Annotated in this window: 54 protein-coding genes (2 of these 54 cut by a window edge); 27 read left to right on the forward strand and 27 right to left on the reverse strand. The window is 62.9% G+C overall.

The genetic code is table 11. From position 1 onward, the window contains the following. The 8 genes from FVW59_RS11290 to FVW59_RS11325 all read right to left on the reverse strand — a co-directional run. On the reverse strand, positions 1-2336 hold the 5' portion of the coding sequence (locus tag FVW59_RS11290) for a TonB-dependent receptor (RefSeq protein WP_148064426.1). It extends 352 nt beyond the left edge of the window; only the first 2336 of its 2688 coding nucleotides appear in the window; its start codon is at positions 2334-2336; its stop codon lies beyond the left edge, outside the window. A gap of 336 nt (positions 2337-2672) precedes the next feature. After that, entirely contained in the window at positions 2673-3713 is a 1041-nt protein-coding gene (locus FVW59_RS11295) for a LacI family DNA-binding transcriptional regulator (RefSeq protein ID WP_222711478.1), read from the reverse strand. 22 nt (positions 3714-3735) lie between these two features. After that, positions 3736-5172: a glycoside hydrolase family 28 protein gene (locus FVW59_RS11300; protein ID WP_246139711.1), complete on the reverse strand. Its 1437-nt coding sequence runs from the start codon at positions 5170-5172 to the stop codon at positions 3736-3738. 26 nt (positions 5173-5198) lie between these two features. After that, positions 5199-6164 carry a sugar kinase gene (locus FVW59_RS11305; protein ID WP_148064428.1) on the reverse strand — a complete coding sequence of 322 codons (966 nt, stop codon included), beginning with the start codon at positions 6162-6164 and terminating at the stop codon, positions 5199-5201. Continuing rightward, positions 6161-7456 (reverse strand): TRAP transporter large permease, encoded by a 1296-nt coding sequence (locus FVW59_RS11310; RefSeq protein WP_425468402.1) that lies wholly within the window; start codon positions 7454-7456, stop codon positions 6161-6163. The genes FVW59_RS11305 and FVW59_RS11310 overlap by 4 nt, the downstream gene beginning before the upstream one ends. 2 nt (positions 7457-7458) lie before the next feature. After that, positions 7459-7959 (reverse strand): TRAP transporter small permease, encoded by a 501-nt coding sequence (locus FVW59_RS11315; RefSeq protein ID WP_342779700.1) that lies wholly within the window; start codon positions 7957-7959, stop codon positions 7459-7461. Between the two features lie 2 nt (positions 7960-7961). Next, positions 7962-8942 carry a TRAP transporter substrate-binding protein gene (locus FVW59_RS11320; RefSeq protein ID WP_148064430.1) on the reverse strand — a complete coding sequence of 327 codons (981 nt, stop codon included), beginning with the start codon at positions 8940-8942 and terminating at the stop codon, positions 7962-7964. Positions 8943-9104: 162 nt separating this feature from the next. Beyond that, positions 9105-10874, reverse strand: coding sequence for a tetratricopeptide repeat-containing diguanylate cyclase (locus FVW59_RS11325; protein ID WP_148064431.1), 1770 nt, complete (start codon positions 10872-10874; stop codon positions 9105-9107). Positions 10875-11170: 296 nt separating this feature from the next. Here FVW59_RS11325 and FVW59_RS11330 point away from each other — a divergent pair, with 296 nt between their 5' ends. The 4 genes from FVW59_RS11330 (at position 11171) to FVW59_RS11345 (ending at position 14489) form a co-directional block, all read left to right on the forward strand. Continuing rightward, positions 11171-12757 (forward strand): EAL domain-containing protein, encoded by a 1587-nt coding sequence (locus FVW59_RS11330; RefSeq protein ID WP_148064432.1) that lies wholly within the window; start codon positions 11171-11173, stop codon positions 12755-12757. A gap of 90 nt (positions 12758-12847) precedes the next feature. Further along, positions 12848-13531, forward strand: a complete 684-nt coding sequence (locus FVW59_RS11335; RefSeq protein ID WP_187275853.1) for an OmpA family protein — start codon at positions 12848-12850, stop codon at positions 13529-13531. Positions 13532-13623: 92 nt separating this feature from the next. Next, positions 13624-14076 carry a nuclear transport factor 2 family protein gene (locus FVW59_RS11340; RefSeq protein WP_148064434.1) on the forward strand — a complete coding sequence of 151 codons (453 nt, stop codon included), beginning with the start codon at positions 13624-13626 and terminating at the stop codon, positions 14074-14076. A 41-nt stretch (positions 14077-14117) separates the two neighbouring features. Next, positions 14118-14489: a nuclear transport factor 2 family protein gene (locus FVW59_RS11345; RefSeq protein ID WP_148064435.1), complete on the forward strand. Its 372-nt coding sequence runs from the start codon at positions 14118-14120 to the stop codon at positions 14487-14489. Between the two features lie 56 nt (positions 14490-14545). Here FVW59_RS11345 and FVW59_RS11350 read toward each other — a convergent pair whose 3' ends face one another. The 5 genes from FVW59_RS11350 to FVW59_RS11370 all read right to left on the reverse strand — a co-directional run bounded on the left by FVW59_RS11350 (position 14546) and on the right by FVW59_RS11370 (position 23664). Next, complete coding sequence (locus tag FVW59_RS11350; RefSeq protein ID WP_187275854.1) at positions 14546-16795, reverse strand: TonB-dependent receptor; 2250 nt, start codon at positions 16793-16795, stop codon at positions 14546-14548. 151 nt (positions 16796-16946) lie between these two features. After that, on the reverse strand, positions 16947-18287 hold the full coding sequence (locus FVW59_RS11355) for a spinster family MFS transporter (protein ID WP_187275855.1): 1341 nt from the start codon (positions 18285-18287) through the stop codon (positions 16947-16949). Next, a complete protein-coding gene (locus tag FVW59_RS11360; protein WP_148064438.1) occupies positions 18277-20322 on the reverse strand; it encodes an oxidoreductase in 2046 nt (681 codons plus the stop codon). The genes FVW59_RS11355 and FVW59_RS11360 overlap by 11 nt, the downstream gene beginning before the upstream one ends. Before the next feature lie 3 nt (positions 20323-20325). Further along, a complete protein-coding gene (locus tag FVW59_RS11365) occupies positions 20326-22611 on the reverse strand; it encodes a TonB-dependent receptor (protein ID WP_148064439.1) in 2286 nt (761 codons plus the stop codon). Between the two features lie 117 nt (positions 22612-22728). Continuing rightward, complete coding sequence (locus FVW59_RS11370; RefSeq protein ID WP_148064440.1) at positions 22729-23664, reverse strand: aromatic ring-hydroxylating oxygenase subunit alpha; 936 nt, start codon at positions 23662-23664, stop codon at positions 22729-22731. 222 nt (positions 23665-23886) lie between these two features. On the opposite strand from FVW59_RS11370, the gene FVW59_RS11375 reads away from it, so the two are divergent. Genes FVW59_RS11375 through FVW59_RS11390 form a run of 4 tightly spaced genes read left to right on the forward strand, consistent with a single transcriptional unit; the run spans position 23887 to position 27218 of the window. Next, a complete protein-coding gene (locus tag FVW59_RS11375) occupies positions 23887-24675 on the forward strand; it encodes a class II aldolase/adducin family protein (RefSeq protein WP_148064441.1) in 789 nt (262 codons plus the stop codon). Continuing rightward, entirely contained in the window at positions 24672-25598 is a 927-nt protein-coding gene (locus FVW59_RS11380) for a TauD/TfdA dioxygenase family protein (protein ID WP_148064442.1), read from the forward strand. The genes FVW59_RS11375 and FVW59_RS11380 overlap by 4 nt, the downstream gene beginning before the upstream one ends. Next, complete coding sequence (locus FVW59_RS11385; protein WP_148064443.1) at positions 25588-26799, forward strand: thiolase C-terminal domain-containing protein; 1212 nt, start codon at positions 25588-25590, stop codon at positions 26797-26799. Before FVW59_RS11380 ends, FVW59_RS11385 begins: the two co-directional genes overlap by 11 nt. Before the next feature lie 2 nt (positions 26800-26801). Beyond that, positions 26802-27218 carry a Zn-ribbon domain-containing OB-fold protein gene (locus tag FVW59_RS11390; RefSeq protein WP_148064444.1) on the forward strand — a complete coding sequence of 139 codons (417 nt, stop codon included), beginning with the start codon at positions 26802-26804 and terminating at the stop codon, positions 27216-27218. A 7-nt stretch (positions 27219-27225) separates the two neighbouring features. On the opposite strand, the gene FVW59_RS11395 is transcribed toward FVW59_RS11390, so the two are convergent. After that, complete coding sequence (locus FVW59_RS11395; protein ID WP_246139713.1) at positions 27226-28293, reverse strand: medium chain dehydrogenase/reductase family protein; 1068 nt, start codon at positions 28291-28293, stop codon at positions 27226-27228. Between the two features lie 196 nt (positions 28294-28489). Between FVW59_RS11395 and FVW59_RS11400 the strand changes: the two genes are divergently transcribed. Further along, positions 28490-29257, forward strand: a complete 768-nt coding sequence (locus tag FVW59_RS11400; protein WP_148064445.1) for a sterol desaturase family protein — start codon at positions 28490-28492, stop codon at positions 29255-29257. Positions 29258-29384: 127 nt separating this feature from the next. On the opposite strand, the gene FVW59_RS11405 is transcribed toward FVW59_RS11400, so the two are convergent. Genes FVW59_RS11405 through FVW59_RS11420 form a run of 4 tightly spaced genes read right to left on the reverse strand, consistent with a single transcriptional unit; the run spans position 29385 to position 33250 of the window. Then, on the reverse strand, positions 29385-30131 hold the full coding sequence (locus FVW59_RS11405) for an SDR family oxidoreductase (protein WP_222711479.1): 747 nt from the start codon (positions 30129-30131) through the stop codon (positions 29385-29387). A gap of 28 nt (positions 30132-30159) precedes the next feature. Beyond that, positions 30160-30924, reverse strand: a complete 765-nt coding sequence (locus tag FVW59_RS11410) for an SDR family oxidoreductase (RefSeq protein WP_148064447.1) — start codon at positions 30922-30924, stop codon at positions 30160-30162. Next, a complete protein-coding gene (locus FVW59_RS11415; RefSeq protein ID WP_148064448.1) occupies positions 30921-32384 on the reverse strand; it encodes an aldehyde dehydrogenase family protein in 1464 nt (487 codons plus the stop codon). The genes FVW59_RS11410 and FVW59_RS11415 overlap by 4 nt, the downstream gene beginning before the upstream one ends. Before the next feature lie 8 nt (positions 32385-32392). After that, on the reverse strand, positions 32393-33250 hold the full coding sequence (locus FVW59_RS11420; protein ID WP_148064449.1) for an NAD(P)-dependent oxidoreductase: 858 nt from the start codon (positions 33248-33250) through the stop codon (positions 32393-32395). A 158-nt stretch (positions 33251-33408) separates the two neighbouring features. On the opposite strand from FVW59_RS11420, the gene FVW59_RS11425 reads away from it, so the two are divergent. After that, a complete protein-coding gene (locus FVW59_RS11425; protein WP_148064450.1) occupies positions 33409-34374 on the forward strand; it encodes an aromatic ring-hydroxylating oxygenase subunit alpha in 966 nt (321 codons plus the stop codon). 9 nt (positions 34375-34383) lie between these two features. Here the strand turns inward: FVW59_RS11425 and FVW59_RS11430 are convergent, their stop codons facing one another. Further along, the gene (locus FVW59_RS11430; protein ID WP_148064451.1) at positions 34384-35460 is read right to left on the reverse strand and encodes a phosphotransferase; all 1077 of its coding nucleotides are present in this window, start codon (positions 35458-35460) and stop codon (positions 34384-34386) included. Between the two features lie 125 nt (positions 35461-35585). Here FVW59_RS11430 and FVW59_RS11435 point away from each other — a divergent pair, with 125 nt between their 5' ends. The 5 genes from FVW59_RS11435 to FVW59_RS11455 are packed head-to-tail and all read left to right on the forward strand — an operon-like array spanning position 35586 to position 40721. Beyond that, positions 35586-36641, forward strand: coding sequence for a TIGR03857 family LLM class F420-dependent oxidoreductase (locus tag FVW59_RS11435; RefSeq protein WP_148064452.1), 1056 nt, complete (start codon positions 35586-35588; stop codon positions 36639-36641). 50 nt (positions 36642-36691) lie between these two features. Then, positions 36692-37990, forward strand: a complete 1299-nt coding sequence (locus tag FVW59_RS11440) for a hypothetical protein (protein ID WP_148064453.1) — start codon at positions 36692-36694, stop codon at positions 37988-37990. 4 nt (positions 37991-37994) lie between these two features. Next, complete coding sequence (locus FVW59_RS11445) at positions 37995-38858, forward strand: TIGR03619 family F420-dependent LLM class oxidoreductase (protein WP_148064454.1); 864 nt, start codon at positions 37995-37997, stop codon at positions 38856-38858. 34 nt (positions 38859-38892) lie between these two features. After that, positions 38893-39717, forward strand: a complete 825-nt coding sequence (locus FVW59_RS11450; RefSeq protein WP_148064455.1) for a hypothetical protein — start codon at positions 38893-38895, stop codon at positions 39715-39717. Beyond that, on the forward strand, positions 39714-40721 hold the full coding sequence (locus FVW59_RS11455; protein ID WP_148064456.1) for an SDR family NAD(P)-dependent oxidoreductase: 1008 nt from the start codon (positions 39714-39716) through the stop codon (positions 40719-40721). The genes FVW59_RS11450 and FVW59_RS11455 overlap by 4 nt, the downstream gene beginning before the upstream one ends. A gap of 17 nt (positions 40722-40738) precedes the next feature. Here the strand turns inward: FVW59_RS11455 and FVW59_RS11460 are convergent, their stop codons facing one another. Both FVW59_RS11460 and FVW59_RS11465 read right to left on the reverse strand, forming a co-directional pair. Continuing rightward, positions 40739-41158 (reverse strand): nuclear transport factor 2 family protein, encoded by a 420-nt coding sequence (locus tag FVW59_RS11460; RefSeq protein ID WP_148064457.1) that lies wholly within the window; start codon positions 41156-41158, stop codon positions 40739-40741. Between the two features lie 130 nt (positions 41159-41288). Then, positions 41289-41909 carry a TetR/AcrR family transcriptional regulator gene (locus FVW59_RS11465; RefSeq protein ID WP_187275856.1) on the reverse strand — a complete coding sequence of 207 codons (621 nt, stop codon included), beginning with the start codon at positions 41907-41909 and terminating at the stop codon, positions 41289-41291. A 186-nt stretch (positions 41910-42095) separates the two neighbouring features. On the opposite strand from FVW59_RS11465, the gene FVW59_RS11470 reads away from it, so the two are divergent. Both FVW59_RS11470 and FVW59_RS11475 read left to right on the forward strand, forming a co-directional pair. Continuing rightward, positions 42096-43448, forward strand: coding sequence for a cytochrome P450 (locus tag FVW59_RS11470; protein WP_148064459.1), 1353 nt, complete (start codon positions 42096-42098; stop codon positions 43446-43448). A gap of 15 nt (positions 43449-43463) precedes the next feature. Then, complete coding sequence (locus FVW59_RS11475; RefSeq protein ID WP_148064460.1) at positions 43464-43682, forward strand: ferredoxin; 219 nt, start codon at positions 43464-43466, stop codon at positions 43680-43682. Between the two features lie 106 nt (positions 43683-43788). On the opposite strand, the gene FVW59_RS11480 is transcribed toward FVW59_RS11475, so the two are convergent. The 3 genes from FVW59_RS11480 to FVW59_RS11490 all read right to left on the reverse strand — a co-directional run bounded on the left by FVW59_RS11480 (position 43789) and on the right by FVW59_RS11490 (position 47054). After that, a complete protein-coding gene (locus FVW59_RS11480; protein ID WP_187275857.1) occupies positions 43789-44082 on the reverse strand; it encodes a Dabb family protein in 294 nt (97 codons plus the stop codon). Between the two features lies 1 nt (position 44083). Further along, entirely contained in the window at positions 44084-45277 is a 1194-nt protein-coding gene (locus FVW59_RS11485) for an LLM class flavin-dependent oxidoreductase (protein ID WP_222711480.1), read from the reverse strand. A gap of 94 nt (positions 45278-45371) precedes the next feature. Further along, positions 45372-47054, reverse strand: a complete 1683-nt coding sequence (locus tag FVW59_RS11490; protein WP_148064463.1) for an FAD-dependent oxidoreductase — start codon at positions 47052-47054, stop codon at positions 45372-45374. 87 nt (positions 47055-47141) lie between these two features. On the opposite strand from FVW59_RS11490, the gene FVW59_RS11495 reads away from it, so the two are divergent. Beyond that, entirely contained in the window at positions 47142-49124 is a 1983-nt protein-coding gene (locus FVW59_RS11495; protein ID WP_187275858.1) for a pyrroloquinoline quinone-dependent dehydrogenase, read from the forward strand. 48 nt (positions 49125-49172) lie between these two features. Here FVW59_RS11495 and FVW59_RS11500 read toward each other — a convergent pair whose 3' ends face one another. Then, positions 49173-49634, reverse strand: coding sequence for a pyridoxamine 5'-phosphate oxidase family protein (locus FVW59_RS11500; RefSeq protein ID WP_187275859.1), 462 nt, complete (start codon positions 49632-49634; stop codon positions 49173-49175). Between the two features lie 158 nt (positions 49635-49792). Here FVW59_RS11500 and FVW59_RS11505 point away from each other — a divergent pair, with 158 nt between their 5' ends. The 3 genes from FVW59_RS11505 to FVW59_RS11515 are packed head-to-tail and all read left to right on the forward strand — an operon-like array spanning position 49793 to position 51971. Continuing rightward, complete coding sequence (locus FVW59_RS11505) at positions 49793-50821, forward strand: MarR family winged helix-turn-helix transcriptional regulator (protein ID WP_187275860.1); 1029 nt, start codon at positions 49793-49795, stop codon at positions 50819-50821. Positions 50822-50839: 18 nt separating this feature from the next. Continuing rightward, positions 50840-51565 carry a sterol desaturase family protein gene (locus tag FVW59_RS11510; protein ID WP_148064467.1) on the forward strand — a complete coding sequence of 242 codons (726 nt, stop codon included), beginning with the start codon at positions 50840-50842 and terminating at the stop codon, positions 51563-51565. Between the two features lie 31 nt (positions 51566-51596). Next, the gene (locus FVW59_RS11515; RefSeq protein ID WP_148064468.1) at positions 51597-51971 is read left to right on the forward strand and encodes a carboxymuconolactone decarboxylase family protein; all 375 of its coding nucleotides are present in this window, start codon (positions 51597-51599) and stop codon (positions 51969-51971) included. Between the two features lie 65 nt (positions 51972-52036). Here the strand turns inward: FVW59_RS11515 and FVW59_RS11520 are convergent, their stop codons facing one another. Together FVW59_RS11520 and FVW59_RS11525 are read right to left on the reverse strand one after the other, a co-directional pair. Continuing rightward, positions 52037-52414, reverse strand: a complete 378-nt coding sequence (locus FVW59_RS11520) for a VanZ family protein (protein ID WP_148064469.1) — start codon at positions 52412-52414, stop codon at positions 52037-52039. Then, positions 52414-53169, reverse strand: coding sequence for a Coq4 family protein (locus FVW59_RS11525; RefSeq protein ID WP_148064470.1), 756 nt, complete (start codon positions 53167-53169; stop codon positions 52414-52416). The genes FVW59_RS11520 and FVW59_RS11525 overlap by 1 nt, the downstream gene beginning before the upstream one ends. A 188-nt stretch (positions 53170-53357) precedes the next feature. Here FVW59_RS11525 and FVW59_RS11530 point away from each other — a divergent pair, with 188 nt between their 5' ends. From FVW59_RS11530 to FVW59_RS11555, 6 genes are all read left to right on the forward strand, one after another. Further along, a complete protein-coding gene (locus FVW59_RS11530) occupies positions 53358-53711 on the forward strand; it encodes a hypothetical protein (RefSeq protein WP_148064471.1) in 354 nt (117 codons plus the stop codon). Then, positions 53704-54294 (forward strand): hypothetical protein, encoded by a 591-nt coding sequence (locus FVW59_RS11535; RefSeq protein ID WP_148064472.1) that lies wholly within the window; start codon positions 53704-53706, stop codon positions 54292-54294. Before FVW59_RS11530 ends, FVW59_RS11535 begins: the two co-directional genes overlap by 8 nt. Positions 54295-54348: 54 nt before the next feature. Then, positions 54349-54960, forward strand: coding sequence for a hypothetical protein (locus tag FVW59_RS11540; RefSeq protein WP_148064473.1), 612 nt, complete (start codon positions 54349-54351; stop codon positions 54958-54960). A gap of 130 nt (positions 54961-55090) precedes the next feature. Next, positions 55091-55504 (forward strand): MerR family transcriptional regulator, encoded by a 414-nt coding sequence (locus tag FVW59_RS11545; RefSeq protein ID WP_148064474.1) that lies wholly within the window; start codon positions 55091-55093, stop codon positions 55502-55504. Positions 55505-55541: 37 nt separating this feature from the next. Further along, positions 55542-56711 carry an isovaleryl-CoA dehydrogenase gene (locus tag FVW59_RS11550; protein WP_148064475.1) on the forward strand — a complete coding sequence of 390 codons (1170 nt, stop codon included), beginning with the start codon at positions 55542-55544 and terminating at the stop codon, positions 56709-56711. A 42-nt stretch (positions 56712-56753) separates the two neighbouring features. Next, a protein-coding gene (locus FVW59_RS11555) for a carboxyl transferase domain-containing protein (RefSeq protein ID WP_148064476.1) crosses the window boundary here: on the forward strand, positions 56754-57671 show its 5' portion. It continues 690 nt past the right edge of the window; 918 of the gene's 1608 nt are visible here — the first part of the coding sequence; the start codon lies at positions 56754-56756; its stop codon lies off the right edge, out of view.

Consider the following 57671-nt stretch of genomic DNA (forward strand, 5'->3'; position numbering starts at 1 on the left):
ACTTCCGAGTCCACGTAGGTGTAGTTACCCGCAAAGCCGGTGTTGGCCAGGATGCCCGGCAGGAAGGTAAAGGGCATCTGGAAAATCAGCTCGACACCGGAAAGCTCGCCGCCGTTACCATTTTCATTGCGGGTGACCCTGAAGGGCGTATCGCACTCCCCCTGAATGGGAGAGGCATCCAGCAGGCTGCAGGGCAGGCCCAGGCTGCTGAAGGGAATGCCGTCTTCCGATACCCGCGCCACGAAGGAATCGATGTCCTTGTAGAAATACCCGACCGAGAACAGGCCCTCGTCCATGAAATACCACTCCGCGGACAGGTCGTAGGCATCGGCCTGGAAGGGTTCCAGCTCCGGGTTGCCGAAGCTCAGGGTCGGCTCGCCGAACACGCCAATGGACCCGCCGGGGGTCAGGTTGCTCAACCCGGGCCGCGCCATGACCTGGGCCCAGGAGGCGCGCACCACAAAGGTATCGCTGATCTCCAGCGCAGTGTTGATGGCCGGCAGGATGTCGTCGTATTCGGTATCCACGGTCACGGTTGAGCCGGAGAGAATACCGGTAGAGGCCAACTCGGTGTCGTAATAGCGCAGTCCGGCATTGGCACGCAGGTTCATGTTGCCAACCGGCACTTCGAAGTCCGCCTGCACGTAGTAGGCCGTGGTTTCCTCTTCGACGCTGCGAATGTCGCCGTCACGGGGAGTGGCCTCGATGTTGTACAGGTCCACCAGGGCTGCACCGGCATCGATGTTCGGTACAACCCAGGCCTTGTCGTTGCCGCCGGGCATATCCAGGCCGGAGCCAAAGCCCTTGAGCATGTCGGCCAGCTCCGGGGTGACCGGCACGTTGGCGCCCAGCACATCGGCGACCCTGCCGTCGCGGCGGCCTTCGGCCACATCAAAGGTGTATTTCTTGAAGGAGCCACCGGCCTTCATGGTCAGCCAGTTGTTCACCGTCCAGTCGAAATCCAGCTTGAAGTTGTCGAAGCTGTTGTCAACGAAGTTGGGGCGATCGCGGAACTCGGTGTATTCGAACTGCGAGGCGTCGGTCACGTCAAAGCCGTAATCCAGGCGCGGCAGATCCGGATCGGAATAGTCATAGCTGTAACCATCGGTGAAATTGTCGAAAATGATGGTGGTTTGCTGCGGGTTCTCGAACTCGGAGTCCGCGGTGCCGAACATGGCGTCCATACGCAGGTCGTCACTGAAGTAATGTGAGCCACTCAATACATACTGCGTGAACTTGGTTTCCAGTTCGTCGAGGCGGTTCTCAATGCGCACAAAGGTATTGTTGAAGGTGCCGGCCGTCATCACATTCCCGTTCAGGGTGTAATCGGCCACATCCATCACATCTTCTTCGTTGCGTATCAGCGCCTCCAGGAACTGCTCCTGGCGCGTACCCTCCAGGGTGCCGTACATGCCCTCGAAAACAATTTCGGTGCGGTCGGAGGGGCGCCACTGAATCGCGCCATTGATGCCGATCCGCTCCTGGTCGTGGGTCAGGCGGCCGTAACGTGGAATCCGCGGGTGAAAGGAGTCATTGACCGCGGCCACTTCGCCTGGCGAGCTACAGCCGGAGCAACTGCCCCAGTCGGCGTTTTGCCAGCGCACGGTAGATGCGCCCTCCTCATAGATTTCGCGCTCGGTATAGGCGCCGGCTATCAATACACCCAGCTTGCCGTCGGCGAAGATATTGCTGTACAAGCCGGCCACGCGGGGATCGACCTCTTCCACCAGGTCGTTGTACAACCCCTGCATGTTCAGTGCCGCCGCCTGACCGTCGTAGTCGAAGGGACGCGCGGTGCGCAGGTCGACCGTTGCGCCGAGGGAGCCTTCATCCACCCAGGCTTCCTGGGTTTTACGCACCACAATGCTGTTGAACAGCTCGGAGGCAAAAATATTAAAGTCAAACTGGCGGTCGCGGTTTACGCCGCCGGAACTGTCGGTGCCACCACCGGTGGACAGCCCTTCCATGCCGTTGACCCGCACCCTGGTGAACTGGGGGCCGAGACCGCGCACGGTGATATTGCGACCCTCACCCGCCTCGCGACGGATGGACACGCCGGGAATCCGCTGCAGGGATTCGGCCAGGTTGAGGTCGGGGAATTTGGCGATGTCTTCGGCGACGATGGCGTCGACGGCGCCGACCGCGTCGCGCTTCATGTCCAGGGACTGCTTCAGGCTCTGGCGATAGCCGGTAACGACGATCTCTTCCAGTACCTGGCCCGACTCGGACTCACTGCTCTGGGCGAAAGCCGGCAGGGCAACTGCGGCCCCCAGCACATTCGCGGCAGCGACGCTCAACGCCAGGACATTACGCTTGAATACTCTTTGCTTGCTCATTGTAGGCACCTTTTACTTCTTTAAATTAGCGTTATATATGCCAAAGGCATTGTGCCGATGCGGTTGCGTGACCACACCTACACCGGCTCCGAATTCCGTAAGAAGAACGGACCTGATGCTCCACGACACCAGATGTGCTACCGGTGGCAGCTATATAAGCATTTTGTGCCACCGATGGCAACCCTTGCGCAAGAAAAAGTTACGGGCAAATGGTTTCAGAAGAAACTCGTTATTTTTCAGTGGCATAGCGTAGCCGCGGGGCAGGCAGAATGCCCCGTCAGCAGGCCGGAAAAGTTGCCGTCGCGAGCGTCGTTGCGCGCGACGGAATACGGAGAATCAGCCCCTGTCGGGGGCCGGGCCGCTGCTCTGGCGCAGTACCAGTTGCGGCGACAGTGCGGAGGGCAGTTCAGCGGCTTCGGCGCTACGCCCGGCAATACACGACAGCAGTTTTTGCACAGCCAACGCCGCCATGGTCTCGTTCTGGCGATGAAAGGTGGTCAGCGGCGGCACGATCTTCGAAGCCAGCGGACTGTCATCGTAACCTGCTACCGACAGTTGCTGCGGCACCTTGATGTCCAGGGTCCAGGCGGCGTGTATCACCCCCGCAGCCATCTCGTCATTGCTGGCGAAAATGGCGGTTGGCCGCTGCCTGCGGGTCAACAGGCGATGGCCGAGCTCGATGCCGGACTCGTAACTGAAATCCCCTTCCACGATATTGGCCGCGGGCAGGCTGCCGCCGAGCGCTTCCAGACCATTGCGGAAGCCTTCCAGCCGCACCTCGGTGGCAAGGCGGTACTTGGGGCCGGTGATAATGGCGATCTCCCGGTGGCCCAGCTCCACAAAGTGGCGGGCCAGGTCGGCCATCACGGCGCCATCATCAGACACCACCATACGTTCGGGCCGGTCCACGGGCACCGCCGCCAGGCGCACATAGTGAAAGCCCTCGGCGTCCAGCGCCGCCGCCAGCTTGTCGTTGGCGGACAGGGGCGGCAGAATCACCACCCCGTCGAGCTTGGAGCGGGTAATGAATTTCTTCACTCCAGCCACCAGGGTGCGGGCGCGGTGATCGCAGGGGTGGACCACCAGTTCATAGCCCTGGTCGACACACACACTGAGAATGCCGCGCTGCACCGCGTGGATGAACAGGGCATTGGGATCGTCGTAAAGCAGGCCAAGCATGTAGGAACGGCTGGACGCCAGCCCCCGGGCCTGGGGGCTGGGCACGTACTTGAGCTGCTTGATGACTTTCTGAATCAGCTCCCGGGTCTGCTGGTTTACCTTGGGCGACTCATTCAACACCCGCGACACCGTGCGCTTGGAAACGCCGGCGATACGGGCCACGTCATTGATGGTGGGACTGGTTGATTCTTTACTCAAATTCCGTACTCCCGAACCTTTCTCAGGCCGGCTGGCCTGTGGTGTTATGCCAGCTCTTTCCGTTGATTGATACATTGCGGGCCTGCAGCCCCTGCACGTGCTCCACAATGCCAGCACTCGCCGCGCGCCGCACCACTACATTCTCCAGACGCAGATTGCGTACCGGGTTGCGGGCGAAGCCGCGCACCTGGAATACCCGATCGGCCTCATCCACCCGCAGGTTACTCACCTGTACGTCGCGCACAAGGGGATCGAAATTGCCGGCATCGCCCTCCTCGTAGTGAAAGTTGATCACCAGTACATCTTTGACCCGACCGACCTGTATGTTGCGGTAGTGCAGGTGCTCCAGCACGCCGCCGCGCACGGAGTTGGTTTTGATGCGCAATGCACGCTCCAGTTCCGGGCTGTTCATTTCGCAGTCCTCCGCGTAGACATGGCGCACACCTCCGGAGATCTCGCTGCCGATGACGACCCCCCCGTGCCCCGCCGCCATATGGCAGCCGCGAATCAGGATGTCCTCCGAGGGGACGGCAATGCGCCGGCCGTCGGCATTGCGCCCCGATTTTATGGCAATACAGTCATCACCGGTATCGAAGCGGCAATTTTCTATCAATACCCTGCGGCAGGACTCTGGATTGCAACCGTCGGAGTTGGGCCCGTGGCTGGAGCAGGTCACTCCGCGCACTACCACATCCTCACTCAGCACCGGGTGAATCAGCCAGAAGGGTGCATTGCGAATCGTCACCCCTTCGACCAGTACTCGCTTGCAGCGGTAGAACTGCACCATCGGCGGACGCAGCCAGCTGCCCTCGCCATGGATGCGCTCTGCTACGGGCACCCCGGCCTCCGTCTGCCGTTCCAGCAGCGCCCGGGCCGGGGCCTGATCCTGTCCTGCCACCAGTTCCCAGTGCTGCTCACTGTGCGGCCCCTTCCAGGGCCACCAGGTGCGATCATCGGCGTTGCCCTGCAGGGTACCCAGGCCGGTGACCGCCACGTTTTCCTGGTCGCAGGCGTATATCAGGGGGGAGTAGTTCATCAACTCCATCCCTTCCCAGCGGGTAAATACCAGCGGCAGGTAACGCTCGGGGGCGGTGCTGAAGGACAGTTCGGCGCCCTCCAGCAGATGCAGATTGACATTGGACTTGAGGTGAACAGGGCCACAGGCAAAGGTCCCCGCCGGCACCACCACACGACCGCCGCCGGCGCTGTGACAGGCAGCGATGGCCCTGTCGATGGCGGCGCTGGCATCTGCACTGCCGCCGGCCTCGGCGCCGAAATCACGGATATCAAAATCGCGCTCCGGGAAGCTGGCAACGGCTATCTGTTCTGCGATGCGCCGGGCGCGCGCCCAGCCGTCGTCTTCACCCGCTGCGCGGCCGGCCGGGAGAAGCCCCGCCGCAGTGCCCACCACCAGCCCGGTGGCGCCCAGCGAGAGAAACTGTCGTCGCGATGTGGTCAATTCAATCTCCTCGGTACTGTACCCGCTCAGGGCGCATCGATATCCAGCATGAGCGGCATGCGTGACACCGGAATAATGGCGCCGCGCACCTGAATCACCCCGGCTGCCAGCCGGTGGCCCCAGACCGCCGCCTCCTGTAACGACATACCTCGCAGCCGTGCCGCCAGATAGCCAGCATTGAATGAATCACCAGCAGCCGTGGTATCCAGCGGCCGCGCCACTGGCTGCGCCGGCACCTGAAGGGTGTCACCCTCGCACCATACGCGGCAGCCCGCGCGCCCCTGCTTGAGCACGATTTCTCTGGCTCCCGCGCTGGCAATACGTTCAATCGTCGCTTCGGGAGAGGTATCGCCAAACAGGTCGCACTCATCCTCGAAGGTGGGAAGCACAATGTCGGCGTGTTCGCAGGCGCGGGTAAAGGCCGCCCGGGCGGCCGGGCGATCAGGCCAGCCCGCCGGTCGGAAATTGCCGTCGAAGCCCACTTTCACTCCCGCTGCGCGCACCTGCGCCAGCAGGGCATAAAGGCGCTCCCGCGCTGCGGCGTTGTAGAGAGACAGGCTGATACCGGAAAAATACACCAGGTCATAGTGCTTCAGGGCCTGCGCCAGGCTGTCTACGCGGCCGACATCATCAAACAGCTCGCGTGCCGGCGCGGCACTGCGCCAGTAACTGAAGTGGCGCTCGCCGTCCGGGTCGGTATCTATCATGTACAGGCCCGGCACCCGGCCGGGCAGGCGGTAGACCAGCTCGGTGCCCACGCCTTCAGCCTGCCAGCGCTTTATCATCCACTGGCTGTGACTGTCGTCGCCAAGGGCGGTGACGTAGTCCGCCGCGATGTCCAGGCGCGCCAGGTACACTGCCGTGTTCAGGGTGTCGCCGCCATACCCCAGGTTCATACTGCGAGCGGGGCCCGGCGCCGGCGCGCCGGACAGCTCCAGCATGCATTCGCCGATGGACGCAACGCGCGGTTTCTGCAGGTTTTCGTCAGTCATTCATAGAGTCCGAAAAAGCGCGGCAGCGCCTCGCTGAAGAAGGGCACGTAGGTTACCAGTAACAGGGCAACGAACATCGCTGCATACATCGGCATCAGCGGGCGGATGATTTTCGCGATGGAGGTGCGCGCGATGGCGCAGCTGACAAAGAGCACACTGCCCACCGGCGGCGTGCACAGGCCGATGGACAGATTGAGCACCATCATAATGCCGAAGTGCAGTGGCGACATGTCGAGCTGCACCGCCACCGGCAGGAAGATCGGGGTAAAAATCAGCACCGCCGGCGTCATGTCCATAAAGGAGCCGACCAATAGCAGCACCAGGTTGATCATCAGCAGAATCATCAGCGGGTTGTCGCTGAAGGCGAGCAGGGTCTCTGCCACCAGCACCGGCACATTCTGGAAGGCCAGCAACCACGACATGGCCATGGACGTGCCCACCAGCAACATGACGATGGCAGTGGTTTCGGTGGCCTTGAGCAGGATGCCCGGCAATTCCCGCACCGCCACTTCCCTATAAATAAGCACCGACAGGCCCAGGGCGTAGAGCACGGCAATGGCCCCCGCCTCAGTGGCGGTAAAGATGCCGCCGATGATGCCGCCAATCACCAGCACGATCAGGAACAGGCTGGGGGCCGCCGCCAGTGTATGGCCCAGGAACTCCCGGCCGCTGACCACGCCACCCGCCGGCATATTGCGGCGTTTTGCGTAGATGGCACACACCCCCATCAGGCACAGGGCAACCAGTACACCTGGCAGGTAACCGCCGACGAACAGGGCGGCAATGGACACCCCACCGCTGGCCACGGCGTACACGATCAGTATGTTGCTGGGCGGAATCAGCAGGCCGGTGGTCGCCGAGGTTGCGGTCAACGCCGCACTGAACTCGCGTTCGTACTTTTCCTCGTTCATCGCCGGCACCATAAAGCCGCCCACCGCCGAGGTGGCCGCCACGGCGGAGCCGGAAATAGCGCCGAACAGGGTGCAGGAGATCACGTTCACAAAGGCCAGCCCGCCGGGCACCATGCCTACCAGGCACTTGGCAAAATCAATCAGGCGACGGGCAATCCCCCCCTGCCCCATCAACAGGCCGGAAAGAATGAACAGGGGAATCGCCAGCAGGGCGAAACTGTTGATGCCCCCCGCCATGCGCTGGGCGATGGTGGTGAGGGCCGGGCCGGGGTCGATGGAAACCAGCATCGCCAGCATGGTCGCCAGGCCGATACAGAAGGCCACCGGCACACCGAGGGTGAGCAGGACAACAAAGGTCAGAACCAGTGCCAGTTCAACCATGATCAAGCCCTCCCGGTTCCGCTACTGCCGGCGCCGACGCAGTGCTCGCGCCAGGCCTGCACGCTGTGTTCCGCGGCATACAGGCAAACCAGGGCGCCGCTGAGCGGCACCACAGTGTAGACAAAGGCCATGGGGATGCCGAGGGCGGGAGAGATCTGGTTCAGCTCCCAGGTCATCGCCACCAGCTTGCTGCCGCCGACCACCATGACCGCCACCGCGAACACCACCACCACACTGTTCACCAGCAACTCCAGCAGAAAGGCCTTGCGACCCCTCAGGCTCTGAGCCAGCAGGTCTATCCCCAGGTGCATCTTCACCTTGTAGGCGTAGGCAGCACCCAGAATGCCGATCCACACCAGCAGGAAGCGCGCCAGCTCCTCGGTCCAGGAGCTCGGCACCGCCAGCAGATAGCGGGACAAAATCTGCCAGGTTACCGACACCACCAGCAGCGCCATCAGCGCCGCCAGCAGCACGCGAAACAATTTATCCAGCGTTACCAGCACGCCTACCTCCCCACCTGCGCAATCTGCGCTATCAGTTCACCCACCGCCGTCCCGGCGTAGCCCGCCTGCATGGCGGCCACCTGCTGCTGGAACTTGCGCTTGTCGGGGCGGATGATTTCCACCCCCGCAGCCTCCACCGCCGCCAGTGCGGCGTCACTGTCCGCCGCCCACAACTGGCGCTGGTAGGCCACCGAATCGTCCACTGCCCGCTGCAGCCACTGCTGTTGCTGCGCATTCAGCGCATTCCAGGCCACCGTGCCGATCAGCAGCAGGTCGGGCACCGCGGTATGCTCGTCCAGGGTGTAGTACTTGCAGATTTCATAGTGCCCGGACAGATAGAAGCTGGGAGGGTTGTTTTCCGCGCCGTCGACCACACCCTGCTGCAGGGCGGTGTACAGCTCGCCCCAGGCGATAGGCGTGGCGGCACCACCGAGGGCACCCACCATGCGCAGGGCGGTCTGGCTCTCCTGCACACGGATTTTCAGGCCATTGAGATCAGCCGGCTCGCGCACCGGCCGGTTGACCGTATAGAAGCTGCGGCTGCCGGCGTCGTAGTAGCCGAGCCCCTTGAGGCGTACCGGCAGCGGGGCATCCAGCAACTGCTGGCCAAGTTGCGAGTCCAGCACCTGCTGGTAGTGATCCTTGTCGCGAAACACATAGGGGATGTTGAACACCTGCATCTCGGGCACAAAACCCTCCAGCGGGCTGGCGGAGACCTTGGTCATTGCCAGGCTGCCGATTTGCAGCAACTCGATCAGTTCGCGCTCGTTGCCCAGCTGGCCGCCGGGGTAGAGTGCCACCCGCATGCTGCCACCGCTGTAGTGCTCGAGACGCTCGCCCAGGCGCAGCATTGCCTTGTGCACCGTGTGCCCGGTGTCGAGAGTGTGTGCCATGTGCAACACGACTACATCGTCCCGCACTCCGCAGGCGCTGAGGAAATTCAGGAGGGCGGCACTGAGCAGCGCCCGGATAAACTGCCACATTCGTTATTATTCCTGTCACCAGAGCGCAGCCGACTACAGGCATAGGCGCTCCATGTACGGGTTACGGCGGGCGATTGATTGCCGCACCGGTGTTGGCTCAGAATTTATGCCACCGGTAGCAGTCTATAGCAGGTATTTGGCCCTGACAAGCATCGGCCGTGATCAGGCAGTGCTGTACAACTGGTCTTTGCCGCTGGATTTGGCGCGGTACATGGCGCTGTCGGCTTTGGCATAGAGGCTGTCCGCATCGGCGCACCGGGCGCCGAAACTGGCCACGCCAATGCTGACCGTAATGCTCACTTCACCCCGGCCGGATATTTCGAAACGGTGCTCGCGCACCCGCTCCAGCAGACGCCGTGCCACCATGCGGGCGTTGCGCTCGCCGGTGCGCGGTAGCAGGCAGAGGAACTCCTCTCCCCCCACCCGGGCCAACTCGTCGCCCGGGCGCAACAGGCTGCTGCCAATGGCCGCTATTTCTTTCAGGATGCTGTCGCCGGCCGGGTGGCCATAGCGGTCGTTGACCTGCTTGAAGTCATCCACGTCCACCAACACGATGGAAAGCTCGCCGCGATCCATCGGCAATTCTGCACACAGCGCCTCCAGCCGCTGGAAGATAAAGCGGCGATTGTAAAGCCCGGTGAGGGAGTCGCGACTGGATATCTCGCGCAGGCGACGGGCACTGCGCACCTGCCAGGCGAGGAAGAACAGCACCACCGCGGTCACCCCGATCCAGAAAATCACCGTCCTGCGCTGCAGCTCATTGCTGCGACGCTGCTGCTCGAGTTCCAGCGCATCGATCCGCGCCGCCTCCTGCAGCCTGCCGATTTCATGGTCTTTGCGCACATTTTCCATTTCCACCCGCAGCGTCATCAGGCGCTCGGAGGCGCTCTCGCGCAGCAGGGCCACAATCCGCTCGTGGTAGTCGCGCAACAGTGTATAGGCGCTATCCATGTCGCCGAGCTCGGCGGCCACCTCGGCCTCGGCGAGGCCCACTTCCAGCTCCCAGTGGGTGCCCTTGAAGACCGGCAGGCGGTCGAAGACATCGCGGGCGGCGGCAATCGCCGCGGCGGCTTCCGTCGCCCTGCCGCCCCGGGCCAGGCACACCGCCTGCCGCTTGTAGAGTTCGGCCTTGAAGTCTTCCGGCGCACCCGCTTGCAGCGCCTCGGCGATGACGGGCAGGGCTTTGTCGCAATCCCCCATCTCCGCGTAGGTCATGCCCAGCCCGTAAAGCGCGGAAAAGCGTCCGTGCTCACTGTGATGCACCTCGGTGAGCTGGCGGTAGCGGCGAAACATCTCCAGCGCCTCCTGCCACTGTTTGGCATAGCGGTAGGAGATGGCAATCCCGTAGGTGGCCTCTGCCTCGTAGACCGAATAGCCAAGATCGGCGTAACTGGCCAGCGCCTTGCGATAGTGGGCGATGGATTGCTCGTACTCGCCCACATAGCCATAGACGGCGCCGTAGGACTCGTTGACGAGAGCGATCAGGAACACGTCCTGCACCATGACCGCCGCGTCGAAAGCGTCCTGCAAATGCGGAAAAGCCTGCTCGCTGTTACTGCTCATCCCCTGGGTGAAGCCCAGTTCCGCCAGGGCGAACACGTGGAGAAAGTGATCCCCGGCGCTCTCAGCCCAGTTTGCGACCTCCAGCATCAGTGCGGAGGACGCCTCGTAGTCGCCCTCACGGCGCACCCGCACCGCCTCCAGCACCTGTAGAAAGCGGTGCGTATGGGGCGCCGTTTCGTCGTCTACGGCCGCCAGGCCAGCGGCCACTGCCTGGTCGTACTCTTTGTTCAGATAGAGGTACTGCAGGGAGTGGGCCAGGCTCAGGTAGTAACGCGCCTGCACTGCATTGCTGGCCGCGTCTATGCGCGGCGCGAGCGCCTGCAGGCGGGTCCTGGCTGCCCAGGGATCGTGCCAGACCAGCTTGTCCATGGCCTGCAGCTGGGCGGCGATTTCCTCATCTGCCGAAGCGGATACCGCAGGTGCGCCCCATCCCGCCGCAGGCCACAGCGAGAGCGCAACAATACAGAGGATGTAGCGGAACTGGTGAATCGTGAACTCCGGACAACGGGACTACGGGACGGCGGGAGTGTACCACCGGCTTTGCGACAGGGTGCCGGCGCAGCTGTGACCGGCCTCCCACTTCTGCGCTTTGCACCCCGGGGCACGCCTGCCCCATTGTCCCGGACCGCCGTCGCGTCTAATGTAGGCACTGATTCAGCCACCGGATGCCACCCTTGGCCCCAGTACATCGCCCGGCCACCGCCCGCCGCGAACGCGCGGTTCTCATCGCCCTGCTGATCGCCATGGCCGGTGTTATCGCGCTGATAACCCTGCTCGGCTGGTATTTGTGGCGCGAATCGGTGGTGGCGGAAGAGCGGCGCCTGGGGACTCTCGCGGAACGGCTCGGACGCCAGGCCGAAGCGGCCCTGGTGGACGCCCGCAGCCTGCTGGAAATCCTCAACACCTCCACCCTGCCGCGCTGTTCACCGGAGCATATCGCCGCCCTGCAGAGCGCCGCCATCGCCAGGCCCTATATTCGCGCCATCGGCTACTGGCGGGCCGCCGAGCGACGCTGCGGTGCCGGGTTTGTCCAGGGCGCCGCCCTTACCCCGCCCTCCGCCAGTCGCATCTACGACAATGGTGTCGTGGCCTGGTGGCCGGGCCCGGATACCGCCGTGGGCGATGTCGAACTGTTCCTGATGCGCCTGGGTGACCACGATATAGCCATCGACCCGCGCCTGCTGCTGGACGCCGGCGCTGTCGCCGACCAGCAGGCGGGGCTGTGGGTCGAGGGGCTGCTGATGGTCAGCGTACCCGCCGCTGCCGACTTGCCGGCGCCGGAGACGCTGGCGCCGGGGCTCACTATCGAAGGGGGCAGTGACCGCATTCTGGCGCGCTTTTCCCTCGATACGGTATTCCCGATGGACGTGGTAGCCGTTCAGCCATCGCGCCAGTTCGTGCAGCGCTACCTGCCCTCGCTGGCCACCGCTTCCCTGCTCGGCCTGGCGCTGGTGGTGCTGTGGATACTGGTGGTGCTGCGGGTCTCCCGCCGTCGCCTGAGCCTCAGTGCAGAGTTGCGCAGCGCCATCGACAGCGGTGCCATCGACGTGGTGTACCAGCCGATCGTCGACCTGCAGAGCGGCCGCTGCGTGGGCGCCGAAGCCCTGGCTCGCTGGCAGCGCGCGGGTGGCGAAACCATCAGCCCCGAGGTGTTCATTCCCCTGGCCGAATCCGGGCGCATGATTACCGACCTCACCCTGATCCTGCTGGAGCGTGTGGCGAGCGACCTGGGTGCACTGCTGAGAGAGCGCCCGAACTTCACCGTCAATATCAACCTGTCTCCCCAGGACCTGGAAGACGCGCGCCTGCCCCAGAGCCTGGACCGGGTGCTCACCGGCGCCGGGCTGCCGGCCTCCGCCCTCAAACTGGAGATCACCGAGCGCGCCCTGGTCGACAGCGACACGTCGCGCCAGCTACTGGCGGAACTGCGCCGCCGCGGCCATCAACTGGCGGTGGACGACTTCGGCACCGGGTATTCCAGTCTCTCCTACCTGGAGAGCTTCGAGCTGGACACCCTGAAGCTGGACAAGGCCTTTGTCGACGCCATCGAGACCCACGCCGTCACCAGTTCGGTCATCGTTCACATCATCGAGATGGCCCACTCGCTGCAACTGAACATGGTCGCCGAAGGCATCGAGTCGGAGCACCAGGCCCGCTGGCTGGCGGCCAATGGCGTACAACTGGGCCAGGGCTACCTCTACAGTCGCCCGCTGCCGGCCCGGGCCTTCCGGCGCTATTTGAAAGGCCACTGAATCGGTGCTGTCAGTGGATCATGCGCGCTTGCACTCGCCGCGGACTTTTGGCGTAGAATGGCGCCGATTACCACCCACAGGACGCTCTGCTTGCCCGCCCCTATCGCCCGCTCAACCCCCTTTATTGCCGCCGCTTTGTTACTGGCCGTCGCCGGCTGTAGCCAAATCCCGTCCTCCGGCAACCCTGCACCGCCCCCCCCCGCACCGCCGCAGACCGCGGCCCCGGCACTCAATCAGGCCAACAGCGATGCCGAGGTCGAGAACCAGTTGGCCCTTGCCACCTCGCGCCACGGCAACGCCCTGCCGGCAGACTCGGTGGGTTACTACCTGGACGTGCAGGCGGCCAGACTACAGTCGATCTATCCCGGCGGCGTCCAGATCCAGCGCCAGCCCGATCACATCCGCCTCACTCTGCCCGACGGCGGCAGCTTTGACACCGGCAGTAGCCGCCTCGATCCCGGCATTCACGGGACGCTGGACGCGCTGGCGGCGCTGTTGCGGGAGTACGACCAGAGCCTGGTGCTGATCGCCGGTCACAGCGACAACCAGGGCGACGCCGGCTTCAACCTGCAATTGTCGCGGGAGCGGGCCATGGCCGTGGGCCGTTACCTCAACCAGCGGGGCATTGAATCCGGCCGCATCGTCGTGCGCGGCTTTGGTGACAGCCGGCCCGTGGCAGACAATGCGACCCCCGAGGGACGCAGCGCCAACCGTCGTATCGAGCTGGAACTGTGGCCGCTGACCGCTCCCGCTGTCGCGGCGAGTACGTCATAACGACCCCCTCACGGTTTTTTTCCGCCGCGGCCCTTGCCAGCACAGGAGGCCCTTGCCAGTCTGGGCGGATAGCCATCCGTGGAGCCGCCGGCATGAACCTGGATACCCTGCTCGCTGAACGCGCCATCTATCGCGCCCTGGTGCAATTCGCCCGCGCCATGGACGAGCGCGACTGGAACGCCCTGATCGCCCTCACCACCGAAGACATCGGCGCCGACCTCGGCGCCGGAACACTCAACGGCCGCGCTGCACTGGTGGCCAACATGCGCTCCTTCCTCGACGATTGCGGCCCCACCCAGCACCTGCTGGGCAACGTACTGATCGAGGTCGACGGCGAGCGCGCCAGCAGCCGCGCCTATGTCAGCGATATGCACCTGGGCCGGGGCGAGCGCGCCCATCTCACCTTCTCCACCCTCGGCGACTACCACGACCAGTGGCAGTTGCAGGACGGGCAGTGGCGCATGTGCCACCGCCGCAAGCTCAACCGCGCCCATATCGGCGATATCAGCGTGTTGGGCAGCGGCCCGGCGGACTGGAACCGCTAGCCCAGCCGCAATCCATTTATTCTGGCAAGAAGAGGCAAACCATGTCCGAAGCACTGATGCAACGCTACTACCAGACCTATAACAGCGAGGATGCCGAGGCACTGTCGGCTTTTTATCACCCCGAGGTAGAGCTGCACTCCGCGGAAGGCGTGATGCGCGGGCGCGAGCAAGTTCTGGCCACCTACCGCTATCTGGTCGGCCTGTTTGAAGACAGGATGCATCCCACCCGGGTTGTCATGGAGGGAAATACCGCGGTGGTCGACATCACTGACGAACTGACCGCGCGCGACAGTATCGAGGATTTCATTGGCGCCAGCCTGGCGGCCGGCGAAACCCTGACCCTGTTACTCAGAGGGCGCTACCGGATCGAGAACGGCCAGTTCCGCCATATCATGATCGAGGCGCTGGCCTGAGCGTATAACAGAAAACGGGCGCAAAGCGCCCGTTTTCCAGCCATACGGCAACTCGCTCAGCTGCCGAAGTCGTAGCGCACATCCACGCCCCACACCCGGGTATTTCCCCAACTGTTGGCGAACAGGCCGTCCGGGGGGTTAATGCCAAAGGTCTTCACGTCGAAACCGCCGGTGCGGTATTCCTCATCCTCCAGGTTCTTGCCCCACAGGGACAGGGAGAAACCACTGCCGAACAGTTCGCTCAACTCAACCCGCGCATCCAGCAGGCTGTAGCTCTCCCCTTCAATTAACGGTGAGGGCTGCACCTGGAAGTACTGGTCGTCGACGTAGGCGTAGTCGATCCGGATCAGCAGATTGGCGAAATCGCCTAGCTGCCTGTTGTAGCGGGCCGTCACGCTGGAGGTCCACTCCGGCGCCAGCTGGAAATGGTACTGATCGGAGACGTCGATCGGCTGCAGCGTCGCCAGGTCCTGGCTTTCGTAGGTGTCGTACTCCGGGTCCAGCCAGCCGAGAGTGGCAGACAACTGCAGACCATCGGTGATAACCGCGGTCGCCTCCATCTCTACCCCCATCATGGTGGCGGAAGCGGCATTCTCGATACGGCTGAGGAAGGTGAAGTTGACCGGATCGAGACTGTTCACCTGCACCTGCCAGTCATCCAGCTCCTGGTAGAAGGCGGCGATGTTGGTGCGCAGGCGGTTGTCGAAGAAGTCCGCCTTGAAGCCGAGTTCCACCGCCTGGATTTCGGCGTCGTCATACTGGGAGAAGTCCGCCACCGTCGTCGCGCGACCATTCAGGCCGCCGCTCTTGAACCCCACCGAGTAGCTGCCGTAGACCAGCAGTTCATCCATCGGCGCGTAGCTCACCGTCACCCGCGGTGAGAAGTTGTCGGTGTCGAAGGTATTGGTGGGCGCCAGCTCGCTGACCGGCAGGGTGGCGCCGGTGGGCGGGAAGAACAGACTGGAGTCCACGGTCTTTTCCTCCTCGGTGTAACGCCCGCCCAGCGAGGCCTTCCAGCGCTCGTTGAAGTGGTAGGTGGCCTCCGCGTACACCGCCCAGGTGTCGGTCTCGGTATCCAGCGAAATCACCGTGTTGGGCACCGGCGAGGCGAACTGCTGCTGCAGTACATAGCTGCCCTCGTCGGCGCTCAGGAAGATCCCCGACACAATCTGCAGGTCGCCGTTCAGGGCCGAACCGAGGAACTGGAACTCCTGGGTCAGCAGTTCGTAGTCCTGGTCCAGCGGACCGGAGATGAAGTAGTAGGGCATGGAGGTGCGGAAGCTGCTGAGCTGGGTGCGGCGCTGCCCGGTCAACGACTTGATCACCAGATCGTCGATGGGGCCGATATCGCCCAGGGTGAAGTTCAGGGTCAGGCCGTTGAATTTCTGGTCGAACTGGTCGTAGACCTCTTCCACAGTGGTCACTTCGCGATCCAGGCCCGGGTCACTGGTGGCAGAAATCCCGGGGAATACCACCTCAAGTCCGGCTTCTACCAGCGTCGGCTGCCAGCCGTTGGGCGTCTGGTCGGCGTCGAACCAGTCGAACACATAGTCGGCACTGAACCAGTCGGTGACATCGGCCGCCAGCGCCAGGCGGGCGGTTTTATAGTCCTTGTCGTTGAGATCGGAGAAGCTGGTGTTCTCGATCAGGCCGTCACGCTGCTGCTGGCCGTAGCTAAGGCGGGCGGCGAAGCCATCCATCATCGGCACGTTGACGCTGAACTTGCCGCCGCGCAGGTTATCGCTACCCAGATTGCCCACCACGTAGCCTTCCAGCTCGTCGTGCGGACGCACGGTGGTGATATTGATCGCACCGCCGGCGGTGTTCTTGCCGAACAGGGTGCCCTGGGGGCCGCGCAGGATTTCAATCTGCTGGATATCGATCAGGTCGAAGAAAGCACCCTGCATGCGCGAGATGTAAAAGCCGTCGACGTAGGTACCCACCATGGGTTCTTCGGTAATTATGTCGTCGGTGCGGCACATGCCGCGCAGGCAGGCGGCGAGGCTGCTGTCACCGCCGGCGCCGCGCTGCAGTTGCAGGTTCGGCGTAGTGGTGGAAATTGTCGTGAGCGTTTCCAGGCCCAGCTCGCGCAAAGTGTTCTGGGAGTAGGCGGTGACAGCGATCGGGGTCTGTTGCAGGCTCTCCTCGACCTTGCGCGCAGTAACCACCACTTCCTCCAGCGCGCCCTGTGCGAAAGCGATGGGCGAGGTCGCCGATGCCAGCACCAGTGTCGCTACGGCGCTCCGGCGGCTGCGATCCGCGGTGCGAAACCGGAATGTGTCCTTTGCAATGAACGTGCTTTGCATGTCCCACCTCTCTGTAATCTTTATGTTATATCGCGGGGATGTCAGGCGGCGGGCGCTTTGGGTCGCCCATCCAGCTCCACCACAAAACATATCACTTTCAATGTTTATAATGGAAGTTGTTTATAAATCCCCGCCATCAAATCGGTACAGTTTATTGATACGCAGACATCTGCCGCCCCGCCTGCCAGTAGGCCAGCGCCGCCAGCAGCGGGGCCGCACTGATCACCAGCAGGGAATAGCGCACCGCCTCATCGCCGTGAACCGGTGCCAGCCGGGCGTTGAGATCGCCAATCAACAACGGGCCGAGACCGGTGCCGACCAGGCTGGCGATCATCGACCACGTCGCGGCAGCCACGGAGCGGCTGTGCCCCGGCACCAGTTGCACGGCCAGCGACATGGCTGCCGGCGACCAGCAGGCGCCCACCAGCGAGGCGGCAATCGACAGCACAAAAGCCTGGGGCATGATCCCGAATAGCATCGGTGCTACGGGATAGAGGTAAAAGCCGACTGTTAGCGGCACCAGCAGAAGGCAGGACAGTGCCGGCAACCACACATACCAGCGCTGGTCGCGCTGGGCCAGCCGGTCCAGCAGGTAGCCGAACAGCAGCGCGCCCACCACCGTGGGCAGGGCGCTGGTCACGAAATACCAGCCACCCGCCTCGGCCGCGCCCATGCCGTACACGCGGCGCAGGAAGGTCGGTTCCCACAGGGCGCGCCCCATGCTGGGAATGCTGATCAGGCAGGTAGCGAGGGTGAGATAGACAAAGGGCCGGATCGCCGCCAGCTGTCGCAACTGGCGCCACAGGCTATCGCCGCCTGGCTCGGTATCGCGCTGGCGGTAATCGCGCACGGTCAGCACAAACAACAGCGCCAGCAGTACACCCGGCAGTCCCACGCTGATCAGGGCAAATCGCCAGCCCCACTGGGCACTGGCCCAACCGCCGTAAACCGTGCCCACCGCCAGGCCCGCAATAGCGCCGACGGTGAGCAGTGACATGGCGCGGGCGCGGCGCTCCGGCGCCACATACTCGGCAATCATGGCCTGGTTGGGTGGACTGGCGCCGGCCTCCCCCAGCCCCACCCCGAGCCGGGTGAGTGCCAACTGGGTGAAATTCTGCGCCAGTCCGCCGAGGGCCGTCATCAGGCTCCAGCTGAACAGCGCCAGGGATACCACCTTCGGCCGCGACCAGGCATCTGCCAGCCGCGCCAGGGGAATACCCGCCAGGAAATAGGTGACAGCGAAAGCCAGGCCCATGACAAAGCCCATCTGTCGGTCGCTGAGGGCCAGGTCGAGGCGGATGTCATCCACCATCACCGACAGGATGGTGCGATCACAGGTATTGAATACGGTGACCAGGAAGATCAGTAGCAGGACATAGCGGGTGTAGGCTCGCGTCGGCGGCGCCGGATTGTCGGGATCGGCATCGGCCACTGCATCCGGCAATAGCGGTTGATCGGCCGCAATCGCGGCGGCACCGGTGTCAGAGGCCACAGACAGCCCGTGCGGCCTGCTCGGTGGCCTGGCGTATCAAGCCCAGGCCAGTACAGTCACCGATGGCAATGACCCGGTCGCAAACGCCTTCCAGTTCCTCTGCGAGAGTGGTATCCGCCACCGGCTCGCCGGCGATCACGGCGGTGTCGGCGGCGATACTGCCCGGCTTTCCATCCCGGGAAAAATGTACCGCGGCCCGCTCGATACGCTCTACCCTGATGCCGGTAATAAGCACCACACCGGGCCGGTCGAGCCGCACCATCTGCTCCTGGCGGCGCTTGGGGCCGACTTCCGTGGCCAATTCGATACGCTCGCTGAGCAGGCTCACCTGCCGGCCCCGCCTGACGATGAACTCCGCCAACTCCACCGCCGCCAGGTCGGAGCCGACAATGCAGACCCGTTTGCCAAAGGGCAGGTAATAACGCGTCAGGCGACGCAGCAGGGCCGGTGTCAGGCGCGACTGTATCCGAGACGGTGCGGCCGCCGCCAGGCGCAGCGGCCAGCGGGAACCCGGTGCCGGCTCACCCGCACCGGACAGTGCGTGGCGCAACTCACTGCCGCTGAAAATACGCGCACCGGCCACGCGAGGAATATCGGGCACCTCGACCCTGGCACCGGTCGCCACCAGCACCGCATCGGGCCGCAATGCCGCCACCTTGTCCCGCGTCGCGGTATTGCCCAGTTGCACATCCACCCGAAGTCGCTCGAGCTCGTTGCGCAGGAAGTGCAGCAAGGGTTCGTTATCGCTGTGCACCGTGGCGGCAAAGAACAGTGAGCCGCCCAGTCGCGGCGAGCGCTCCAGCAGGGTCACCCGGAAGCCTCGCTCCGCACTCAGGCGCGCCGCTTCCATGCCAGCGGTACCGCCGCCGATTACCACCACGTGCTTGCGCTGTATGGCTGGCACGACAGCAAGCTCCGTCTCGCGCCCGCTGAAGGCATTGACGGCGCAATTCATATTCGCATCGAACGGGGCGATCAGCATGGAATCGATACAGTTCTGGCAGCTCAGGCAGCGGCGCAGTTCGCGCTCCCGCCCCTGGCGCAGTTTGTTGGGCAACTCGGGGTCCGCCAGCAGTGGCCGGGCCATCATCACCACATCGGCGCTGCCCTGTTCCACCACCTGCAGGGCCACTTCCGGTCGGTGGATGCGGCCCACCACCATCACCGGCACATCCACCACCGCGCGAATGGCCGCCGCCACCGGTGCGTTGTAGGCCTCGGGATAGGCAGGACCGCAGACGATCTGGCCCACCAGTTTGTCGTGTGACACGCCGCCACTGACCTGTATGCAGTCGGCCCCGGCCGCCACCAGTTGCGGCGCCAGTAACTGGGTTTCCCACAGGGCGCGGCCGTCGAAGCTGTCCTCGAAGCCGGAGATACGCACCGTCACCGGAAAATCACGGCCCGCTACACGCTTGATCCGTCGCAGGGTTTCCAGCAGCATCCTGGCGCGCCCCTCCAGGTCGCCGCCATAGTCATCTTCACGCCGGTTGCGCTGAGTGGAGAGGAATGAGCCCAGCAGCATGTAAGCGTGGGCGGCGTGCAGTTCCATGCCGTCGTAGCCCGCTTCCCGGGCCCGCACCGCCGCGGCGGCGTAAAGATCCATAATGGCGTCGATTTCCTCCACCGCCAGCACTCGCGATGGCCAGCCAGTACCGGCAGCCACGCAGACCGATGGCCCCACCGGATCAGTCATGGATTCCGGACCGGGATGGGAAATCTGTGGCTGGATCTTCGCGCCCTCGGCGTGCACGCGCTCCACCAGGCGCCGGTGACCCTCGATAAAGCGCTCGTCGCCGAGTGACAGGGACTGGGGCTGGTAGCGCTGGGCGGTATCCACCGAGCACATTTCGACAGTGAGCAGACCCACACCGCCGCGGGCGCGGGTGGCGTGGTATTCGATCAGGCGCTCACTGACTTCAAAGTCTGCGGTGCCAAAGTTGGTGGTCATCGCCGACATGGCGATGCGATTGGGTATCTCCATCGAGCCGATCGCAACCGGCTCGAACAAGCGGGCGTAGGGGCCGGTGGGCATGGCCTAGAAGTTGTACTTCGCAGTGACTCCAACGGTGCGCGGCGCAAGCTGGTTCTGCACTTCTATGTAACCGGTTTCCACTGTGCCGCTGTTGACTGGATCCAGCACTGGCGGGATCGGCTTGACCTGGAGCAACGTCGCGCGATCAAAGAGATTCTTGCCCCACAGGAAGACATCCCAACTGCCGTCCTGTGACCGGAGACCGGTGTAGAGGTCGACAAAAGCGTAACCCGGCAGATCGTCATCGATACTGGCAGCAAACCGGCTGCTCTCGGCCTTCAGCAGGCCGCGCACATACCATTCGCTGCCGATACGGGACAGCGGCAGCGAGTACTCGCTGGTCACTACCCCCGACCACTGCGGCATACGGCCCGCCGGTTCGCCGGTCAGGTCGCAGGTATTGTAGGCATACTCAACGTCCGCTATCGGGTCGCCATTGGTACAGGGCACGCCCTTGGCGTCGGTGAACTCCGTCTCGTTATAGCTGGCGGAAATACTCATCAGCCAGTTGGTATCGATGAGGTAGGAGAACTCCGCCTCGACTCCCATGGTTTCCGCTTCGCCCACGTTCACCACGGTATCGGTCTGGCCGATGCCGCCGCCGTCAATCTCGGGCTGGCGGAAGGACACCGCGTTGGTCTGGTACTGGTAGTCGGTATAGGTCTGGTAATAGGCCGCCACGTTCAGCAGACCCCGGCTTTCCATCAGACTCCACTTCATGCCCAGTTCCAGGTTGTCACTGGTTTCCGAGTCGAAGGCGCCGAACTCTGTCGGCTGGGCGCGGCCGGATATATTGGCGGCACCGGCGCGCCAGCCGCGGTCATAGGACCCGTAGACCATCATGTCCATGCTGACGTTGTACTGGTATTTGACGGTGCCGGTCCAGGCGCCCTCATCCATTTTCTGGTCTTCCAGCGCCACGCCATCACGGGTGATGACCTGCACCGGACCCACTTCGGTACCGTCGGGCTGGAGAAGAAAGGCCTGGGTTTCGAAGGGCTGCTCCGAAAAGCGGTCTTCATAGGTATAACGCAGGCCCACCGTCAGTATACCGGCATCGTTGAAGTCGAAACTGTTGTGCAGGAATGCCCCCCAGCCATCGCTGTCATTGGTGGCCGGGCCGGTGGTGTAGGTTTTGACATTGATGCCAGGGATGGGCGCTATGAAATTCTGCACATCCACTCCGGTCAGGCTGCTGCTCTCGGCGTAGAACAGGCCTGCGGTCCAGTCCCAGAAATCGTTGCCGATGGAAGCCAGCCGCAACTCGGTATTGATGACTGGCGACACGTCCGAGGGCACATCCTGGGTTCCCCCGCGCACGGCGACAAAGTCGAAGTCGAGGAACTGCTCCACCTGGTCTTCCTGGTAGCTGCTGACCGAGGTCAGCGTCCAGTCATTGGGCAGGGTGTAATTCATCTCCAGCACGGTGTACTTGGAGCGGCTCTCCAGCCAGGAGTTGTCACCGCCCAGTGCCACCCGGTCCTCGTAGTCGATGCCGCTGCCGTAGAGCACCTGGTCAACATCGAGGTCGCTCTCGTTCTGGGTGTAGGACAAGCGCAGGTCGAACACATCGCTGGGCACCCAGCTCACCACCACGCGACCACCAGTGTAGTAGTCGGTGTCTTCTTTGCCGGTGGTGAGGTTCTTGACGTCGTCGTCACTGTCCTGGCTGTACAGGCCGGACACCCGCACGCTCAGCTCATTCTTGATCAGGGGGATGGATACGCCAAACTGGGTATTGGAGCCGCCGCGCTGGGAGAAGGACTGCTGCACATAGCCGTCCATCACCTCCATATTGGGGCTGCGGGACTGCATGGTGATGGCGCCGGCGGGCGAGGCCTTGCCATAGAGCGTACCCTGGGGGCCGCGCAGCAGTTCCAGCCGCTCCAGGTCGAACAGGCCGGCAAACAGGCCGCGCTCCTGGCTGACATAGGCCCCGTCCCAGTAGATGGTCACACGGGGGCTGACGGCGGCATCGAGGTCGGTTCCCATGCCGCGCACGGCAATCTCGGTGTCATAGCCCTGGCCGTTGATTGAAAAGCCCGACACCAGTTTTTCCAGGTCGGTCAGTTCAAAGGTGGCGAACTGGTTCAGCTGGTCGCCACTGATGGCGTTCACAGTCATCGGGATATCGGCCAGTGATTCGGATTTCTTCTGGGCGGTAACGATCACCTCTTCCAGCACCATGGCGTTATCCTGGCCCAGGGCGGGAAGGGCGCAGAGTGCAACCACTGCGGCGGCCAGCGGCTTCATGGCGGGGCGACAGATTCCCCGGGTGGCGTACAACATAAATCAATCCCCGCTTCTTATAGTTTAAGGGTGACGCCGCCGGGCTTGCGGCGAACAGGCAGGTGCCCGACGACCAGGCCAGTATATTATATTTCGTTTCTAGTGCAATGTTTTTGATCAGGCCGTGTAGAACTGCCCTGCCCAGCGACGGAACTTGGCGATCGGCCCGTCGCCGTCACACAGGCGCGGGTCTGCGAGGTAGCGTTTATTCTCCCAGATGGGAATGTCCTCCCCCAGTTGCCGGTTTACCTCTTCCACAAAGGCCATGGCGATGCGATCAACCTTCGGGTCATCGCCCGGGTTGTGGTACCAGACATGGTTGTGCTGCTCGCTGGTCTCGCTGTCGATCGGTACGTTGGTGGTAACCATGCAGATATCCACCAGTGTCGAGTAACGCACCACAGACCAGCCGAATCCGAGACTGTCGGTATTGAGCGTGCCCTCCACCGGCCCGCGCGAACTGGGGAACAACTGCCTGCTGCGCATGATCATGGCCGGGCCTTCAAGCGTAAACTCGTCGTAACTGGCCTCACCGGGGTGCTTGTGAATGGTCAGGAAATGGGCACTGTCGGCGGTGTTTTCCGCCATTTCCTGCAGGCAGGTGGCGATGCGATGGGGGCGGCTGATCGGTCCTTTCCAGGCGGAATCGACGCATTCGGGTATCTCCGGCAACTGCCATAGCGGCGCTTCGCCATCCGGGTGATACCAGGCCATCAGCACCCCGTAGTACGCCTGCAGGGGGTAGGTTTTCAGACAGGCCTTGTCGTTGAGGCGTTTGGCGTAATCAATCTCCCGCACTGCGCCACTGCCATCGAACCGCCAGTGGTGAAACGGGCATTCGAGCAGCTCGCCCTTCACCTTGCCGCCCACGGCGAGGTTGGCGCCCAGGTGGGGGCAGTACAAGTCCTGCAGGTGAGCACCGCCCTGCTCGTCCCGCCACAGCACCAGGTCGCGACCGAAATAGTAGACCTGGCGCACATCGCCGGGTGCCAGATCGGCGGCATATCCAACGTGGAACCAGCCGTGGGGGACAGGAAAGGGGAATCGACTCATGACAGCACTCTCGTTGTTATGCGATTGTCTGGCACTTTAGAGTGGAATCCGAACAGGATGAGGTCAAGGGCAATAACATTTCCACTGCAACTTAATATTGCCGGTACAAAGACTTGAGCCGCCCGGCGCCAATCCCCTGCAAGGTGCACCGCCACTGCCTTTCCGCGCCCCCGGTCGGTTATGCTCCAGCGTGGATAAAAACATAAACGGAGGGTCTCCAGCGTGGAGCGATTCGAACATCTCAACCGCGATATTATGGCCGCCATTGCCCCGCGACCGGGGCGCTATCCGCTGCTCGGCCAGGTATCGCTCAAGGGCCAGGTCGCCCTGCTCTGTCGCATGGCCAGCCGCGAGGGCTGGAACGAGCACCTGGCCGGCCATATCACCTTGCGCCTGGCGGACGGCAACCTGCTGTGCAATCCCTGGGAGCTGACCTGGGATGAAGTCACCGAGGCCGACATCATCACCGTCAACACCAGGGGCGAGGTGCTGGACAGCGACTGGAACGTGACCCCGGCCATCGGCCTGCACCTGCAATTGCACGCCGCCCGCCAGGACGTGCACGTGGTGATGCACAACCACCCCGAGTGGAGCGGCCTGTGGGCCTGTCTCGGCGAATCACCGCCGCCACTGGACCAGGCCGGCGCCTATGTCGACGGACCGCTGCCGGTGTTCAGTGAGTACGACGGCACCTTTGACGACCAGAACATCACGGCCTCACTGGTGGAGGCGCTGGGCGACGCCAAGTGGGCGCTGCTCGCCAATCACGGTTCCCTGGTACTGGGCGCCAACCTGCGCCAGGCCCATTTGCGCATGGCCACCCTAGAATGGCGCAGCAAGCGCGCCTGGCAGGCGCGGCTGGCGGGCGGCGGCAAGGCCCTGCCCGAGGCCATGGTCAAGCAGATCGCCCTGCCCGACGCCAACGGCTTTCCCTTTCTGTTCGAAGCCATGGCCCGCCGCGAGCTGCGGCAGGACCCGGGTATCCTCAATGCAGCGGAGACAACAACATGAGTTTGCAGGTAAAGCCACTGGACAACGTTGGTGTGGAAGTCAGTGGCTTCGATATCAACGCCCCTATTTCCGACGCCCTGGCAGCCGAGCTGAAGGCCATCTGGCTGGAGCACGGCATTGTGCTGTTCCGCAACCAGGACATCGACCCCGGCAAGCAGATTGAATTCAGCCGCATCTTCGGGCCGCTGGAAATGCATCCGCTGAAAGCCACTACCAATGACGAATACCCGGAACTGTTCGAGCTGGTCAATGAGCCGGGCAAGGACGAATACGCCACCGCCTTCTACAATGGCGAGACCCTGGTCAACAAACTCGACTGGCACATGGACCTGCACTACACCGGAAAGCCCAACCACGGAGCGGTGCTACGGGCGGTGGTCTGCGCCAGCGAGAAGGGATTGACCGGCTTTGGCGACCTGGCCAAAGCCTGGGACGCTCTCGACGCGGAAAAACAGGCGCTACTGGAAAAGCTCGAGATCGTGTACTGCTTTGCCATGCAGCGACGCAATATGCGTTTTGTCGACATGACTGGCTATCAGCCCGGTCCGAAAAGCCCCAAAAACCCGGCCCAGATGCGCTTTCCCAACTTCGCCGACGTCGCCTATCCCGCGGTGGTCACCCACCCGATCACCGGGCGCAAGGTGCTGGAAATTGTCGAGCTCAACCTGGACCGGGTGTACGCGCCGGCTCGCGCCGGTCTGTGCCACGACGAGGCCATGGACCTGCTGCGGGAACTGGTCGAGCACATTCGCCAGCCCGAGTTTCACTACTTCCACGAATGGCGCGAGGGCGACATGGTGCTGTGGGACAACTGGCGCGCCATGCACTGCACCACCGGCACCCGCCCCGGCGTCAACCGGCTGATTCACCGCACCACCATCGCCGGCGACGCCACCCTGGGCCGGGTGCTGGATGAAGGCTGAAGCGGACTGGGGCAGCGGCACCGCCCTGCCCGATATCCGCGGCCAGGTCGCCATCGCCGGTATTGGCGAGACTGCCTACAGCGGCCCCTCGGACCGCACCAGCAAGGGCATGGCCGCCGAGGCCATCGCGCGCTGTGTTGCCGATGCCGGTCTCACACCCGACGATATCGACGGCATCATGTACAGCGGCGCACTGGGCGACCAGTTCAGCGCTGACGACTTCCGCGCGCACTTCGGCACCCGCCACGCCATGTGGGAATCCGGCGACGGCGGCGGCATGGTGTGGGCCGCTACCGCCCCGGCACAGGCCGCGGAGGCCCTGCGCAGTGGCAAGGCCAGGTACATCGTCAACAGTTTTGCCGTGGACTGGGCCAGCAAACGCGGGGCCATGGCCGGCGGCCCCGGCGCCTGGCACGCCTCGGAGCTGATCAAGGCGCAGCTGGAACTGCCCTTTGGCTGGTTTCCCCAGCCCCTCTATTTTGCCACCTTCGCCAGCCGTCACATGCACGAATACGGCACCACTGAGGCTCAACTGGGCGAGCTGGTAACCGCCTTTCGCCGCCACGCCAACAGCCAGCCCGATGCCGTCATGAAGGACCGGGCGCTATCGCTGGAAGACTACCTGAACCGCCCCCACCTGGCATCGCCCCTGCGGGTGGAGGACTGTTGCCTGATATCCGACGGCGGCGCGGCCTACCTGATGACCACACCGGAGCGAGCCAGGGACCTGCCGCAGCGGCCGGTCAGCGTGGAAGGTGTGGGGCACGGCATCATTGCCAACGCGCCCTATATCTCCCAGCAGGGCGACATTACCAGCACGCCGCAGCACTTCGCTGCACCCGGCGCCTATGCCATGGCCGGCCTGGGCCCCGCGGATATCGACGTGCTCGGCATCTACGACTGCTTCAGCATCACAGCGCTGATGCAGATCGAGGACATGGGCTTTTGCGCCAAGGGCGAAGGCGGTGCCTTTGTGGAGGGAGGCCGACTGGACTATCAACGCAGCCGCCGCCTGGGCGGCCTGCCCACCAATACCCACGGCGGCCTGCTGTCCCACGCCTACGTGCTGGGTATCGCCCATGTGGTGGAACTGGTGAAACAGCTGCGCGGCCAGGCCGCCAACCAGGTCGACAGCCCGCAGCGGGCCGCCTACGCCGGCTTTACCGCCGACGAGGCGGGCACTTTGATTCTGGGAGTGTAAGGATGCTCGAACTGCAACCCGACCTCGAACACCCGCTGACCGGCCCCTTCTGGCGGGCCAGTGCGCAACAGCAACTGGCCATACCCGGCTGCGAACAGTGCGACCGGCTGGTCTGGTATCCGCGGGAGGCCTGCTCCCATTGCGGGGCAGGACTGTACTGGCGGACGCTGTCGGGCCGCGGCACGCTGGCCGCCTTCAGCGTGGTAAAGCGCCCACTGTTTCCGGCTTTCGCAGCCTTCAGCCCCTATGTCTGCGCACTGGTGGCACTGGAGGAGGATCCGGCGGTGCGCCTGGTCAGCCAGGTAGTCGACTGCGATACCAGCCAGCTGGCCTGCGACATGCCGCTATCAGTGGTATTCCGGGAACTGGCGCCGGACGGCTGCAAGCCCTACCTGGCGCCGCTTTTCAAACCCTGCTGAACACCTTTCAGGAAGCGCTACAGTCCAGTACCACTTTACCGGCGATACTGCCGGTATCAATCTGCCGGTGCACGTCCGGTGCTTCGCGCAGCGGCCGCACGGCAGCCACCGCCGGCTGTAGTCGTCCCTCGGCCAGCCACTGCATGAGTGTCGACAGATCCTCGCGAAACTCCTCCGGCAGTTTCTGCCGGCGCCGCTGGATGTTGTAGAACACACTGCGGCGGGAGTCGGGCAGCAGGGGCCACAGGGCCAGCAACTTGGCAAAGCCCCACAACAGGCCAGGCAGTTTTTCCTCGCCGGTCGTCAGTTGCAGCGCCCCAAAAGCGACCAGCGTCCCCCCCCTGGCCAGACAGCGGTAAGAGCGCGACCAGGAGGCGCCACCCAGAGTGTCAAATGCCGCCTTCACGCCCTGCCCACCGGTCTCCCGTGCGATCACCGCTTCGAATTTCTCATTGCGGTAATCGATAGGCGTAGCGTCAAAGGAGCGCACCAGTTCATGCTTGCCCGCAGAGGCGGTACCAAAGACCTGCAGGCCCAGTTCACGCCCCAGTTCCAGTAATGCGGTGCCCACTGCGCCCCCCGCGGCGTGTACCAGAATGGCATCCCCGGCACTGAGGCTGCACTCCCGGGTCAGCATCTGGTAGGCCGTGGTATAGGACAGGATCATGCACACTGCCGCCGCGGGGTCGAGCCCCGCCGGGCAGCGCACCAGTCGCTCTGCATCGGTACAGAGATATTGGGCGTAGCCACCAATCACCGGCATTTCCGCAACAAAGTCCCCTGGCGCCAGGTCAGTGACACCGGCGCCCAGCGCATCCACAACGCCAAAATAGTCGTAACCGGGCGTAAAGGGTGGCTTGTCTTTGACATCCACATACTGGCCCTGGCGGATAATGGTGTCGGTAAAGCCCGTGCCGGCGGTCAACACCCGCACCCGCACCTGCCCCGGCCCGGGTTGCGGCAGGCCCTGCTCGTCGATCACCTGCAGCACCTCCGGCCCGCCGAAACGGGAGACTTCCACCCGCTGCCAATGTACCGGTGAGTTTGCATCCACCGTACCTGTTGCTTCCGCCACTGACTTTCCCCTTCTGCCATACCGGCTGGAATGCCGGCTTTTATGCTCTGATCGCGATTGCCGATGTTAGCTGCCCGAACGCTGGCTGCAACCGTATTCTGCCCTGACCTACAGTTTAATCAAGTTACCTTGACTATTAGTCAATCATTATTTACTTTAGCCACCTACATTCCCCAGCTAACAGAGGATTTGCAGGATGCCCCTCGAATACAACTGGCAGGCCGCCCTGCTCACCTTTCTTATCCTCGGTGCCTGTATCGCCCTGGCCCAGCGCCTGGCATTCATGGTTCCGGCCATCGCCCGCACCCGCCAGGTGAACCGCGACGAGAACCAGCGCAAGTGGCGCGAGCTCGCCAGGAAATACCACCACCGGGTGAAACCCGCCCAGAAAATTGGCCTGAGTGTGAACCTGGGCTTTTACATCGTGATCCTGCCCTTCTTTGTCACCCTGAGTGCGCAGCCGCTGTGGCGGATCGCTCTCGACGTGGTGCTGATCCTGATGGTCTACGACCTGTTCTACTACGGTGTACACCGCTTCCTGTTCCACGGAAAGGGTTACTTCCGCCGTGTTCACGCCGTTCATCACCAGGCCCGCAGCCGGGTGACGTCCATCGACTCCTACCTGCTGCACCCCTGGGAGATCGTGATCGGTACCGGCCTCTACTTTGCCACCATTGTGTTGCTGGGCGTGCTCGGCCTGTCCCCCTTCCATGTGGCGACCATCGTGATCTCGAACTTTATCTACACCCAGTTGAACCAGGTCAATCACTGCCGTATCGACCTGGACGGCTTCCCCTTCCGCACCGTTAACTGGATTGCGATGAAGCACGACGCCCACCACCTGGACATGCACCGGGGCAATTACGCCACCATTACCCTGCTCTACGACAAGCTGTTCGGAACCATCGAAATGCACCCTCTGGAACTGCAGGATGCAGAGGCCAGGGGACAGGCAAGCACCTGATCGTGGAGGCGCAGTCAGTGACCCGGCACGGTCAGCGTTTGTGCTGCGAGCGTAAGGTTTTCACTCGTACAAAGGGCGCACTGGGCGCCCTTTGTGATGGACAATCGCTTGCTGGAACCCGAGGCCCTCAGGGGCGCATGAACTGCCCGCCGTCCACGTTCAATACGTGACCGGTAATCCAGCTCGCCTCGTCGGACAGCAGAAAGAGGGCTGCGTCTGCCATATCCGACGGCTGGCCCAGGCGCTTGATAGGCATGCTCTTGACCATTTCCTTGGCGTAGTCCCCCGCGGTTTTTTGCAGCGCTCCGGTTTCGGTCGGTCCGGGCGCAATCGCATTGATGCGGATGTTGCGGCCACCGAGTTCGTGGGCAAGGGACTGGGTGATACCGTTCAGGGCGAGTTTGGCGACGCCGTAGAAACCCATCCCCATCCACGCCGCGGTGGAGGACTGATTCACAATGGCGCCACCGCCGGCGGCGGTCATGGCGTCCACCACCGCGCGCGTCATGATCAGGGCGCCGTGGGCGTTGATGCGCATAAATTTTTCCAGGTAGTCCATATCCACCGTCAGGTAGCCTTCTATCTTCATGTCGCCGAAGATCGCCGCATTGTTGATCAGGTAGTCAATGGCTCCAAAGGCTTCCACGGCGGCTGCTGCGCAGTCCCTGCCTGACTGTTCGCTGCCAACATCGGTTTTGACGAACAGGGCACGGGCGCCACTGGCCTCGATCTCGGCTGCGACGCGCTTGCCCCCTTCTTCACTCAGTTCGGCAATCACCACATTCATGCCCTTTGCCGCACAGGCTTTGGCGTAAGCTTCGCCAATACCGCCACCTGCACCGGTGACGATGACCGTTTTTCCGTTGAAATCCATGATCTATTCCTCGTTGTTATCGCTGCAGTTACAGTTCGGGTTTGGGTATCGGTTGATTGGGACGCACTTCCAGCAGATCCACCGCCACCCCCCGGGGATAGCTGAAGACGTGAGCGACCGCCTGGGCGACATGTTCCGGCAGCATGCCGCTGTCCATGTCCGGCCCGGTTTTCATCCAGGCCTCAAAACCGCGGTGAATTCTCTCCGCGTCCCAGCCGTCGGCAAAATTGGTCCAGGCGGCGCCGGGGCGCACACAGGTGACGCCGATACCGTCGCGCTGCACTTCCTGGCGCAGGTCGCGGGTAAAGCGTTCCACCGCCGCCTTGGTGGAGGCGTAAATCGACAGGTGGGACATCTCGTCGTAGTGCCAGGCGCTGGCGGAGGAGATGTTCACGATCCGCGCATTGGGTCGCCCCCGCAGCAGGGGGATGGCCGCCTTGCAACAGAATACGGTGCCGAGGAAGTTGGTGTTCACCTGCTGAATGACTTCGCTTTCATCCAGGTCGTCTACCGCTCCGGGGCGGGCCATGCCGGCGTTATTCACCAGGCCGTCAATGGGCCCGGACAGGTCGGCGAAGCCGCGGCGGATGGCGTCAGGGTCGGCCACATCGCAGACCACTCCCGCCGCACAATCGGTACCGAGGGCGGCGACTGCGTCGTCCAGTGCCGCCTGGCGCCGCCCCAGCAGGGTCACCCGTGCGCCATTCCCCACCAGTTCCCGGGCGATGGCCAGGCCAAAGCCACTACCGCCGCCAGTGACAACGATATGCTGTCCTTGCAGGTTGTCCGTCATACTCCCACCGCGATGGTCTTGGTTTCCAGGTACTCCTCAAAACCTTCAGGGCCCATTTCCCGCCCTACGCCGCTCTGCTTGTAGCCACCAAAGGGCGCATCGGCCGCATAGAAATTGCCGCCATTGACGCACACCGTACCGCTGCGCAGGCGCCGCGCCACGCTCAGGGCGCGGGCCTCGTCGGCGGACCACACGCCGGCGGACAGGCCGTAGTCGGAGTCGTTGGCAATGCGGATTGCGTCTTCTTCGTCGTCGTAGGCAATCACCGCCAGCACCGGCCCGAAGATCTCCTCGCGGGCGATGGTCATGTCGTTAGTGACATCCATAAACACCGTGGGCTCGACGTAGAAGCCTTTCTCGAGTTGTGCCGGCTTGCCGCCCCCCAGTAACAGGCGCGCGCCCTCGGCCTTTCCCTTCTCGATGTAAGCCAGCACGCGCTCGCGCTGCTTGGCGTTGACCAGCGCTCCCATAATCTGGCTGTCCGAGGAAGGATCCCCGTATTCGATAAAAGTGAAATAGGTTTTCAACAGCTCCTCCACCTCCGCCTGGCGGCTGCGCGGGATCAGCAGGCGGGTCTGGATGGCGCAGCCCTGGCCGGCGTGAAAGCACACCCCCAGGGCGCTGAGCAGGCTCTGGCTGAGATCGGCATCATCCAGCATGATGTTGGCCGACTTGCCGCCGAGTTCCAGGAAGACCTTTTTCACCGTCTGTGCGGCCGTCGCCATAATGTGCTTGCCGACAGCGGTGGAACCAGTGAAGGACACCATGTCCACCCGCGGGTCGCTCACCAGTTGCTCGCCCACTTCCCGCGGGTCCGATGCAGTGACCACGTTAAAGACACCGGGGGGAATGTCGGTACACTCTTTCACCACGCGCCCCAGCAGGGTCGCCGCCCACGGCGTATCCGGCGCCGGCTTGAGCACTACGGTGCAACCGGCAGCGAGGGCCGGCACGCACTTGGCCAGGTTGATCTGCAGGGGCACGTTCCAGGGCGTAACGCAGGCGACGACGCCCACAGCCTCTTTCTCCACCAGGCGCCGGCTCTTCATGCCCATCATCTCGGACTCGCCGATATCGCGGCTCCACTGGAAGTTCGGCAGTTCCCCGATGGTGAAATCCATAAAGGAAATCGGCACTTCGCACTGGGGGCCGCCGCTGCCACAGATACCCAGCGGCGAACCGGTTTCAGCGGCGATCTGCGCCTTGAAATCCTCCAGCCCGTCCAGCAGGCCCGCTTTCAGCTGCTTCAGACATTCCAGACGGAATGCATGATTGGTGGGCCAATCGGTGGTATCGAAGGCGCGACGGGCAGCGGCGATGGCGCGCTCCATATCTTCCGGTGTTGCATCGGCCACCTGCCCCATCACTTCTTCAGTGGCCGGGTTCAGGTTCGGGTACACGCGGCCAGCGCTGGCCTCGCACAGTTCGCCGTCGATAAACAGTCGTGATTCGGGATTCATTGCAACTCCTAGGCCTTGTTCATAAACAGGTCGTAGACCACTTCCCGCAGTCGCGCGGTAGAGGGCAGGCTCACCCCCAGCTCCTCAGCCGAGGACAGCGCACAGTCGAGATCTTTTTCTCCGAGGCGGCCGAAGGGGCCGAAGATGGCGGCCATTTCCTCTTCCGTGCAGCCAGCCGCGAGGGCATTGCGGTTGCTGACAAACCTGTGCATGGACTCGTTCACCACACCGTTGGACAGACCCACCTCGCGTAGCACATCCACCGACAGACCACCGGCCTCCGCCAGTCGGCAGGCTTCCGACATGGCCATGAACTCGGCATAGGTCATCAGGTTATTGCACAGTTTGAGCAGCATGCCGGCGCCGAGCTCGCCGGCGTGGACGATACGCTCGCCGGAAGTTTCAAACACCGGTGTCGCGCGGGCAACTTCGTCGGCAGTACCACCCACCATGTAGCACAGGGTCCCCGCCTCGGCGCCGGTGGGTCCGCCGGTGATACCGGCATCGATCAAACTGATCCTGGCGGTCCGGCAGTCTGCGCCCCAGCGCTGCAGCGCCGCCCGGCTGACGGTACTGTGAATGGCAATCAGGGTACCGGGAGCGGCGTTGGCGATCAGTCCACCCTCGCCGTAAAGCAATTCTTCGACCTGGTGGTCATCACGCACGCAGATGCCAATGTGCTGGCAACGGGAGGCCAGCTCGCCCGGACTGGCGCAGGCAGTTGCCCCCTTATCCACCAGCTCCTGCACTGCGGCGTCAACCACGTCGTAGACGAAAGTCTGCCATGGCCCCTGCAGCAGGCGCACCGCGCTGGGTTTTCCGATGCTGCCGAGACCGATGTAACCGGCGCTGGAAAGTGCGGACATGATTATTATCTCCTCCAGTCAGGGCCGGCGGCATCGACACCGCCAGCATTCGGGCATGTTACGAGCGGGCTTCGAGTTTTGTCAATTATATTTGACCATTAGTCAATTGGTATTTACTATATACCCGATAATGAACCCAGACACACTCAGGATCCCCCATGACTGAACGCCTCTCCATGCCCATTCCCTGCGGCTGGTTCGTGGTCGCCTACGCCGACGAGATCGCTGTCGGCCAGTCCCGCCCCCTCACCTACTTCGGCCGCGAACTGGTGCTGTTTCGCACCGAGAGCGGTAAAGCCGCCCTACTCGATGCCTACTGCCCACACCTGGGCGCCCACCTGGGCTACGGCATCCACGGCAGCAGCGGCGGCGGCCGCATCGAAGGCGAAACCATCGTCTGCCCCTTCCACGCCTGGAAGTTCAACCCCGAAGGCGAAGTGAAGGAAATTCCCTACGCGAAAAACATTCCGCCCAGGGTGAGGGACAAGCCCTGCCTGCAGGCCTATCACATCGTGGAGACCAACCAGGTCATCTACGCCTGGTTCCACCCCGAGGATATTGCCCCGCTGTGGCAGCCGGAGACCTTTCCCGAAGCCGACAGCGACGACTGGGCGCCCCTCAAACGTTTCGAGTGGACCATCCATACCACCTGCCAGGAGATGGCCGAGAACGGCTTCGACTCCGCCCACTTCCGCTATGTGCACCAGACCGGGACCTTTCCCGAATCGGACATCAACTTCAGCGATCACGTCAGCCAGACCGTACAGCGCGCAGACCTGGAAACACCGCGGGGCACGGTAAAGGGCAGCATCACGTCCCGCGGTGTCGGCCCCGGCCAGGGCTTTACCCGCTTTGAGGGAATCGCCAACACCATGCTGTTTGGTCAGGTCACCCCTGTGGACGCCGGAACGGTGCATGTGCGCTTCGCCTTCACCCAGCCCAAGGTCAACGGCGAAGTGGTCGAGGGCGGCGTCAATGCGGCCATCGTGGCGGATATCTGCAAACAGGTGTCGGAGGACATCCCCATCTGGGAGCACAAGATCTACCGCGACCAACCCATACTTTGCGACGGCGACGGTCCCATCAGCCGCTTCCGCCGCTGGTATTCACAGTTCTACGCCTGACACCCGGGATCACGCCGGCAGAAATTCGCCGGCACCCACATCCAGGCAGTGCTGCAGGTGGCGCTGGATCATCAACTGGAACATGGCGTCGCCGCGCTCGTCGGCGGAACTGAAACTGGCGCCGAGAATGGTGATCAGCAAACCGTGCATGGCGTATTCCCGGTACTGGGCCCAGCACTCCACAAAGGGCAGGTCGACCCCGTCCTGCGCCAGCCAGTCGCAGTAGCTGGCCACCAGTTCACCCTCCCAGGCGCGGCGGTCAGCGGTATCCACGCTGCCGCCGAGAAAGTAAGCCGCGTCAGTCAGTACGCTGGATTCACTCACCGTCTGCCAGTCCACCACCGTGGCCCGCTGCGAACCAAACAGCAGGTTCTCGGCGCGGAAGTCACCGTGGACCAGGGTCTTGGGGCCCTGCAGGCGTACCGTGAAGTGGGCGGCGTGCTGCACAAAGCGCTCACCGAAGGCCAGACAGGCCGGCGACAGGCCGGCGCCGAAGCGGTCGACAAACCCGGGCCAGCTCTGCTCCAGCAGGGCCTGCCCGAAGGCGCCGCCATCATCTCTCGCAGCAGTCAGCACGTGGTCCAGGGCGGCGATGCTTTCGTCACCGTAGTAGGCCGCCGCCAGCCGGGCCACCTCGCGCAGCGCCATTTCCGCCTGACGCCGAGAGGCGCCTTCGAGGTTGCTGCCGGGACGCGCGTCCACAAGGTCCTCCATCAACAGCAGAAACCCGGTGCGGCAATCGCTGATTTCAGACGCGTAGATGCGCGGGGTGCGCATCGATGTACCGCCGGCGAGGTGGCGGTAGAACATCACTTCGTTGTAGTAGGCACCGCCAGCGCCGGCCATTTCCCTGGCTTTCGGGTCTTCGGCCGGCAGCTTTGCAATCAGGGTCGTGGGCGCACCGCCCTGCTCACCGGCGTAGCGCAGGGAAAGCCGGGCATTACTGCCCATCTTGCCGTGCCCGATGAGGGTGGCATCCACCGCCGTCACTTCGCCTTCGGCAAGCACGCCATCAGCGAGCAGATAGTCAGTCAATCGCTGCGGCGTCAGCGCCTCCGGTGTTTGCGGAAAGTCACCTGTGGACATCTTCTACCCCTTGTTATTGTTTATTGAACTGTAATGCCAACGAAAAAATGACACACTTACATTTCTTTTGAAAGGTTTTTGGCTAGAATGGGCGCACTCATTTGCAAAGCCATGCGAGGAAACAAATGGACAATGCGGCATTCCCGGAACTGAGCTGCTACCTGCTGCCGGGCCACACAACATCCCCCGCCGACGCCATCGCAGAGGCACAACAGGCCGAAGCACTCGGCCTGGGCCGGGTGTGGCTGTCGGAGCGCTTCGACGTCAAAGATGCCGGCGTCATCTGCGCCGCCGCCCTGGCGACAACACAGCGAATCCGGGTTGCCACCGCCGCCACCAACTTGCACACCCGCCATCCCATGGTGCTCGCCACCATGGGGGCCAGTCTGCACTACCTGTCCCATGGTCGCTTCGAGATGGGACTCAGCCGCGGGGTGGCCATTCGCAACCAGCTGATGGGGCTCGACAATGTCAGCAACCAGCAGATTGTCGAAGGGGTGGAGCTTCTGCGCACACTGTGGCGCGGTGAGAAGGTGATGGGCTACCAGGGCGCCATGGGCAACCTGCCCTACCTCAACATGGGTGACTGGATGCAGGCGGAGATACCACTGCATTTCGTCGGCTTCGGCCCCACCAGCCTGCGTTTCGCCGGCGCCCACTTCGACGGCATCCACCTGCACACCTTCATCACCCCCCGCGGATTGCAGCGGGCCAGGGCACTGGTCTCCGAGGGCGCCGAAGCCGCGGGCCGCGACCCGGGCAAGATCAACATCCACGCCGTACTCGCCACCGCCTGCAGGCCCACACGGGAAGACTACCTGCGCAAACTGGTGGCGCGCATGGCCACCTACATGCAGGCACCGGGCTATGCAGAACTGCTGATCGAGCTGAACGGCTGGGATACAGCGGTACTGGAAGCCTTCCGCGCCAGCGAGGTGGTAAAAAGCATTCCCGGTGGCATCGACAGTGTCGCCACACTGGAACAACTGGAAGAGATCAGTGAACTCATCCCCGCCGAATGGCTGCACGCAGCCACAGGCGAACCCGAAGATTGCGCCCGCGCCTGGCAACAGGAACTCGACAACGGCGCTGACGGGGTAGTGATTCACGGCTCAACCTCGGAGGAATTTACCCCGGTACTGGACGCCTATCGCCGCTTGAGCGCCAATGCCGCAATGTAAAAATCGCCCAATCACTCGACACCCGGGTACATAAGCATAAGGAGCCCGCAATGCCGGCAAATACTGAACAGTCCAAAGTCTGTCAGTGGGACAGTCTGGACAAAGCAACCCTCGCCCACTTCGGGCGCGAAGTCATGCTCTGCAACCAGATTCACGATCGCGCACTCATGCCACTGATCGCCGTGCGCTGGAACGAAGCCCGTGTCACCCGCCAGGCACTCGACGAATGGATGGGCGCCAGCCCGGTCTACAACGCCCGCAACCGCGCCCTGCACAGCATGCAGGGCAACGGTGTGGACACCATCATGAAAGGTTTCCAGCTCGACATCGGCGCCCCCCACATGTGGCTCAAGTTTCACTACGATGTCAGGGATGCCGACTACGGGCAGTTCTGGCTGACCAGCTGCGGCGCCTACAACCATGTACGCGCCCTTACCCAGGCAAACCCGGCGGCCGAGACACAGATCTGCGTACACATGGAGGACCCGACCTTTGACGCCACGGTGATGGCGGTCAATGCCGGCGCCCGCTGTCGGCCGGTATTTCGCCCGCCCCACGGCGGGGACATTCCCGCCGAGGGGCCCTGCCGTTGGGAAGTGGCCATCGAACCCGGCGACCAGATTGAAGCGGTACAGTTTGGCACCTTTACAGACGCCGTCCGCAGTTCCCGCGCCGGCCAGTTCCAGTTCAGCGAAGGCCCGGCCTCAGATGATGGCATGGCCGACTACGCCGGGCCGTTCAAGCGCGATTTCACCCTGGAAGACCTGTGCTACAGCAAGCTGCTCACCCAGGTGAAGGAGTTCGCCCTGGATGTTCACCTGCTACAACGCGCCTCCTATCTCAGCCTGATGACGGACTACGGCCCCGAGGTGGTAAGCGAACTCATTGCCGAACACTGCGCAGCGATGGCACCGGTCTACCAGGCTCGCCTGCGCCGCCTGTTCGGCATAGAGGGCGAAGACATGGACGCCATTTTGCGCCTGCTTCAGGTGGACCCTCACTTTGTTCCCGAATATACGGCGAGTAGAGTCGAACTGATCGACGCCCGTAACGGCCGCCTCTGGATTGGCGACTGCGCCGCTATCGATGACGGCCAGGTCCAGGGCGTACTCACCGACATACTGGCTGGCAAACCCAATGGCTTGCTGCAGATTGTCCAGGCGGCCAACCCGAGAGCCAGCGTTAGCGCGATCACCAGCGACCTGCCCCCGGGTGCAGTGTACGGCTTCCACATCAGCATCGATCCGACTGCGACTCCGGCACCGACCTCGCCCTGGGCGGAACTGGCCGGCATGAACGGCCTGCTGGAAGCCGACCTGTCCCGTCACATCTATCACTACGAGGATTAAGCCGATGAAGCACTGGCAATGCATCGCCATGCTCGACATGAAGCAACTGCCGCGTCTGGCGCAGCACGCGGAGGAACTTGGCTTCGAGGGCATCAGCCTGGGCGAGCACCTGATCACCTTCTCGGAACAGTACGAGACCTACGATTACAGCAAGAACAGCATGATCCGCTGGTACCCAGAGACTCACTGGCCGGACCCCTGGGTACAGATCGCCGCCCTGTCGCAGATCACCACACGCCTGCGCTTCCTGACCAGTGTTTACGTACTGCCGATGCACACCCCCTTCGATGTCGCCAAGTCGGTGTCTACCGCGGCCAATATCAGTGAGGGGCGCATTATTCTCGGCGCCGGCATCGGCTGGCAGAAAAGCGAATTTGAACTGGTTGGCCAGGACTTCCACACCCGCGGCCGACGCTGCGATGAAATGCTGGAAGTGATGCAGAAACTGTGGAGCGGCGAACCCGTCAGTCACGAGGGGGAGTTTTTCCGCTTCCCCAGTTTGCAGATGTCACCCGGACTGGACCACCCGCTGCCTGTCTACATCGGCGGCTTCGCTGTCCCCGCCCTGCAGCGGGCCGCACGCCACGATGGCTGGATTGGCGGCCAGCACGAAATGAGCGAGGTGGAAGCACTGGTGCCCGCCCTGCTGGACTGTCGCCGGGCCACCGGTGCCAGCACCGACGATTTTGAAATCTGCCTTGGCCTGTACGACCCGAGCGAGTCCAACATGGCCCGCTGCGCGGAGCTTGGCGTCACCCAGTTGTACCGTCACGCCTTTTGCGACGAGAACGGCATGGCCAGCCGCATGAGCCTTGACGAGAAACTGCGGGACATGGAGCAGTTCGCCGAGCGCTATCTGGTTAACTGATTCCGCACGCCCAACATCGACTGCGAGTATTTTTATGACCTCCAAGTGGTTCTCTCCCAACGCCGACAAAGCCTGGATGGAAAAATGGCTGCTCGGCTTCATCCCGGTGTTTTTCGCCTACAACGCGCTGATGCAGGGGATGGGCTGGCTCGATACCAGCACCTTCTGGCACATAACCCAGAATGCCCTGATGTGGCTGCCCTGGTGCGTTTTCCTGCCCTGGTGGCTGCGCCGCAACAGCGATATTCCCTGGCGTGAAAGCTACTGGCTCAAGGCCAATCTGTTCATGTTCTGGTGGGTGTTTATCGCCACCTACGTACATACCGAGTATTTCTTCGAGGTGCTGGGCCTGCGCTACAACTTCCCCGGTGTCGACGCCTATTTCGACTCCGCCATTATCGGCCCGGAGGAAGCCGGCGCCCTCGCCGCCTACCAGAAGGTACCGCTTGGCATGTACCTGAACTCGGTCGCGTTTTTCCTGGTCTACCACAACTCGGCGGTGATCTTTATGCGCCGCATCCGCCACCTCACAGCCACCTGGGGCGTTACCGCGCGCCGTGTCGGATGGTGCCTGATCGTGGCCTTTACCTCGGTGTTCTGGGCCTGGGCGGAAACCCGCCTCTACATTACCGACAACGCCGCCGGTACCGTCTGGTACGAGAACCTCGACCAGATGCTGCTCTACGGCTCGCTCTATTATTCCCTGTATTTCCTGGTCGCCTTCCCCATCTACTACCGGCTGGATGAGGGCGATGAGCGCTGGTCCTGGAGCCGTGTTCTGATCGAGGCCAGCGCCGTCGGCATGCTGTCGATGCTGCTGATCGACTTTGCTTCCCACGTCATGGAGCCGCTGGCATGAAGGTGTTGATCACCGGCGCCACCGGACTGGTCGGCCTGTTTGCCGCGGTGCAGTGCCTGCGCGATAGACATACCGTCCGGGTACTGGTGCGCGACAGTGATAAGTTCAATCGCTGCCTTGCACCCTTTGACCTGACCGTGGAGCACTTCGAGATCGCGCAGGGTGACATTACCGACGCCGCCTCGCTGACACCCGCCATGGCGGGCTGCGATGCGCTGATTCACTGTGCCGGCATATTCTCGGACCGGCTGCAGGATGCGGAGAAGCTGCAGAACATCAATGTGGACGCCTGCCGCGACGTTCTGAACAAAGCGGTGGCACTGGGCATGGACCCGGTTGTGCACGTATCCAGCTACCTGGCCCTGTTCCCGCCGGCCGGCAAGGTGCAAACCGCCGATGACAGGGTGGCGCGGCCAAAAGCCATGTACACCCGCACCAAGGCTGCGGCCGAGCAGATTGCACGGGACCTGCAGGATGCCGGCAAGCCGGTGGTCACGATCTACCCGGGTTCCGTCCAGGGGCCGCATGACCCCACCTTCAGCATCGGCAGCCAACTGCTGGCACAGGCAATTCGCAGCGGTCGCTATCTGGTCACCGAAGGCGGTCGCAGTTTCACCGATGTGCGCGACCTCGCCCACCTGCTCAGCAAGCTGCTGCAAGCGGGCCGCGGGCCGCGTCGCATCATGTGTGGTGGTTACTACCTGAGTTACGAAGAACAGCGGGCGCTGCTGGAAAAGGTGTCCGGTCGCAGCATCAAGGCGCAGAGTATCCCCGGCCCCCTGCTGCGTTTTATGGGCTCATCCGCCGACCTGATCAGCCGCTTGAGTGGGCGGCAGTTCGCGCTCACCCGGGAAGCGGCGGAAGTGCTGACACGCTCGGTGCCCTGTGATGACCAGCCCGGGCTGATTGACCCGGGCTATCCGCTGGTAGGTGCGGAGCAGTCCTTTCGGGACCTGGTCGACTGGATGGCTGAAGCCGGCAAGCTGCGCCGCCGCACTGAATAGTGGACAGATCGGCGCTATCAGCCCATCAGGCCGGGCGGCAACTGATCGGCCAGCGCGTCCACATCCCAATAGACCTTGAGGGTCTGTAATTGCCCCGCCTCGTTCACCTCGTAGGTGGCAATCATCTCGATGTAGGTTTTCAGGCCATCGATGTTGTTGGCGGCGGTCATCGCCACCGCCACCACGTCCTCGCCACAGGGATAGCGCTTGTGAGGAATGATGGTGAGATTGCCGGGGCCAATCATCATGTCCCAGAACTCGGAAATGCGCGCCTTGCCCTGGAAGCCGGTGCCTTCGGGATCGTGGGGGGATTTGCCAACCGGGTCGTGCACTACGGCATCCTCGGCGAACAGGGACAGCCACTGTTCCTTGTTGCCGGCCATGGCATTGGCGATTGAGGCCTTGTGGGCGCGAATGGCGCGGGTGTCTTTATCCATCGTTATCACTCCAGCTGCGGTTGCCGAGCGGCGGGCGCCGCACGTTCAGGCTCTGTATAGCAGTTGCCGGTGACGCTGGCATCAGGAAGCCGTGAAATCTGCTCCGCCGTTTACGATGGTATACCCCGCCTCAGGCGTAGAGCATGTCGGTGACGGTGACTTTCAGGCGCTTGATATAGGGGCGCGGATCGAAACTCTCCGGCTCCAGCGCAATCTCAATCAGGATGCCGGTGAGCATGCAGTGTACGGTGTAGATGACTTCCTGGAAGAGCTTGTCGCTACCCTTGCTGTCGTGAAAGATGCGACGGGCCAGGTCCAGGTGGGCCCGGCGGCTGCGACTGATGGACAGGTCATTGCCGGCCTTGCCGTGCCCGCGGGTGGCCAGCAGGATCTCCATGGTCGCCATATACTCGTCACCCTGGTAGTGATACCAGGCGGCGTCCACGTACTTGGCTACGCGCCGCTCAGCGGTACCGGTGGTGAAGCGGTTGGCACTCAGGGTGTCGTGGAATTTCAGGTGGGAGCGCTGCAGGACTTCCTCGAGAATCTCGTCCTTGCCACCGAAGTGATGCTGTACGGCACCCCAGGTGACGCCGGCGCGCTTGGCAATCTGGCTGGAACTGGCGGCGGCAAACCCCTTTTCCTTGATCAGGCCGATCACTGCATTGATGATTTTGTCCTGAGTCGCCTTGCTTTTGGCCGCCTGACGGCCCATGGCGTCGATATCCGCCTGATCGAGTTCTATTGCCACGTACTTCCCCATCGTGAAACATTGCCAGTGAATGGGTGTTACTCTACCAGAGTCGCACTGGCCCATCCTAACTATTGATACTGCCCGGGCTCACACCAACAGGTGCCTTGTCCGACCGCAAGCCATCCCCTATAATCAATCAAACAATTTCTTCTGCAATGTTTTATTGCCAATTGCGAGGCTGCCATGAGTGCGAACCCGAAACCTATCCCCGTTGTCAGCGGCGCTAAAGCGACGGCGGAAGGCGGACACTTCGAAGAATTCTGTGCCCACCCGGCCTACTTCCTGATGCGGGCCTACAAGGAGTGCGGCGAGCTCGCCGAGTTCGACATGGGCGGCATGCCCACCGTATTGATGGTCGGCCCGGAAGCTCACGAGGCGGTGTTCCGGGTAGATGACGTGAAGGTCAGCGCGCCGGAGGCCTACCAGTTCATGGTGCCCATCTTCGGCAAGGGCGTGCAATATGGCGCACCGATCGACATCGAGCGCCAGCAACTGCGCATGCACTCGCGCGGCCTGGCCAGCGAGAAGATGAACCACTATGCCCCCATCATCGCCAAAGAGGCCGAAGACTGGATCGCCACCTGGGGTGACAGCGGCGAGTTCGACTTTTACGAAGGTTTTGCCGACCTGACCATCAAAACCTCCACCCACTGCCTGCTGGGCGGCGAGTTCCGCTACTCACTGACTGATGAATTCGCCAGCCTTTACCACACCCTGGGCGCGGCCGCCGATGCCGGCGGCCTGCAGGACCCGAACTCCCGCAAGGCCGCCTACGAGGCCCGCGACACCGCCCGTGCGCGACTGGAAGAGCTGATCACCGAACGGGTGGAGAAACGCCGCGCCTCAGGCGAGGTACAGATGGACCTGCTGCAAGTCTACATGGACGCCACCTACGCCGACGGCAGCCATCTCAGCACCTCGGAGATTGCCGGCATGATCGTGTGGTTCATGTTCGCCGGCCACCACACGAGCGCCAATACCGCGGCCTGGACTCTGGTGGAGCTGGCACGCAACCCGGAACTGGCGCAGGATGTGGTGAGGGAAGTGGACGCGCTGATGGACTCCGGCCAGCAGTTCGACATGCGCACCCTGCGGCGGATGTCCAGGCTGGAGGGTTTCATCCGCGAGACTCTGCGCGTGCACCCGCCCCTGAATGCCCTCACCCGTCGCGTAGTGGAGGACTTCGAGTACAAGGATCACCTTATCGAGAAGGGCAAGAACGTCATGCTCTGTCCCTACGTCGCCCACCGCCTGGAGAGCAGCTTCGAAAATGCCGAGGCCTTTATCCCCGACCGCCCCAACCCGGAGAATCCCTTCGCCCTCATTCCCTTCGGCGGCGGCCAGCGCAAGTGTGTGGGCAACGCCTTCGCCATCCTGCAGGTAAAAGTCATCTTCTCAGTGCTGCTGCACAACTACGAGTTCGAACTGGCCGGCCCTTCCGGCGAGTACGCGGAGATCATGCCCTCGCTGATCCTGCGCCCCTCTGACCCCTGCATTCTGCGCTACCGTCGTCGCGCCGACCGCGCGGCGGCCTAACAGCGGAGAACGGACATGGGACGCTACAAGGTAGAAGTCGATCTGCTGCTGTGCCAGGGCCACGGTGTGTGCACCGAGGAATGCCCCAAGGTGTTTGAAGTGGTGGACGTGGAGACGGGCTATCCAAAAGTGCGGGTGAAGGAAGAATTTCCCGACGAAGCCCTGCGCAGCAAAGTGCAGGATGCGGTGGATTACTGCCCTAACCGGACCATTAAAATCGTCGAGCTGGATTAACAGCGGCCTCAGTTGACCAATAAAAAGGCGCTGCAGATCACCTGCAGCGCCTTCTGGTTATACCTGCGCAAAGGTGCGCCGCCCGGCCAGGGCAGCTCGCCGCTCACTAGAACGAGAACTGGCTGGTCGCGTAGGAGGCCATCACCTCACCGCATACCGGGAAGATGACTTCGGCGTGAGCGGCGTGGGTGGAATAGGTGAGAAAGTCCTCCCGGCTGGCGAACTCCGCCACTACCGCCAGACCCGCATTGCCCTCCAGCAGTTCAAGATCCAGGCCCACCCGGAATGCCTTTACCTCGGGAATCAGGCCCGGCAGTTGCTGGAAGGCTTCCAGCACTGCCTGCTTGCGCTCGCTGTCGGTACCGTCTTTGAAATAGATCAGGGTTATATGCTGAATCATCTCAACCTGCCTTCTGCTTTTTTGCCTCGATTTCATCTTCGTGCTGCTTGAACGCTTTCTCGATCCCGCCCATATATTCCGCCATAAAGCGATCCGCGTTGGATGACGCCCACTCCAGAGACGGGGTGCGGTTGTCGTTGCAGTGCTGGAAGTGCGGCATGACGTAGCGGGCAATCAGCTCGTAGGACTTTTTCGTCGCTTCGTAGTTGGCGGCGTTGTGAGCCAGCGACAGGAAGGAACCGAAACCACCGGACTGGTGTTGCAGCTTCTGAATATGCTCAACCAGGTCGTCCGGGGTACCTACCAGGCCGACACCGAAGGCACCGAGGCCACCGGTTGTCCACACTTCAATCGCTTCATCCAGGTCCTTCACCTGCGGGAACAGGGAGCCACCGAACTTGTGGAAGTAGTTGAACATGTCCATCAGGCCGTATTCCAGATCCTGCCTGGCCTGCTCGCGAGTTTCCGCGATATGGATAGGAGCCACCACCCGCCAGGTGCGGCGATCCACCGTTTGCTGGTATTCCTCGGCCTTGCTTTCACAGATGGCCCAGCTGTCCGCCAGCGCCTCAAAGCCCTTGGGACTGGAAGCAGCCACCGACAGCATGCCGGCACCGTACTGCCCCGCCAGGCGCGCGCCTGACGGCGAGATAGCAGAAGCCACCACGACTTCCAGATCCTCCTGGTAAGGCAGGATGTGCATGCGCGCCTCGTTCAGGGTGAACCAGTCGGTTTTGGCGGTGACGGTCTCGCCGCGCAGCAGCTTGACCAGTACGTCCAGCGACTCCCCCATACGCTCGCGCAAGGACTGCGGGTCGACTCCCATCATATAGGCATCCGCCACCAGCTGGCCGGGACCAACACCGAACATGATGCGCCCGCGAGTCTGGTGGTCAAGCTGTGCAATGCGGTCCGCCAGTATCAAGGGCTGGTGGTAGGACAGCGAACTGACCCCGGTGCCCATGCGGATATGCCTGGTGCGTTCGGCGGCGGTAGCAATGAACAATTCCGGCGAGGCAATGCACTCATAGGCACCTGAATGATGCTCGCCAATCCAGGCCTCGTCGAAATCCATGGTATCCAGCCATTGAACCAGATCGAGATCGCGCTCGATGGCAAAGGTGGGGCTGGTGCGGTCATTGTGAAAGGGGGCAAAGAAAGCCCCAAAGCGCAAACGTCGTGGCTGATAGGTCACTGGATTCTCCCTGTACATAAAACATTTTTTACTTAATGTTTTTGCCAACTATAGACCCAATACATTGCGTTAGCAAGGGAATTTGGCCTTACAATTACGGCGTACTGGCGCCGTCCGCGATGTGATTTGCCGCGATAAAACCGAAGGTCATCGCCGGCCCCAGGGTTGCGCCTGCGCCAGGGTAATAGCGCCCCATGACAGACGCGGCGCTATTGCCAATGGCGTACAGGCCGCCCAAAGCTTCTCCATCGGCATTCAGCACCTGCGCACTGGCATCTGTCAGCAGGCCGCCCTTGGTACCGATATCCCCCGGGTACACCTCGATGCCGTAGAACGGCGCCTCCCCCAGTGCCGCCAGACAGGGGTTGGGGCCCAGCCTCACATCCCCGTAGAGCAGGTCGTAACTGTCTTCGCCGCGATGAAACTCCTCGTCCACCCCGCTGCCGGCGTAGCCGTTAAAGCGCTGCACGGTCGCCTCCAGGCAGGCTCCATCAATGCCCAGTTGCTGCGCCAGTGCGGCGATGCTGTCGGCTTTGGCCAGCAAGTCGCGACGCACACCCGCGCTCTGCAGGAAATCCAGGTGCATCGCGCCCGGCAGCAGCGGGCCGAAGGGGTACTCGCGCCGGTAGCGGCTGTCGAAGATGGCGTAGCAGGGCAGGTTATCCGGCTTGTACATCGCCTGTACGGCCGTGGTGTAAGCCACCGATTCATTGACAAAGCGCCGGCCGGCACGGTTGACCAGAATGCAGCCGGGCATGGAGCGCTCGGTGAACAGCATGCGCGCCCGGTCTTCTCCTTCGACGCGAATGGTCGGGCCCCACCACGCCTCATCCATGAGATGGGTAGCCGCCCCGATGGCAGTGGCTGCCTCTAGCAAATCACCGGTATTGGTCGGCGAGGCCGCTGACCACTCGGCCCGCGTTGGCCCGGGCAAATAGCGCTCGCGCATGGCCTGGGAGTGCTCGAAGCCGCCGGCACCGATGATGACGCCATGTCGGGCGTGAATACGGCGTTGCCCTTGGGGCCCGTCCACAACCACGCCGCACACTCTGTCCTGCTCCACCAGCAATTCACGCACAGGCGCATTTAGCTCCAACCCTATGCCACGCTCATCCAGCGAGTGCCGCAGGCGTCCGACCAGGGCATTGCCCATCACCAGCCGGCGAGAGCGTCGCCCCTGTAGCCGGCCCGGAATGTCCAGTGCGTACTCCACTGCCAGCTTCAGCACCACCTTCCACCAGCCCGGCGCCTTGCTGAGCAGCACCGCGCCCTCCTGGTTGGTATAGCCCATCAGCCCCATGACCCGGGTCTGGATGTGGGGCAGGCCCATGGCGTGGAAAGCCTCACCGAGTTCGCGGGCGTGATAGGGCAAGGGATCGATAGAACGGCCGCCCGGGCGCGATCCCGCCAGGTTCTGGTAGTAGTCGGCGTAGTGCACCATGGATTCGAAGGCCACATGGGTCTGCTCTTCCAGATAGCGCAGCATCTGCGGCGCTTCTTTCACATAGGCTTCTACCAGGGTGGGATCGACATCGCCCCCGGTCAGGGCCTGCAAATAGGTTAGGGCATCCTCATCGCTGTCGTCGATACCCGCCGCCAGCATCAAGTGATTATTCGGAATCCACAGGCCGCCACCGGAACTGGCCGAAGTACCGCCGTAGCGGGGCGCCTTCTCCAGCACCACCACCGACTGGCCGCGATCCCGCGCCCGGCAGGCGGCCGTCAGCGCTCCGGCGCCACTGCCAATCACCAAAACGTCGTATTTCGCGTCCCACATCTGCCCTGCTCTCCTTATCTTTTTACGGCGGACATGCTAGCATACAAAACATTTCTTAAAGTATGTTATTTCAATAAGAAGCCAGCCATGAAAAAAAGCGATTTTCCTGCAGTGATAGCGTGCTGCGGAGCACTCACCCTCGCCGCCTGCGACTCAGCCTCCACTGATCACAGCGGGCCTGTCGCCTCCTGGCCAGCGATCGGCGGCAGCGCCGCCGGCCAGCGCTTCAGCCCTCTCCAGCAGATTACCGCGGACAATGTCGATCAACTGGAAGTCGCCTGGGTCTACCATACCGGCGACGTCTCGGCGGGAACGGACACCCACGGCGCGACCGCATTCCAGGCCACGCCACTGGTGGTGCAGGACAGCATGTATTTCTGCACACCCTATAACCGGATTGTGTCGCTGGACCCGGAAACCGGCACGGAGCGCTGGACCTACGACCCGGAGGTGGACCTCACCGGGGTGTATACGCCGTCCTGCCGCGGGGTCGCCTACTGGCAGGACTCGCAGAAAGCATCGAGCTGCAGCCAGCGAATCCTGTCCGGCACCCTGGACGCGCGGCTACTGGCCGTAGATGCCACCACCGGTAAACCCTGCGCCGATTTTGGCAACGGTGGCAGTGTCGATCTGACCGCCAACCTGGGCGACCTGCGACTCGCGGAGTACTACGTCACGTCTGCACCGCTGGTGGTTGGCGACCTGGTCATTACCGGCGCCTTCGTCAAGGACGGTCAGCGCGTGGATGCCCCGCCCGGCGTTATTCGCGCCTTTGATGTGCGCAGCGGCGAGTTGGTGTGGGCCTTCGACCCGGTGCCTCCCGGCATGAAGCCAGTCAGCGCGGAGCAAGCCAATGCCGGTATGGATTTCACCCGCTCCACCCCCAATAGTTGGGGCAACCTGTCCGCCGATACCGAGCGCGGCATCATCTATGTACCGACGGGCGGCTCCCAGCCGGACCACTACGGCGGCCCCGAGCGCGGCGATATGGATTACTACGGCACCTCAGTCGTGGCGCTGGACGCCGGCAACGGCCAGCCTCTGTGGCATTTCCAGGCGGTACATCACGATATCTGGGACTGGGATGTGGCCGCGCAGCCGGTGCTGTTCGAACAGCACGGCACAACCCCCGGGGTGATTGCCGCAACCAAGATGGGCAATATCTTCCTGCTCAACCGCGAAACCGGCGCCCCACTGTTCCCGGTGGAGGAGCGCCCGGTACCCCGGTCCACGGTCCCCGGCGAGCGCACCTCACCGACCCAGCCCCACCCCACCCTGCCGCGGCCGGTGCATCCTCAGGCGCTCACCGAAGATGATATCTGGGGCCTCTACCCCGGCGACCGCGACGCCTGCCTGGCCCAGTTCCGTGAATTCGACTATCGCGGTCTTTTCACCCCGCCCGGGCTGGAAAAGCCGGCCCTGCTGTGGCCCGGTCTCGGCGGCGGTGTGAACTGGGGCTCCGTGTCGGTGAACCCCCGCGAGAACATCATGGTCGTAAACTCCATGCGTGTCCCCTATACCGCACGATTGATTCCAAGAGAGCAGGCCGACAGCCTGGACGGCAACGACCTGGTGGGCGCCAACGCCCAGGAGGGCACGCCCTATGTCGTGGTACGCGGCGGCTTTCTGTCTCCCAACAATACGCCCTGCACTGCGCCGCCGTGGGGCGTTCTGACCGCCATCGATCTCGACAGCGGCGAAACCCTGTGGGAAAAGCCGCTCGGTAACCTGGAGGAACTGTCGCCGCTGGGCCTGGGGCGCTTCCTGGAATGGGGTACACCCAATACCGGCGGCAGCTTGCAGACCGCCAGTGGCTTGATTTTTATTGGTGCAACTCTGGACAGCTACCTGCGCGCCTACGACCTGCAAAGTGGCGATGTACTGTGGAAGAGCAAACTGCCGGCGCCGGCCCAGGCAACGCCAATGACCTATCGCCTGCGCAAGAACGGCAAGCAGTACCTGGCCGTTGCCGCCGGGGGGCACGGCCCCCTGGCCTATGGGGCGAAGGGGCCGGAGAAACTCGGCGAGCTACTGGGCGACGCCCTGGTGGTATATAGCCTGCCAAACTGAATACAGTCGCAGCGCAAGCAAACCGGCGGCACGGGCCGCCGGCGAAACTCAGGAACCGATATGATCGAGCTTGCCGCCGTAAAGTAGCGGCGTCGACACCTGCTCAAGAACCAGAGTCACGATCACCCGCTCTGCATCGGGTTCGTCCAGGTCAAAGTCCCGCCCCATGTTCTTGCGGAAAATTTTCTGGTTCAGGGCGCCTTCCGGGTCATCCTCCAGCACGGCACGCCCGCGCAATTCGATATAGCGAGTGGGCGCGACCGGGTCCATCACACAGACGGTCAGCCGGGCATCCGCCTGCATATTGCGATACTTCACACGGCTTTTCAGGGTGCTGAAACGGAAGGTTTCCCCATCCCAGTCAAAGCCGACCGGGTTGGTGGATATCAGCTGGTCTTTGGCGCGAATCGTGCTGACATAGGCGAATACCGCAGTTTCAAGAATGTGCCGATGGCTCTCTGGTACGGTGGGGGCACTGGACATCAATAGCTTCTCCTGTTGTTTTATCATTCTGGCCATCCAGCTCGCGCTTGCGGCTGGCATTCAGGTTGCTACAGCATAGCCTCACAAGGCGCGCCGGGGCAGCCCCAAATCGCAGGCACCGGTATTTAGTCAATTTTACTTGACCTTTCGTCAATTTATATTTACTTTTTTGCCCCATGACTTCAATGAATCCACTGGTCGACAGCGCCGACCCAACCTGGCACCGCTACCGCGACAACTTCCCGCGGCAGGCGATGGGCATTACGCGCTACCTGGAAGGCCAGATAATGGAGCGCCTGACCGGCGAGTACGGCTTTAACCGCCTGCGCCTCTACTACGAACCTTACATTTCCCTGGTGCCGCCAGAGGGAACGCGCCTGACTGACCTTGCCGAGGCGCTGGGCATCTCGCGACAGGCGGCCAACCAGACAGCCAACCAGATTGAAGCCGCTGGCTATATCAAACGCGCGCCGGACCCGGACGATGGCCGCGCCAAGCGCATCGTGCTCACCGAACAGGGTATCGACCTGCGCCGCCACGGCGTGACTGTCGCTGAGCGACTGGAACGCGAAGTGGGCAAGTTGATAGGGCCGCGTCTGCTCAAGCAGAGCGTCATTGCCCTGGTCGACTTCTGCGGCCAACACAATCTGCTGCCGCCGGACTTCAACCAGCTGCAGCAGAGCCGCGCTGCAATGGTAGGCCTGCTGCCACGCTTCAGTGACTATCTCACCCAGCGCCTGATGGAGCTGACCCAGCGCCGCGGCCACGGCGGCCTCAAGCTGTCCTTCGGCCAGGTGCTGTCACTGATCGGCCCGGAAGGGGGACGCATCCTGCAGATCGCCGCCCTGCAAAACGTCAGCAAACAGGCCATCAGCGCCATCGCCGGTGAGTTGGAGGAGCAGGGTTACATCTACCGGGAACAGGATCCCGCCGATGCGCGCCAGGTTCTGCTGCGCTTCACCGGCCTCGGCCGCAAACTGATCGAAGACTCGGTTATCGGCATCGACGAGCTGGAAGCCGAGATTCGCGCCAGCATCGGCCCCGACGCCCTGGACAGCCTGCGCACATCATTGAAAAAGCTGTATCACGCGCTGCAGCTTGAAGTTTCAGTGTTCAGCCGGGAAGCCCCGGATATCAGCCAGCTGGCCCGTGACCTGCGGGAAAAACTCGGCCCCCACGCGCGCCGGGAACTGGCGGAATTACTGCTGAAATAGCCCGCGGAGATCGAAGCTATGAGCGACTGGTTTTCAACACTGGCGAGCCACTATCACTGGCAGGCGGCGCTGGCCGTGCTGGCCGGCGTTGTGCTGATTACCAAGGTCGGGCAATGGCTCGCTTTCAGGGTACCGGCGCTACAGCGCATGCGCGAGGTCAACCGGGACGAGGACAGCAAGAAGAAGGCCCTGCCCAAGTACCCGCCGGTGATGAAGGCCAGTCGCAACATCGGCGCCTTCACCAACCTGGCTTTCTTCGTGCTGATTCTGCCGTTCTGTGTCACCTTTACCGCAGAGAGCATCGGCTGGATAGTGCTGGACGCGGTGATCATCCTGATGGTCTACGATTTCTTCTACTACCTCTGCCACCGCTTCTGGTTCCACGGCAAGGGCTGGATGCGCCGGATTCACGCCGTGCATCACCAGGCGCGCAAGCCCACGCACATCGATGCCTACTACGTGCATCCTGTTGAGACCTTTGTCGGCATCGCCCTCTTTCTCGGCTCCCTCGCCCTGCTGGCCGCGGTACTGGGGCCATTTCATGTCGCCACGGTCATCGCCACCTACGTGATCTTCACCCAGCTCAACATCATCAATCACACCTTTGTAGATCTGCCCTACTTCCCCTTCCGCGGCCTGTCGTGGATCACCGCCAAGCACCATGTGCACCACGAGAACATGCACCGGGGCAACTACGCCACTATCACGCTGCTGTACGACAAGCTGTTCGGCACCCTGGACTAACAACCATAAACTGCCTGGAGAACGCCACACAATGAGCGAAAAAAGCCGCCGCGAAATCGGCCTGGAAACGATCACTGACGTATACGCCGGAGATGTCATCACCCCGCCCGAGGGCTATGCCTTCAGCGATGTCATGCTGGAGCAACTGTTCGCCGAAATCTGGACCCGCGACACCCTGGCCATGCGCGACAAGCGTATTCTCCTGCTGGGTATCATCGCGGAAAAGGGCGAACCCACCACCTTCAAGATCCAGTTGAAAGCCTCCCTCAAGCGCGGCGAAATGAATGCGGACGAAGCCCGTGAACTACTGCTTTTCATCGCCCAGTACGCCGGCTACCCCAGGGCAGCGGCGCTGATTGGCCCGGTGGAGGAAGCCATCGCCGAAGCGAACCAGGCGGCAGAGTAGCCGCTCTCCCGGGCCTCATCCTGAAACAGCGCTGGCGAACACCCTGTCGCATATCGCCTGCCCGGCTAGCTGCCGCTACGCGCCGGCAGCACCCGCTGCCGAAACAGCCACCACCAGGTCACACCCGCCAGTGCGACGCCGGCCAGATTGGCGGCGATATCGCCCAGGCTGAACTGGCGCGCCGTGACCAGCGCCCCCTGCAGGCATTCCAGCGCAATCGCGGCAACAATCGTCCAGATCCAGTAACGCTTTTCGCAGGCGCCGGGAAACACCGCAAAACAACCACTGAAAGCCAACCCGAACAGCGCCAGCAGATGGCCGACCTTGTCCGAACCGTGCTCCATGTCCACCGGGAGCTGGGGCATGAACATGGCTACCAGGACCGCCGACCAGCACAACAGGTAAACCAGCCAGGCAAGGGACCGCAGGGGTGCCGGCAACATCAGCGGGACAATACCGCGGCAGAACCGGAGCCCGCCGCGTCGCTGGCGTCGAGTACAGCCCGTGCGGCAAGATATCGCCGGGGCGGCGCCAGCCCCCAGTCCGAGCGCAGAGACTCCAGCGAGCTCCCCAGGCAGTCTTCCAGCGGCAGTGACGGCAGCCACTGGCAACCGCGGGCCAGTTCAGCGCCCTCGGCCACGCAGGCGTCCACATCCACCTGCGGCGCCTGGCGACGAAACTGGCGACGCCCCATGAAAACGATGAAATCGATGCCGCGATTGCGCGTCTGTCCGGTCATGAATGACAGCAGGCACAGCTCGCCCAGTTCATCCCTGCCGTAGCCGGTGAGTACGTGCTGCAGGTCGTGGATATCCCGGAGACGCGACCCCAGCCACTGTTCCTCAGCCGGCAGGTTGCGCCGCCGGGGGGCCTCATCACTGGCTGCGACCAGGCCATCCGCACTGAGTTGCTGGCTCTCCACAAACTGCAGGTAAGCCTGGCCCAGGCTGCCGGGGGGCAGCGAGCGCAGGTAGTCCCGGTCAGAGAGCTGGGTAATGATATCGGTACGCCGGGCCAGCAGCGCACGGCCGGAATCGCTCTGGCGCATGCGCGCCACCGCGCGCTGCAGACTGTCGCCCTTGAGGGCTTCAATAATCCGGAACACCTCCCCGGTTGCGTCCGGGTTGGCGATCAGGCGACGCACGGCGGCCAGCGCCACCAGCGGCTGTACGCGATTGTTCCACCAGTTTGCAATCATGACGATGAGTTCAGCATTGTGCAGACCGGCACAAGCCTAGCATGCGCTGTTTCTCCCGTGCAGGGGAAATATCGCCCGCAAACTGATCCGGGTGGCAGCTAACGGACGTAAGCTGAAACCAGTATGCTTGCTGTTTCTGTTTGCCAGCCACCCTTCTCACACACAACCTCTTGCGGAGCCCTGACGATATGACACGCACCCTCACCGTCCTGCTACTGTGCACAATGCTTGGCGCCTGCGCCCAGTACGAAAACCGCCGCGGCGTGGAAGTCACCTGGGACCCGGCCAATCTCGGCTCACTGACCCCCGGCACCACCACCCGCAGCGACATACTTAAACGCCTGGGCCCGCCCTCCCAGCTCATTGCCCTGGAAGATGAAACGGTTCTCTACTACCTGTTTGAGCAGGCGAAGGGCGAGGGCCTGATCCTCATCGCCTACAACCGCTTTGAGGTGAATACCCGCTACGACCGCGCCGTGTTTATCTTCGACCAGCAGGACAAACTGGTCGACTATTCAACCTTTGTAAACGGCGATGAATAACCTGCCGCGCTTTGTCCTGTTGCTGTGGCTGCTTACAGCCGCGGGTTGCAGCCAGTGGCACTACCAAATGGGTGAACCGCTAGACGAGACAGCAGCACCCCGCCAGGGCCACACCATGAGCCAGGTGCTGGCCGCCCTCGGCCCGCCACTGCGCCTGTCCGCCACGCCCAGTGGCTACGTCATGGGCTGGGAGTACTGGCGCATCCGCGAGAACAGCCTGGGCTTCAGCCTCGGCGCCCTGGGGGCCGATTTTCTCTCGGTAGACTGGGGTGATGCCCGCATAGCCGGCCAGTTCATGCTGGTGAGCTTCAACCGCGAGCACCGCGTGTCCGGAGCCGCCTATATGACCTGGGACGGAGACGGCAGCAGCGGCTCGGCCATCCAGCCCCTGTTCGGATTTGCCGAGGTGGTGGAGGTGGGTGATTTGCTGACGCCCCTGCCCCAGCACGACTGGGGCGCCAACCTGCTGGATCGCCTGCCAGCTGTACTGAACAGCGAATCGCGCCCGGACATGGGCAACTCCGGCATCCAGCAGCGCGGCACACCGGCCGGCATTGGCCAGCAGTCACTGGAATTGCAGTAGGGAGCGGCACTCCGGGGCTGGTGCAGGGTGCCGGCCCTCCCTATACTTCGGCGGATGAAAACAATACTGCCCATGGCGGCCCTGGCCGCTCTTCTCTGTACCGCCTGCGACGGCGGCCAATCCCCCCCCGACAACCCGGCAGCCAGCGCCCGCTGTGGCGGCGACAACCTGCTGGGCAACCCGGACTTCGCCGCCAATGCCAGCGGTGCAGCGCCCCCCTGGAGGTCGTCGCAACACGCGGGGGAGCAATCCTTCGAGCTGACCTACAAGGACGGCACTGCCTCCATCGTCAAGGTCGCCAGCCAGCCCTGGTTTCGCCTGGTCCAGGCGCTGCCGGCACGGGAACTGAGGGGCAACCTGCTGCGCTACAGTGCCGAGCTGAAGCTAGACCTGACCGAAGAGGGGGTGACCCACGGCTTCAAAATCGGCGGTGGACTGGTTGTCACCCTGCGCGGCGATCCGGACCCGGTGATGGGCGGCGACCGCCTGCTGCTCAGCGAGCAGTTCGAGCATGAGCCACATCTGGGCACCACCGATTGGGTGTCGGTGTCCACCACCTTCGAAGTCCCCGCCAACGCCACCCGGCTACAAGTGGGGTTCGCCCAGTACGCCAACGGAGCGATGCAAATTCGCCAGCCCGCCGTCCATCGCTGCCAGGCAGACTGAGGCACCCCGCCCGATAAACGGCGCCGCCATCTGGGCGGCCCTCTCCCGGTGTCAAAAAATCTCAAGTTTACGTTTACGTCAACGTAATTCGAGGCTATAGTTTCCAGAATCATTGCCAGCAGGCCGCCCCATGCCGGACAGAACCTACAGTATTTCCGACCTCGCCAGCGAATTCGGTGTCACCACCCGCACCATTCGCTTTTACGAGGAAAAGGGCCTGGTTCACCCCCGCCGCGAGGGCCAGAAGCGCCTCTACTCCGCCGCCGACCGGGTGCGCATCAAGCTGATTCTGCGCGGCAAACGCATCGGTATGAGCCTGCAGGAAAGCGTGGAGGTCATCGACCTCTACGACCCGGAGCACAACAACGAGGAACAGCTACACTCCCTTATCAGTACGGTGAGGGAGAAGCGCGAGCGCCTGTTACAGCAGAAGAAAGATATCGACGACATGCTGGCCGGGCTCGACGAAGTGCAGAGCCTCTGCGAGCAGGCGCTGCAGGACAAACCCGCATCACCCACCACCAGAAACAGGCAGCGGCGTTGAGCGCCCCGCCCACCGATCACTGCATCAGGACACGCCCATGAATACCGGATACCCCACCCTGAACTTTGGCCTCGGCGAAGAACTGGACATGCTGCGCGACGCGGTCTACCAGATGTGCCAGAAGGAAATCGCCCCGCGCGCCGCGCAGATCGACCGCGACAACGAATTCCCCAACGACCTGTGGCGCAAATTCGGCGACATGGGCCTGCTGGGCATTACCGTGGAAGAGGAGTACGGCGGTTCCAACCTGGGTTACCTGGCCCACGCCATCGTGATGGAAGAGATCAGTCGCGCCTCGGCCTCGGTGGGCCTGTCCTACGGCGCCATGTCCAATCTCTGCCTGAACCAGATTCGCAAGAACGGCAACGCGGCACAGAAAGCCAAATACCTGCCAAAACTGTGCAGCGGCGAGCACGTCGGTGCGCTTGCCATGAGCGAACCCAACGCCGGCTCCGATGTGGTGAGCATGAAGCTGAGCGCCCGCAAAGAGGGCGACACCTACTACCTGAACGGCGCCAAAATGTGGATTACCAACGGGCCCGACGCCGATGTCTACGTCATCTACGCCAAGACCAATCCGGAGGCCGGCTCCAAAGGTATCACCGCCTTCCTGGTGGAGCGCGACTTCCCCGGTTTCTCCCGCTCCCCCAAGCTCGACAAACTCGGCATGCGCGGCTCCAACACCTGTGAGCTGGTATTCGAAGACACCCCGGTACCGGCGGAAAACATCCTGCGCGGCGAGGGCGAGGGCGTGAAAGTCCTGATGTCCGGCCTGGACTACGAGCGCACCGTGCTGTCCGGCGGACCGGTGGGCATCATGCAGGCCTGCCTGGATGAGGTGGTGCCCTACCTGCACGACCGCAAGCAGTTTGGCCAGAGCATCGGCGAATTCCAGCTGATGCAGGGCAAACTGGCGGATATGTACGCCGACCTCAGCGCCAGCCGCGCCTATCTCTACGCGGTCGCGGGCGCCTGTGACCGGGGCGAAGAGAGCCGCAAGGACTGCGCCGCGGTCATTCTCTACACCGCGGAAAAAGCCACCCAGATGGCTCTGCAGGCCATCCAGACCCTGGGCGGTTTTGGCTATACCAACGAGGCCAATACCGGCCGCCTGCTGCGCGACGCCAAGCTCTATGAGATCGGCGCCGGCACCTCGGAGATCCGCCGTATGCTGATCGGCCGAGAACTGTTCAACGAAACCCGCTAAGCGCACCCGCGCCCGCTTGTCGACATAGCCAGGGACCCGACCATGACCGTGCTGAAAACCCGCATCAACCCCCGCGACGAGGCCTTCCTCAACAACCGCGAGCACATGCAGGCCCAGGTGGATGACCTCAGGGCGAAAGTCGCCGAGGTTCACCAGGGCGGCGGCGCCAAGGCCCGCGAGCGCCATACCAGCCGCGGCAAACTACTGCCACGGGAGCGCCTCAACGCCCTCCTCGACCCCGGCGCGCCCTTCCTGGAGCTGAGCCAACTGGCCGCATGGGAGGTCTACGACAGCCCCGTGCCCGGCGCCGGTATCATCACCGGTATCGGCCGGGTGGCCGGGCAGGAGTGCATGATCTTCGTCAACGACGCCACGGTGAAGGGCGGCACCTACTACCCGCTCACCGTGAAGAAGCAGGGCCGCGCCCAGACCATCGCCCAGGAGAATCACCTGCCCTGCCTCTACCTGGTGGACTCCGGCGGGGCCTTCCTGCCCCTGCAGGACGAAGTCTTCCCCGACCGCGAACACTTCGGACACGCCTTCTACAACCAGGCGCGCATGTCCGCCATGGGCATTCCGCAGATCGCCGCCGTGCTCGGCTCCTGCACTGCCGGCGGTGCCTACGTGCCGGCGATGGCGGACGAGAGCATCATCGTCAAAAACCAGGGCACCATCTTCCTCGGCGGGCCGCCGCTGGTGAAAGCCGCCACCGGGGAAGTGGTGTCAGCCGAAGAGCTGGGTGGCGCCGACGTCCACTGCCGCACCTCCGGCGTCACCGACCACTACGCCAACAACGACCACCACGCCCTGCAGTTGATGCGCAATGCGGTCGGCCGCCTCAACCGGGTCAAGCCGGTGAGCATGGATATTCGCGAGCCGGTCGAGCCGGCCTACCCGGTCGAAGATATCTACGGTGTCATCCCCGCCGACAGCAAACAGCCCTTCGATGTGCGCGAAGTC

Source organism: Parahaliea aestuarii, assembly GCF_008064635.1.
GTDB lineage: Bacteria > Pseudomonadota > Gammaproteobacteria > Pseudomonadales > Halieaceae > Parahaliea > Parahaliea aestuarii.

Coding starts and splice junctions, on each gene's coding strand:
- FVW59_RS11500 (WP_187275859.1), bottom strand. CDS start 49,634: ATGATAAAACAACAGGAGAAGCTATTGATGTCCAGTGCCCCCACCGTA.
- FVW59_RS11530 (WP_148064471.1), top strand. CDS start 53,358: ATGACACGCACCCTCACCGTCCTGCTACTGTGCACAATGCTTGGCGCC.
- FVW59_RS11535 (WP_148064472.1), top strand. CDS start 53,704: ATGAATAACCTGCCGCGCTTTGTCCTGTTGCTGTGGCTGCTTACAGCC.
- FVW59_RS11430 (WP_148064451.1), bottom strand. CDS start 35,460: ATGTCCACAGGTGACTTTCCGCAAACACCGGAGGCGCTGACGCCGCAG.
- FVW59_RS11510 (WP_148064467.1), top strand. CDS start 50,840: ATGAGCGACTGGTTTTCAACACTGGCGAGCCACTATCACTGGCAGGCG.
- FVW59_RS11450 (WP_148064455.1), top strand. CDS start 38,893: ATGACCTCCAAGTGGTTCTCTCCCAACGCCGACAAAGCCTGGATGGAA.
- FVW59_RS11545 (WP_148064474.1), top strand. CDS start 55,091: ATGCCGGACAGAACCTACAGTATTTCCGACCTCGCCAGCGAATTCGGT.
- FVW59_RS11460 (WP_148064457.1), bottom strand. CDS start 41,158: ATGGATAAAGACACCCGCGCCATTCGCGCCCACAAGGCCTCAATCGCC.
- FVW59_RS11490 (WP_148064463.1), bottom strand. CDS start 47,054: ATGTGGGACGCGAAATACGACGTTTTGGTGATTGGCAGTGGCGCCGGA.
- FVW59_RS11515 (WP_148064468.1), top strand. CDS start 51,597: ATGAGCGAAAAAAGCCGCCGCGAAATCGGCCTGGAAACGATCACTGAC.
- FVW59_RS11415 (WP_148064448.1), bottom strand. CDS start 32,384: ATGAATCCCGAATCACGACTGTTTATCGACGGCGAACTGTGCGAGGCC.
- FVW59_RS11325 (WP_148064431.1), bottom strand. CDS start 10,874: ATGGACAAGCTGGTCTGGCACGATCCCTGGGCAGCCAGGACCCGCCTG.
- FVW59_RS11475 (WP_148064460.1), top strand. CDS start 43,464: ATGGGACGCTACAAGGTAGAAGTCGATCTGCTGCTGTGCCAGGGCCAC.
- FVW59_RS11400 (WP_148064445.1), top strand. CDS start 28,490: ATGCCCCTCGAATACAACTGGCAGGCCGCCCTGCTCACCTTTCTTATC.
- FVW59_RS11420 (WP_148064449.1), bottom strand. CDS start 33,250: ATGTCCGCACTTTCCAGCGCCGGTTACATCGGTCTCGGCAGCATCGGA.
- FVW59_RS11405 (WP_222711479.1), bottom strand. CDS start 30,131: ATGGATTTCAACGGAAAAACGGTCATCGTCACCGGTGCAGGTGGCGGT.
- FVW59_RS11310 (WP_425468402.1), bottom strand. CDS start 7,456: ATGGTTGAACTGGCACTGGTTCTGACCTTTGTTGTCCTGCTCACCCTC.
- FVW59_RS11480 (WP_187275857.1), bottom strand. CDS start 44,082: ATGATTCAGCATATAACCCTGATCTATTTCAAAGACGGTACCGACAGC.
- FVW59_RS11390 (WP_148064444.1), top strand. CDS start 26,802: ATGCTCGAACTGCAACCCGACCTCGAACACCCGCTGACCGGCCCCTTC.
- FVW59_RS11370 (WP_148064440.1), bottom strand. CDS start 23,664: ATGAGTCGATTCCCCTTTCCTGTCCCCCACGGCTGGTTCCACGTTGGA.
- FVW59_RS11345 (WP_148064435.1), top strand. CDS start 14,118: ATGTCCGAAGCACTGATGCAACGCTACTACCAGACCTATAACAGCGAG.
- FVW59_RS11505 (WP_187275860.1), top strand. CDS start 49,793: ATGAATCCACTGGTCGACAGCGCCGACCCAACCTGGCACCGCTACCGC.
- FVW59_RS11435 (WP_148064452.1), top strand. CDS start 35,586: ATGGACAATGCGGCATTCCCGGAACTGAGCTGCTACCTGCTGCCGGGC.
- FVW59_RS11385 (WP_148064443.1), top strand. CDS start 25,588: ATGAAGGCTGAAGCGGACTGGGGCAGCGGCACCGCCCTGCCCGATATC.
- FVW59_RS11410 (WP_148064447.1), bottom strand. CDS start 30,924: ATGACGGACAACCTGCAAGGACAGCATATCGTTGTCACTGGCGGCGGT.
- FVW59_RS11330 (WP_148064432.1), top strand. CDS start 11,171: ATGCCACCCTTGGCCCCAGTACATCGCCCGGCCACCGCCCGCCGCGAA.
- FVW59_RS11365 (WP_148064439.1), bottom strand. CDS start 22,611: ATGTTGTACGCCACCCGGGGAATCTGTCGCCCCGCCATGAAGCCGCTG.
- FVW59_RS11340 (WP_148064434.1), top strand. CDS start 13,624: ATGAACCTGGATACCCTGCTCGCTGAACGCGCCATCTATCGCGCCCTG.
- FVW59_RS11455 (WP_148064456.1), top strand. CDS start 39,714: ATGAAGGTGTTGATCACCGGCGCCACCGGACTGGTCGGCCTGTTTGCC.
- FVW59_RS11425 (WP_148064450.1), top strand. CDS start 33,409: ATGACTGAACGCCTCTCCATGCCCATTCCCTGCGGCTGGTTCGTGGTC.
- FVW59_RS11350 (WP_187275854.1), bottom strand. CDS start 16,795: ATGCAAAGCACGTTCATTGCAAAGGACACATTCCGGTTTCGCACCGCG.
- FVW59_RS11440 (WP_148064453.1), top strand. CDS start 36,692: ATGCCGGCAAATACTGAACAGTCCAAAGTCTGTCAGTGGGACAGTCTG.
- FVW59_RS11320 (WP_148064430.1), bottom strand. CDS start 8,942: ATGTGGCAGTTTATCCGGGCGCTGCTCAGTGCCGCCCTCCTGAATTTC.
- FVW59_RS11445 (WP_148064454.1), top strand. CDS start 37,995: ATGAAGCACTGGCAATGCATCGCCATGCTCGACATGAAGCAACTGCCG.
- FVW59_RS11540 (WP_148064473.1), top strand. CDS start 54,349: ATGAAAACAATACTGCCCATGGCGGCCCTGGCCGCTCTTCTCTGTACC.
- FVW59_RS11495 (WP_187275858.1), top strand. CDS start 47,142: ATGAAAAAAAGCGATTTTCCTGCAGTGATAGCGTGCTGCGGAGCACTC.
- FVW59_RS11380 (WP_148064442.1), top strand. CDS start 24,672: ATGAGTTTGCAGGTAAAGCCACTGGACAACGTTGGTGTGGAAGTCAGT.
- FVW59_RS11305 (WP_148064428.1), bottom strand. CDS start 6,164: ATGACTGACGAAAACCTGCAGAAACCGCGCGTTGCGTCCATCGGCGAA.
- FVW59_RS11520 (WP_148064469.1), bottom strand. CDS start 52,414: ATGTTGCCGGCACCCCTGCGGTCCCTTGCCTGGCTGGTTTACCTGTTG.
- FVW59_RS11525 (WP_148064470.1), bottom strand. CDS start 53,169: ATGATTGCAAACTGGTGGAACAATCGCGTACAGCCGCTGGTGGCGCTG.
- FVW59_RS11550 (WP_148064475.1), top strand. CDS start 55,542: ATGAATACCGGATACCCCACCCTGAACTTTGGCCTCGGCGAAGAACTG.
- FVW59_RS11470 (WP_148064459.1), top strand. CDS start 42,096: ATGAGTGCGAACCCGAAACCTATCCCCGTTGTCAGCGGCGCTAAAGCG.
- FVW59_RS11360 (WP_148064438.1), bottom strand. CDS start 20,322: ATGCCCACCGGCCCCTACGCCCGCTTGTTCGAGCCGGTTGCGATCGGC.